The sequence below is a fragment of the Nostoc sp. LEGE 12447 genome, assembly GCF_015206985.1.
Classification (GTDB): Bacteria; Cyanobacteriota; Cyanobacteriia; order Cyanobacteriales; family Nostocaceae; genus Nostoc.
In genome coordinates this window covers 461,371-506,499 of sequence record NZ_JADEXT010000002.1, presented here as the reverse complement: position 1 = coordinate 506,499, position 45,129 = coordinate 461,371, and the positions used below count along the sequence as shown (strand labels likewise).

36 protein-coding genes, 2 tRNA genes and 1 pseudogene (1 of these 39 only partly in view) are annotated in these 45,129 nt (G+C 42.1%); 23 read left to right on the top strand and 16 right to left on the bottom strand.

Translation table 11 applies throughout. The annotated features are described in order from the left end of the window. Positions 1-128 precede the first annotated feature (128 nt). The 8 genes and pseudogenes from IQ274_RS04645 to IQ274_RS04610 form a co-directional block, all read left to right on the top strand. Positions 129-1,199, top strand: a pseudogene (locus IQ274_RS04645) (LLM class flavin-dependent oxidoreductase); the annotation flags it as partial. Positions 1,200-1,501: 302 nt separating this feature from the next. Further along, positions 1,502-2,302, top strand: a complete 801-nt coding sequence (locus tag IQ274_RS04640) for an RMD1 family protein (protein WP_194141559.1) — start codon at positions 1,502-1,504, stop codon at positions 2,300-2,302. Positions 2,303-2,592: 290 nt separating this feature from the next. Further along, on the top strand, positions 2,593-3,198 hold the full coding sequence (locus tag IQ274_RS04635) for an alpha/beta hydrolase (RefSeq protein ID WP_163930514.1): 606 nt from the start codon (positions 2,593-2,595) through the stop codon (positions 3,196-3,198). A gap of 154 nt (positions 3,199-3,352) precedes the next feature. Then, positions 3,353-3,565 carry a DUF2555 domain-containing protein gene (locus IQ274_RS04630; RefSeq protein ID WP_012412287.1) on the top strand — a complete coding sequence of 71 codons (213 nt, stop codon included), beginning with the start codon at positions 3,353-3,355 and terminating at the stop codon, positions 3,563-3,565. Positions 3,566-3,676: 111 nt separating this feature from the next. Then, a complete protein-coding gene (gene coaBC / locus IQ274_RS04625; protein WP_194141558.1) occupies positions 3,677-4,882 on the top strand; it encodes a bifunctional phosphopantothenoylcysteine decarboxylase/phosphopantothenate--cysteine ligase CoaBC in 1,206 nt (401 codons plus the stop codon). Positions 4,883-5,049: 167 nt separating this feature from the next. Further along, positions 5,050-5,406, top strand: coding sequence for a hypothetical protein (locus IQ274_RS04620; RefSeq protein ID WP_194141557.1), 357 nt, complete (start codon positions 5,050-5,052; stop codon positions 5,404-5,406). A 103-nt stretch (positions 5,407-5,509) separates the two neighbouring features. Beyond that, positions 5,510-6,532, top strand: a complete 1,023-nt coding sequence (locus tag IQ274_RS04615; RefSeq protein WP_194141574.1) for a spore photoproduct lyase family protein — start codon at positions 5,510-5,512, stop codon at positions 6,530-6,532. 433 nt (positions 6,533-6,965) lie between these two features. Then, on the top strand, positions 6,966-8,447 hold the full coding sequence (locus IQ274_RS04610; RefSeq protein WP_194141556.1) for a site-2 protease family protein: 1,482 nt from the start codon (positions 6,966-6,968) through the stop codon (positions 8,445-8,447). A gap of 205 nt (positions 8,448-8,652) precedes the next feature. On the opposite strand, the gene IQ274_RS04605 is transcribed toward IQ274_RS04610, so the two are convergent. The 4 genes from IQ274_RS04605 to IQ274_RS04590 all read right to left on the bottom strand — a co-directional run bounded on the left by IQ274_RS04605 (position 8,653) and on the right by IQ274_RS04590 (position 10,085). Continuing rightward, positions 8,653-8,726 (bottom strand) — tRNA-Pro (locus tag IQ274_RS04605). 50 nt (positions 8,727-8,776) lie between these two features. Further along, entirely contained in the window at positions 8,777-9,142 is a 366-nt protein-coding gene (locus tag IQ274_RS04600; RefSeq protein ID WP_163930483.1) for a DUF1818 family protein, read from the bottom strand. 71 nt (positions 9,143-9,213) lie between these two features. Next, positions 9,214-9,825 (bottom strand): hypothetical protein, encoded by a 612-nt coding sequence (locus tag IQ274_RS04595; protein ID WP_194141555.1) that lies wholly within the window; start codon positions 9,823-9,825, stop codon positions 9,214-9,216. Positions 9,826-9,848: 23 nt separating this feature from the next. After that, the gene (locus tag IQ274_RS04590; protein ID WP_012412301.1) at positions 9,849-10,085 is read right to left on the bottom strand and encodes a DNA-directed RNA polymerase subunit omega; all 237 of its coding nucleotides are present in this window, start codon (positions 10,083-10,085) and stop codon (positions 9,849-9,851) included. A gap of 159 nt (positions 10,086-10,244) precedes the next feature. Here IQ274_RS04590 and IQ274_RS04585 point away from each other — a divergent pair, with 159 nt between their 5' ends. Next, positions 10,245-10,664, top strand: a complete 420-nt coding sequence (locus IQ274_RS04585) for a fasciclin domain-containing protein (RefSeq protein ID WP_163930479.1) — start codon at positions 10,245-10,247, stop codon at positions 10,662-10,664. A gap of 110 nt (positions 10,665-10,774) precedes the next feature. On the opposite strand, the gene IQ274_RS04580 is transcribed toward IQ274_RS04585, so the two are convergent. Beyond that, positions 10,775-12,241, bottom strand: a complete 1,467-nt coding sequence (locus IQ274_RS04580; RefSeq protein WP_194141554.1) for a glycoside hydrolase family 13 protein — start codon at positions 12,239-12,241, stop codon at positions 10,775-10,777. Positions 12,242-12,905: 664 nt separating this feature from the next. Between IQ274_RS04580 and IQ274_RS04575 the strand changes: the two genes are divergently transcribed. The 6 genes from IQ274_RS04575 to IQ274_RS04550 all read left to right on the top strand — a co-directional run bounded on the left by IQ274_RS04575 (position 12,906) and on the right by IQ274_RS04550 (position 20,969). After that, positions 12,906-14,633: a S8 family serine peptidase gene (locus tag IQ274_RS04575; RefSeq protein ID WP_194141553.1), complete on the top strand. Its 1,728-nt coding sequence runs from the start codon at positions 12,906-12,908 to the stop codon at positions 14,631-14,633. Positions 14,634-15,031: 398 nt separating this feature from the next. Continuing rightward, positions 15,032-15,331 carry a hypothetical protein gene (locus IQ274_RS04570; protein ID WP_163930473.1) on the top strand — a complete coding sequence of 100 codons (300 nt, stop codon included), beginning with the start codon at positions 15,032-15,034 and terminating at the stop codon, positions 15,329-15,331. Between the two features lie 294 nt (positions 15,332-15,625). Next, the gene (gene gshA, locus IQ274_RS04565; protein ID WP_194141552.1) at positions 15,626-16,765 is read left to right on the top strand and encodes a glutamate--cysteine ligase; all 1,140 of its coding nucleotides are present in this window, start codon (positions 15,626-15,628) and stop codon (positions 16,763-16,765) included. Between the two features lie 375 nt (positions 16,766-17,140). Beyond that, entirely contained in the window at positions 17,141-17,602 is a 462-nt protein-coding gene (locus IQ274_RS04560) for a tRNA (cytidine(34)-2'-O)-methyltransferase (protein WP_163930469.1), read from the top strand. Between the two features lie 792 nt (positions 17,603-18,394). Beyond that, entirely contained in the window at positions 18,395-20,725 is a 2,331-nt protein-coding gene (locus IQ274_RS04555) for a peptidoglycan DD-metalloendopeptidase family protein (RefSeq protein WP_194141551.1), read from the top strand. Positions 20,726-20,895: 170 nt separating this feature from the next. After that, positions 20,896-20,969, top strand: a tRNA-Met gene (locus tag IQ274_RS04550). 126 nt (positions 20,970-21,095) lie between these two features. Here the strand turns inward: IQ274_RS04550 and IQ274_RS04545 are convergent. Next, on the bottom strand, positions 21,096-23,321 hold the full coding sequence (locus tag IQ274_RS04545; RefSeq protein WP_194141550.1) for an amylo-alpha-1,6-glucosidase: 2,226 nt from the start codon (positions 23,319-23,321) through the stop codon (positions 21,096-21,098). A gap of 131 nt (positions 23,322-23,452) precedes the next feature. Here IQ274_RS04545 and IQ274_RS04540 point away from each other — a divergent pair, with 131 nt between their 5' ends. From IQ274_RS04540 to IQ274_RS04530, 3 genes are all read left to right on the top strand, one after another. Next, complete coding sequence (locus tag IQ274_RS04540) at positions 23,453-24,064, top strand: peroxiredoxin (protein WP_069068387.1); 612 nt, start codon at positions 23,453-23,455, stop codon at positions 24,062-24,064. A gap of 154 nt (positions 24,065-24,218) precedes the next feature. Then, positions 24,219-24,755 carry a peroxiredoxin family protein gene (locus IQ274_RS04535; RefSeq protein WP_194141549.1) on the top strand — a complete coding sequence of 179 codons (537 nt, stop codon included), beginning with the start codon at positions 24,219-24,221 and terminating at the stop codon, positions 24,753-24,755. Positions 24,756-24,812: 57 nt separating this feature from the next. Beyond that, a complete protein-coding gene (locus IQ274_RS04530) occupies positions 24,813-25,478 on the top strand; it encodes a glutathione S-transferase N-terminal domain-containing protein (protein ID WP_163929457.1) in 666 nt (221 codons plus the stop codon). A 45-nt stretch (positions 25,479-25,523) separates the two neighbouring features. On the opposite strand, the gene IQ274_RS04525 is transcribed toward IQ274_RS04530, so the two are convergent. From IQ274_RS04525 to IQ274_RS04510, 4 genes are all read right to left on the bottom strand, one after another. Further along, on the bottom strand, positions 25,524-26,525 hold the full coding sequence (locus IQ274_RS04525; RefSeq protein WP_194141548.1) for a DnaJ C-terminal domain-containing protein: 1,002 nt from the start codon (positions 26,523-26,525) through the stop codon (positions 25,524-25,526). A gap of 118 nt (positions 26,526-26,643) precedes the next feature. After that, a complete protein-coding gene (locus IQ274_RS04520; protein WP_194141547.1) occupies positions 26,644-27,153 on the bottom strand; it encodes an AAA family ATPase in 510 nt (169 codons plus the stop codon). Positions 27,154-27,250: 97 nt separating this feature from the next. Beyond that, on the bottom strand, positions 27,251-28,540 hold the full coding sequence (locus tag IQ274_RS04515; RefSeq protein WP_163929450.1) for a glucose-1-phosphate adenylyltransferase: 1,290 nt from the start codon (positions 28,538-28,540) through the stop codon (positions 27,251-27,253). Between the two features lie 363 nt (positions 28,541-28,903). After that, a complete protein-coding gene (locus IQ274_RS04510; protein WP_194141546.1) occupies positions 28,904-30,754 on the bottom strand; it encodes a hypothetical protein in 1,851 nt (616 codons plus the stop codon). A 165-nt stretch (positions 30,755-30,919) separates the two neighbouring features. On the opposite strand from IQ274_RS04510, the gene IQ274_RS37235 reads away from it, so the two are divergent. Then, positions 30,920-31,054, top strand: coding sequence for a hypothetical protein (locus tag IQ274_RS37235; protein WP_265578513.1), 135 nt, complete (start codon positions 30,920-30,922; stop codon positions 31,052-31,054). Between the two features lie 315 nt (positions 31,055-31,369). Here the strand turns inward: IQ274_RS37235 and IQ274_RS04505 are convergent, their stop codons facing one another. The 3 genes from IQ274_RS04505 to IQ274_RS04495 all read right to left on the bottom strand — a co-directional run bounded on the left by IQ274_RS04505 (position 31,370) and on the right by IQ274_RS04495 (position 37,453). After that, complete coding sequence (locus IQ274_RS04505; RefSeq protein ID WP_163929448.1) at positions 31,370-31,576, bottom strand: hypothetical protein; 207 nt, start codon at positions 31,574-31,576, stop codon at positions 31,370-31,372. A gap of 313 nt (positions 31,577-31,889) precedes the next feature. Further along, positions 31,890-36,371: a translation initiation factor IF-2 N-terminal domain-containing protein gene (locus tag IQ274_RS04500; RefSeq protein ID WP_194141545.1), complete on the bottom strand. Its 4,482-nt coding sequence runs from the start codon at positions 36,369-36,371 to the stop codon at positions 31,890-31,892. Positions 36,372-36,535: 164 nt separating this feature from the next. Continuing rightward, entirely contained in the window at positions 36,536-37,453 is a 918-nt protein-coding gene (locus tag IQ274_RS04495; RefSeq protein ID WP_163929446.1) for a histone deacetylase, read from the bottom strand. Between the two features lie 107 nt (positions 37,454-37,560). On the opposite strand from IQ274_RS04495, the gene IQ274_RS04490 reads away from it, so the two are divergent. Beyond that, the gene (locus IQ274_RS04490; protein WP_194141544.1) at positions 37,561-38,586 is read left to right on the top strand and encodes a mechanosensitive ion channel family protein; all 1,026 of its coding nucleotides are present in this window, start codon (positions 37,561-37,563) and stop codon (positions 38,584-38,586) included. 313 nt (positions 38,587-38,899) lie between these two features. On the opposite strand, the gene IQ274_RS04485 is transcribed toward IQ274_RS04490, so the two are convergent. Further along, positions 38,900-39,679 (bottom strand): MBL fold metallo-hydrolase, encoded by a 780-nt coding sequence (locus IQ274_RS04485; protein WP_194141543.1) that lies wholly within the window; start codon positions 39,677-39,679, stop codon positions 38,900-38,902. 112 nt (positions 39,680-39,791) lie between these two features. On the opposite strand from IQ274_RS04485, the gene IQ274_RS04480 reads away from it, so the two are divergent. Next, positions 39,792-40,229, top strand: coding sequence for a VOC family protein (locus IQ274_RS04480; RefSeq protein WP_194141542.1), 438 nt, complete (start codon positions 39,792-39,794; stop codon positions 40,227-40,229). Between the two features lie 10 nt (positions 40,230-40,239). Here the strand turns inward: IQ274_RS04480 and IQ274_RS04475 are convergent, their stop codons facing one another. Continuing rightward, positions 40,240-41,928, bottom strand: coding sequence for an S-layer homology domain-containing protein (locus tag IQ274_RS04475; RefSeq protein ID WP_194141541.1), 1,689 nt, complete (start codon positions 41,926-41,928; stop codon positions 40,240-40,242). A gap of 164 nt (positions 41,929-42,092) precedes the next feature. Between IQ274_RS04475 and IQ274_RS04470 the strand changes: the two genes are divergently transcribed. Next, positions 42,093-42,986 carry an alpha/beta fold hydrolase gene (locus tag IQ274_RS04470; protein WP_194141540.1) on the top strand — a complete coding sequence of 298 codons (894 nt, stop codon included), beginning with the start codon at positions 42,093-42,095 and terminating at the stop codon, positions 42,984-42,986. A 147-nt stretch (positions 42,987-43,133) separates the two neighbouring features. Further along, a complete protein-coding gene (locus tag IQ274_RS04465) occupies positions 43,134-44,192 on the top strand; it encodes a serine/threonine protein kinase (protein ID WP_194141539.1) in 1,059 nt (352 codons plus the stop codon). 511 nt (positions 44,193-44,703) lie between these two features. Here IQ274_RS04465 and IQ274_RS04460 read toward each other — a convergent pair. Next, on the bottom strand, positions 44,704-45,129 hold the 3' portion of the coding sequence (locus IQ274_RS04460) for a tetratricopeptide repeat protein (protein ID WP_194141538.1). It continues 234 nt past the right edge of the window; the window shows 426 of its 660 coding nt (coding positions 235-660); the start codon falls outside the window, past its right edge; the stop codon is at positions 44,704-44,706.

The following is a 45,129-nucleotide window of genomic DNA, read 5'->3' as shown; positions in this document are numbered from 1 at the left end:
CTTCTCCCACCAGTCCAGCATTGCTTGTCACCTTTAGCACTCGATTGCAATTACTTTACCGTATTTGCGGTGCTGTTTCTTAAATCCTTTATTAGTAAGCCTTTCAAGACTTAACGGGAAAAGTCAGATCAACGACCTATGATGAACCTTTTCATCTCGCCCGCAAGTTTGCATCACTAGATTATCTTAGCGGTGGTCGTGCCGGATGGAATCTTGTAACCTCTGCTGCTGAAGCCGCAGCGCAGAATTTCAGCCAAGAAAACCACTTAGAACACTCACTGCGCTATGAACGGGCGAGGGAATTTGTGGATGTTGTCACCAAACTTTGGGACAGTTGGGAAGACGATGCTTTTCTCCATAATAAGGAGTCAGGTATTTACTTCGATGCAGATAAGTTGCATATTCCCCACCATAAAGGCAAATATTTCTCGGTGCGCGGACCGCTCAATGTAGCGCGTCCACCACAGGGATATCCAGTAATCGTACAAGCTGGATCTTCCGAGCCTGGACAGGATTTAGCTGCCCAAACAGCAGAGGTGATTTTCACTGCACAACAGACATTGGCAGAAGCTCAAGCCTTCTATGCTAGCGTCAAGGGGAGATTGGCTCAATACGGACGTTCCCCTGACCATCTCAAAATCATGCCAGGGGTATTCCCAGTAATTGGTAAGACTGAGCAAGAAGCTAAGGATAAATATGAGCAACTTCAGGAGTTGATCCATCCCTTGGTAGGATTGGGGCTGCTTTCTGGGCTAGTGGGTGGCCATGATTTGTCCAAATATCCCCTAGATGGGCCGCTGCCGGATTTGCCAGATACCAACGGTGGCAAAAGCCGCTTGCAACTGATTACCGATCTTGCCCGCAGAGAGAATTTAACAATCCGGCAACTGTATTTGTGGATTGCAGGAGCGCGGGGACATCGAACGATTCTCGGAACACCAGAACACATTGCCGATCAGTTAGAAGATTGGTTCGTTAATGGTGGGGCTGATGGATTTAACATTATGCCGCCCTGGCTACCTGGGGGTTTAGAGGAATTCGTAGACTTGGTAATTCCCGAACTGCAACGCCGAGGAATATTTCGTACTGAGTATGAAAGTAGTACCCTGCGCGAAAATCTCGGTTTACCCCGTCCAGTAAACCAGTTCACCGCAAATGCGCCTGCTCCTGAACCTGTGAGTGTCGGTTCCTTTGCATAGCTTTGATTGAGTGCTTTTGAAGCGACGGCTTTGATTTGCTGAAACTTCACTTTAGACAATTAGTGGGGAGTGGGTTGTTCTCCTTGTCCCCTCATCTCTTTCACTCCCCACTCCTCTTTAGCCTTGATAAACCGATTCTCCCCAAACGTGTAACCAATGATCTCAACTGAAATACAAGCGCACCTTCGGCAGTGCTAGAGAGCTTTATTGGTAAGCTGAGATTGTAGCGATCTCCGATAACAGGCATTAATTGCGATCGCTAACCTCCAAGATCAGCAGACAGAAAAGCAAACAGGGCGACAATGCAAAAACTCCTTTTTAACGATACAGATAGATTTAGAGCGCAGGCCCTATTCCTTGGTAAGGATATTAACTTACAGACATTGGAGGATTACGTTTCCTTGGCGACTATGCCATTAATGGTTTCAGTCGGTGAAGACGGCTGTGCGGTACTGCTAGACTATGGCGCAGTTGTCCTGTTTAACCTTGAGCCTGTAGAAAAGGTAGCCTTTTTGACCAAACTATCCTCTCAAATTAGTGGCTCCTTTGCCGAACCGGAGACAGAAGAGGTGGAAATTCATCTCAACATTGCAGAAAGTGAGAGAGTTAAGGAAGGAAAAATTTCACTGCATGAATTTAGTGTAGAACGCTTGCAGATAGTGGCTGATATCCTCGCTAAAAGTGTTGTGCTATCTCATTATGAAACTAGCCTAGCGACTGTATTCGATCAAATTGAACCGTTTGCAGCTAGTCTCCAGCGTGAACACAGAGAAAGACGGCAGAGTCGGGAATTACTGCGTCAACTTGGGACTGCGCTGTTAGTTCAACATAAAATTGTAGGTCGAGTTGAGATCATCGATAAGCCAGAGTTACTCTGGGAATCCCCACAGCTAGAAAACTTATATCTGCGCTTGGAGGATGAATACGAAATTCGTGAGCGTCACACTGCTTTGGAACGCAAACTAGAGCTAATTACCCAAACTGCACAAACAGTCTTAGAGTTTATGCAGCATAGCAGTAGCCAACGAGTAGAGTGGTATGTGGTGATTTTGATTGTGGTGGAAATTCTGCTGTCGCTGTACGACATCATTTTCAAAGGCTAAGGCTAAATTAGAGTGATTTGCAAATCAAAAATGCTGACTGCGAATGGTTTTTGGGGATTCAGATTCAATAGGCGCTAAAATATCAAAAATTGGTTTTTGTGTAAGGTAAATTAACTTTTAGTGAAATTTATGTACTCGTAAACAAAAAATTTAAATTTTTCCTACTCGCAACATGACATATAGCCATTCTTTGGGTAAGCAACAAATGCCCTTAAATACTAAGTCTGTTTGAAGAGATAGGATCTATTAGAAAAGTAGATTTTAGGAGTAAACCTCTGTCTTTACAATTTATTACCGTTCCCCCCGGAACTTCTCAACCTGCCACAGGGTTAATTGTTACTTTGCATGGTTGGGGAGCTAATGCCGAGGATGTCGCATCTTTGCTACCCTTGCTCAATTTACCTGATTACCAGTTTATATTACCCAATGCACCTTATCCTTATCCCTATTCCCCTATAGGGAGGGCATGGTATGACCTGCGGGTGGAAAATATGTATGAAGGCTTGGTAGAAAGTCGGAAACTGCTAATAGATTTTTTGCAATCTTTAGAAAGTACCACTGGCATACCTTTGTCACGCACTATTTTAAGTGGATTTTCTCAAGGCGGAGCAATGACTTTAGATGTCGGCTCAAAATTGCCACTAGCAGGCTTAGTTGTGATGAGCGGGTATTTACATCCTGATGCACTAACGGCAGATCAAAGAGATATTCCACCAACTTTAATCAGCCACGGGAAATATGATGAAGTTGTTCCACTGCAAGCTGCTTTAAAGGCACGAGACACTTTAAAATCTCTAGGAATGGCGGCAGAATACCATGAATTTGACATGGGGCATGAAATAAATCCACAAACGTTAAATGTGCTGCGGAATTTCGTTGTAAATACAATAAGCTAGTCAGAATTACGAATTTTTTATAAATTCTGGTATAAATGCTGAAAATATTCACGAAATTCATGCCTTCTAATGAGTAATATATATAGGGTGGCTGCGTTCAGCGCAACTTAACCCATGCTGAAGGCGAGTGCTGCATAAGGGAGGGGCGAGCATTATGACAACTCTAAGCATTTCCAGGAAAGAAATTGCTGCCATAACTGCGGCAGAAGTAGAAGAACTGGCTACACGTCTGGATCTGGATAATTACAGTAATGCTTTTGATGGTTTAAATGATTGGCATCTATTACGAGCGATCGCATTTCAGCGTCCAGAGTTAGTTGAACCCTATATCTACCTCTTAGACTTGGAACCTTACGATGAAGCGTAGTTGAGAGTTAGGAGAGATGCGATTAATCGCGTCTGTACAGGAGTTAGGAGTTGGCAATTAATATTCGTAACTACTTGCTCCTAAATTACTACTTACTCCTAACTTTTTACCATGACTAATCCAAAATTGAACAGGGTTCTAATAGGTGTAGGTGGCGGTATCGCCGCCTACAAAATTTGTGAGTTGGTTTCAACGCTGTTTAAAACTGGGGTGGAAGTCCGAGTTATCCTCACCCGTTCGGCGCAAGAATTTATCACGCCTCTGACAATGGCCACCCTATCTCGTCATCCCGCCTACACAGATGATGATTTCTGGAAACCAACTCACTCTCGTCCCTTGCATATTGAGTTGGGTGAATGGGCAGATGTCATGGTAATTGCTCCCTTGACAGCTAATACATTAGCAAAGCTAGCCTACGGGATGGCTGATAATTTACTCACAAATACCGTGCTGGCTTCTACTTGTCCCGTGCTGTTAGCACCCGCAATGAATACGGATATGTGGGAACAGCTATCGGTGCAACGGAATTGGCAACAGCTATTGATCGATAGCCGATATCATGGGATGAATACAGCATCGGGTTTATTAGCGTGCGATCGCATTGGTGCTGGTAGATTAGCAGAACCTCCAGAAATTTTGGCTCACATCCAATCGTTGTTACACACTCAAGGTAAACGAGATTTATTAGGTAAACGAGTGTTAATTAGTGCTGGGGGAACGCGAGAGTTTCTTGACCCAGTAAGGTTTATTGGTAATCCTTCCACAGGTAAAATGGGATTAGCTTTAGCCCTAGCCGCACTTCACCGAGGGGCAAACGTCACCCTAGTACATAGCCCAGCCAATTGGGATGTACCATTAGGAGTGCAAGCAATTCCCGTCATTAGTGCCGAGCAAATGCAGCAGGCAATGCTGGAATATTTGCCCAACGCTGATGTAATTGTGATGTCAGCAGCCGTGGCAGATGTGAAGCCAAAGAATTATAGTACAGAGAAATTGCCCAAGCGATCGCTCCCCCAAGCTTTACCCCTGGAACCAGTACCGGATATAGTTGCCCAATTAGCAAAACATAAACAGCCGCATCAGATATTAATTGGTTTTGCCGCTCAAACTGGGGATATTGTCAAGCCCGCATTGGAAAAATTACAGAATAAGAACCTCGATGCTATTGTTGCCAATCCCATCGATCAACCTGATAGTGGTTTTGGGAGTGATAATAATCAAGCAATATTTTTAGATCGGCAAGGAAATCAAGTAGCGATCGCACCTTGTTCTAAATTGGAAATGGCCCATCATTTATTTAATTTTGTCATCACTTGATATAGCGATTCTCATTTGAATGGGTACTGGGTAGGGACATGACATTGCCGTAACCATACAAGGAAACTACTACTTTGAATTGGGTATAACCCGTATGGTCTATGGCTTCAAGTCACTTTTTTGGATTTTACAATATAAGTAAGACATAAAAATAACGCTTCAACTATATGAAAATACTCTCATCAGAGCTAGTCCATTTGGGATTTGGCAAATATGTGCGTTCTGACCAAGTGACAGCAGTTATACCAATAGAAGAGGAGCGAGGCCCAGGGCGACGAACCTTTGTTCACGTTCAAGGGCAAAACGATCCAATTATCGCCTCTCGCGCTGAAGATACCATCGTGCGTGATTTAGTACAGGAACCAGGCGAAGTTACCCAAGCACGTCAGCAGCAGGAAATTCTTCAAGATTTATTGGTTAATTTAGCTAATGTTAATTCGACTGTGCGACGAATTAACCGTGATGAAGGCAGTTTGGATCTTGATTTGTTAGAGCGACGAATTAAGCAAATCCTGGAAAATTAATTGCAGAAATCAGCAAACTAAATAACGGAGAACGATATTGCTGAATACAACTACAGACCAAGTTTCGGTATCAGAGACACAAACAAAATCGCCAAGGTTGTGGATACCTGAACGGGTACTGTTTACACCTGCTGCCCTAGATGAGGATTGGGGGCAGCAGATTCTTGCACGTGTGGAGTCACTCAACTTACCAATAGAAGAGTTATCACAGAACCGCCTGAAGGGTTTGCGCGGTGAGTCTGAGCGCGATACTTATAACATCGCCAAGCGTACCTTAGCTGTGGTTACTGCACCGCCCAGTTCTTTTAAGCTGAGTCCCATTCCACCTTCTGCGGATTGGCAGTTTCACCTTGCCGAGGGTTGTCCGGCTCACTGTCAATATTGCTACCTAGCGGGTAGCTTGTCGGGGCCACCTGTCATCCGAGCTTTTGCCAATTTACCGCAAATATTAGAGAACTTAGCTAACTACGAGCAACAGGGTAAAAATACAAGTTTTGAAGTTAGCTGTTACACAGACCCATTGGGTATTGAGCATTTAACTGGAAGTCTTGCTGAATGTATCCGTTACTTTGCCACTCGTCCCAATGCACATCTACGTTGGGTATCGAAGTTTGATGCTGTGGATGGATTACTGGATTTGCCACACAATGGCAATACTCGCTGTCGGATGAGCGTTAATGCAGCACCAATTTCTGGCAAATTTGAAGGTGGTACAGCATCAGTAGCATCTAGGCTTAATGCATTGCGACGGTTGGCGCTACCACAAGAACGTGGCGGTGGCGGTTATCCAATTGGCTTGGTTATCGCGCCAATTATGCCGATAGATGATTGGCAGATGCACTATAGTCGTTTGTTTGACCAGATAAACGAGGCACTGGATTTTGACTGTAATCTTACCTTTGAGTTAATCTCGCATCGGTTCACACCAGGGTCAAAAGAAGTGTTACAAACTTGGTATCCGCAATCCAAATTAGAGATGGATGAGGCAAAACGCAGTGTCAAGCGTAATAAGTTTGGTGGGACGAAGTACGTTTACGAGAAGGATACAATGAAAGCGTTGCGTAGCTTTTTTGAGAGTGAGATTAGTAGGCGCTTTCCAAATGCTGAAATTCTTTATTGGACTTAGTACCGCATTTCATTAATTCGTAGCGAATTAATGGCAATATTCTGCAATGCCAATGGGTCGGCTTTAAGGGCTACTGGCAAAAATTTTGGGTTTTTGAGACGCGATAAATCGCCGTCTCTACAAGTGTTTTGGTCTTATCTGAACTGTATTGGCTTAATGCTGTAATTTTTGAGTAAGAGAGCGATCGCAAAATAATATATCACTCTAAATAATTTTTAGGCGCTTCCGGTAGTTCTAAGGCTTCTCAAATCTCACAAGAAGCAAAATTTCCTTGTGAAAGGTAAGCAAACTACCGCTGCGATTTTTCGCTGGGTTGAGCTACGCCTACGCAAAGCCGCATAATTTGGGCAGATTACAGGCGGCGTTATACATTAATAGTGTGTCTGCAATACCGGACTTGTTCTGGCTTAGTCTCAATAGCAAAGGTTTGGAGATGTTTACTTTATCAGAAACTTCTATCCTGGCGGCAATCCTACTGGTAGCTTTAGGCATTTTGGGCTGGGGCTTTTATCGCGCCAGACCTTTTGGTAAACTGGGAATCTTAGCCTGGTTACAGTCGGTGGTGTTGATGACTCCCTGGCTCCTGTTTTTTGGATTGTTTGCCGCAGGGATTTACATCAATATAGCGGGTATATTGTTCTTAGTGGTGACATCCGCCGGATTGTACGTTTATTTGGGCAGACAGTTACGCGCAGCTGGACAAGATGCCATCCTCAAACAACGCGCAACAGAAAGACTCGCTGCTGCTTCCTCACTTGAAGCAAATTCCCCACAACCAACAGTAGCAGAACTGAAACCAGAGATTCCGCCGATACCAGAAGAGGACTTGAATGTAATTAAAGGTATCTTTGGTATCGATACGTTTTTTGCCACAGAAACCATTGCCTATCAAGATGGAGCTATTTTCAAAGGCAATTTACGGGGAGAACCAGAAGAAACTCACAACCGTCTAACTGCAAGTTTGCAGCAACGCCTTGGTGAGCAATATCGCCTGTTTTTAGTGGAAAACACAGACGGCAAACCAGTGGTAATTGTTTTACCCAGTCGCAATGATCCCAAGCCGATGTTGCGATCGCAAAAAGCTTTCGCAGGCGTTTTGTTAATAGCAACCATTGCCACAAATCTAGAAGCTGCGGGATTACTGCTGAATTTTGATTTCTTTGGCAATCCAGGGCGATTTCAAGAAGCTTTGCCTATAGGTGCTGGGATATTTGCGATTTTAGTAGCTCACGAAATTGGTCATTGGTTACTTGCTAAACGCCACCAAATCCGTCTTAGCTGGCCTTTCTTTCTACCCGCAGTGCAAATTGGTTCCTTTGGTGCAATTACCCGTTTTGAATCTCTATTACCCAACCGCAAGGTATTATTTGATATCGCCTTGGCAGGGCCAGCCGCAGGTGGTATCGTTTCCTTGTTAATGCTGGTGACAGGCTTACTACTTTCTCACCCAGGTAGTTTATTTCAATTGCCCAATCAGTTTTTCCAAGGGTCGATTTTGGTAGGAAGTTTGGCGCGAGTTGTTTTGGGTTCGGCGTTGCAGTCATCTCTGGTAAGTGTTCATCCTCTAGTGATAATTGGTTGGTTGGGGTTAATTATCACCGCTTTGAACTTGATGCCCGCAGGACAACTAGATGGTGGGCGCATTGTTCAGGCGATTTATGGACGCAAAACCGCAGGACGCGCAACGATCGCAACCTTAATTTTACTGGCACTAGTATCTCTCGGTAATACTCTTGCCATGTACTGGGCGATCGTGATTTTCTTCTTGCAACGAGATCAAGAACGCCCCAGTTTGAATGAAATCACTGAACCTGATGATGCTAGAGCCGCTTTGGGGCTTTTGGCTCTATTCTTAATGATTACTACACTCTTACCTCTAACTCCCGGCTTGGCTGGACGTTTGGGAATAGGATAATGCTGAGTTAACAATACAGACATCTTGCAAAAGTTACTTTTGCAAAGGTTAAAGGGGAAGGTAAGATTCCATACCATTCCCCCTTTTCCCCACTTCTGCAAGAAGTCCAATGAGTTGTAGTTGGAGATTTTGCGATCGCCTTACAGACTTTATTGAAAAACCTGCTAGTCTTTTAAAAAGATTAGCAGGCATGGCTTATCATCAATCGGAGCGGCGGGATTCGAACCCACGACCTCCACTACCCCAAAGTGGCGCGCTACCAAGCTGCGCTACGCCCCGGTCAGAATTACCATCATATAGCAATACTCTTAGATAATCAAGAGGCTCATTCAAAAAACTTTAAGCATCCCAGCAGCTTGCAGTAAATCTGGAACAGCAGAAGCGCTCCATTTACCCTCTACACATCGCCCTGTATTCAAAATGAAGCACAGACTGTAATCATGAGGATAGCCTTCTACTTCCATCCATAATAAATCGCTTTCGGCTTCACAAGCAATTTTTTCCTCTTCCATTAATTCCGTTGCGAGTTGCTTCATGGTATCTGCTAACTGTGCTAGTAGACGGCAAAAATCATTCAACTCGGCTTCGGTTAACTCAATTGCCCAATCATCTGTACCGACTAAACCTTTAAATTCACGTGCATGGGGATTCCAGCCAATACGCCAACCAAATCCGGTTTTTACAACGCGTTCCATATTTTAGTTAAAACTGAGGAGTTATAAGTTAGGAGTTATGAATTTACAACTTATAACTCCTAAATTTCCCACTATCTAAGTAGTTCGGCACCTCCTCGCTGGGATGGCTGTGGGGTAGTTGATCTACTAGGATTAGGTGCGGTATTGGGTTTAGGAGATAGGGTATTTTGGGAAGTAGGATTAAATATGTTGACTAAGACTTGCACTAGGGCATCTCGCTGACTGCGGGTGAGACGGGTTATGGCTTTGCGATCGCCTTCCATAGGGTTTTCCCGTAGTGAATCATAGCCTGGATAGGTAGTATCATACATAATTTCATTCGCCCCCAGGTAATCAGCTAAAGTCAGCTTCCAATCTAAGCGATAAACTGGGGCCCGCCCTTTGGTATAAATATGATATCTAATCAGGCGATTTGCTAGGGTGCTGTTTTCGGCAACTTTCCCATTTTCTTTGCTAATATACTTGTTTTCTCGTGGCAAATCTGGCAATTGCTGGTATACCAACTGCCAAACATCACTAGGTGTTATTCTCTGAGCATAAGCAGGTTGGATACTAAACAAACTTGTGTATATTGTTGATTTGCCCGCCCCTGAACTCAAAGCAATTACACCCACTACCATTAAGGCAGTGAGTGTTTGCCAGGGCTTGAGTAGGGGTTGAATGAACGATTGATGTTTGCTCATCCTGCCTTCTCTACAGCCTTTTTTTATAGTTCGCCAATAATCTCTGGTTGAGTCAATTCATCGGACATTTCGATAATTGCTCTTAGCACTGGCTTCATCATTGCATCTTCGTTATTTTCAAAATCTTCATAACGCCGACGTTTAGCACGATTGGCCACCTGAACCGTAATGCGGTAACGATTTGAGGCTGCACTAATCAGTTCCTCAGCTCGGTGCATAATCTGAGACTGAGTTGTCTCGAACTTAGAACGCTTTAGCATAATCAGTGGTTCTTGGGGTCATTCCCCAGTGTAGCAGTACTGATAAATCTGTTGCCGTGTATTTAATCGCCAGCAACCTTTCTGTTGATAGAGGCTAAGAGCCTTCTAGTCATTTTATAAGTTACTTATAATACTATCTGACTAAAGTCACACATCCTTATGGCTGACCTTGTAGAAACTGCTATCAATGCGGGAAACTTCAATACCCTGGTGAAAGCTGCTCAAGCTGCAAATCTCATAGAAACTCTAAAGAGTCCTGGTTCTTTGACACTATTTGCACCAACTGACGAAGCTTTTGCCAAGCTGCCAGAAGGAACTTTAGATTCCCTACTAAAAGACATTCCCAAGCTCCAGAAAATTGTGGCATATCATGTCGCTAGTGGGGATGTTCGGTCTGACGATTTGGTACAGATTAATGAGGCACAAACGCTTGAGGGGTCAATTGTAGCCATTGAATCTGCTGATGGCAAAATTAAAGTGAATAACGCCAATGTTATCAAAACAGACATTTTGACAGACAATGGCGTGATCCATATTATTGATGAGGTATTGATGCCTGCAATGGTTGCAGGGAGGTAAGGGATTGAGCAGGGGAGCAGGGGGACAAGAGGAAAAGGGGGAATTATTGAACAAGTCTCTCCTGTCTCGCCCCTCTTCCTTGTCTCTTGTTCATGCCCCTGCCCTTCTTCCTAGCCCCTAGCCCCCAGGATGCAACCACTGCGTGCGGGAAGAGTTAATGACAATTGCTGAGTTCCTTCTTCACCATTCCACTCAACTTCAGCAGTACCATATAACAGGTTGTTGGGTTGAGTATGCAAACTAGCCATATCTACATTTGCAGTCGCTGAACTTGTACCAGCGTTGATAGCAATTATCAATTCTTCTGTGCCTAAAGTTCGTGCAAAGATATAAAGTTGTCCTTGAGCATAGAGGACTCGGTAATCACCTATACGCAAGGCTGGATAAGTTTGGCGGATGGTAATTAATTGACGATGAGTATTGAAAATTTCTTGGTTCCAGTTAGCCTCTAAAGGAAAGCCACGCCGTGAGTCGGGATCTATGCCACCCGGTAAACCGACTTCATCACCATAGTAAATGCTGGGGGCACCGGGAAAGGTGAGTAACAGTAAAGTCGATAATTCTACACTCGCTATATCACCGCCTGCAATGGTCATCAATCGGGCTGTATCGTGACTTGCTAACAAATTGAGTTGAGTTAGCTGAATTTCCCAAGGGTAAAGTTGCAGTACTTCTTGGATTTTGGTGGCGTACTCGGCAGCAAATAAGGGTGGGTAAGGTTGATAGTCGCGGCTTTGGACTTGTTCTAAGACTACGCGATCGCCAGCTGCAAAGGCAATTGTCGGTCCAGCAAATAGATAATTCATCACGCCGTCAAATTGCGTTCCATCCAACCACTGGCGGGAATCTCCCCACACTTCGCCCACAATATAGGCTTCGGGATTGATGGCTTTAGTGCGATCGCGGAATTCCTGCCAAAAACCAGGAGTTTTTATTTCAAATGGTACATCCAATCGCCAACCATCAATGCCGAACTTAATCCAATATTCGGCAATTTCCATAATGTATTCTCGTACTTCTGGATTGTCATGGTTAAATTCTGGCAAGGCGCGATTTCCCGCCCAACCCACGTAGTTTGAAGGGAATTCACCGTTATAAGGTGAAAGGGGCCAGCCTTCTATTTTGAACCAATTTACCCAAGGTGAATGCGGGCCATTTTCTAAAACGTCGTGGAAAAAGAAAAAGCCACGGCTGGAATGGTTAAACACCCCATCCAGAACAACTTTGATATTCCGTTGATGGGCTGCATCAAGCAATTCTTTAAAAGCCTCGTTGCCCCCTAACATCGGGTCAACTTGATAATAATCGTGGGTATGATAGCGGTGATTACTGGCGGATTGAAAGATGGGTGTGAAATAAATCGCGTTAATCCCCAAATTCTGGATGTAGTCTAAATCTTCCATGATGCCCCATAAATCCCCGCCTTTATAACCTTGGAGTGTAGGTATAGCGTCCCAATCTTCCCAACGGGCTTCGCGCAACAGTCGTTTGCGCGGCTGTTTGCTTCTGGCAAAGCGATCTGGGAAAATTTGGTAGAAAACAGCGTGCTTTACCCAATCTGGTGTTTGAATTTGCATGAATAACTTTTTGTACGTTCAGAAGCGATCGTTGCAAATATTAGCTTCTTTATGGCTCTTACTTATGATAGAGAATCTGTAATTTGCCAGTAGTTATTAAGAATTTATACCAATTTAACTATTTTGGCTACAGAAATTATCTTTGATTTTTGCGAAGCTAGGTACAATTCAAAGAGCTTTCTTACCTATTGTCTATCGCGCTTCGCGCACAGAAATCAAAATAGATTAGTATACAACTTGTTAGTATTTAATATTTCTGAAGTTTATCTTTTTTTATTTATTACTTAATTATTCTTAATTTTATTTTTTTAACTTTGTCCGTAATGATTTAGGCAAATAGTGGATTAGTTTAATAGCTCCATAAAAATTACCTGTTAGCTCAGTCTTGGGTAATTCTAAGATGTGTCTGCTCAAAGATGTCTTATAAGTACAGAAAATCACTATTAGGAGACATAATTCAGGAATATGAGTTATGAATTAGCAATTGTCTTAGGAATTATTTCCCGCTTCCTAAGCTTATTTGATGTTATCTATAAAAAAATAGATAACTATAGTCGCATCAAATAATCAAGGCGAAAAAACTGCATAGTCTGCATTAATGCCAGAGCGACTTATGCTAATAAACTACTTTGCTTGCACCCAATAAATTGAATTTGAGGTAAAAATGAGACACGAAAAACTTTCTCCCGGACTACTGTTGGCATTTCAAGACTATCAAAATGAGGGAGATAAAGCTTTAGTTACACACAAGCGATCGCTTGGCATCATTGCCCACAAAAGCCCAGTCAAGCCAACAAAGAGCGTCGTTTTTATCTATTGCGATCCTGATGCAGACTTGAGTTATCTATCACAATATAACATTGAAGTCAATCAAAACTCTGGGAGTGTGCGGACGGCTTTTTTACCGATAGAAAGTTTAGATGTCTTGTCTGAAGAAGATGTTATCCAACGCATCAAGCCATCACGCAAACTTCATTTGAGGATGGATACTGCAATGGGAGCAGTCAAACTCCCGGAGTTCCAGAACAAAACTGGACTGACCGGTAAAGGAGTAATCATCGGCATTATAGACAGTGGCATTGATCCGAAACACCCCGCTTTTGCTGGACGAATTTTACACATTTGGGATCAAACACTGCCAGGGCCAGGAGTAACGGAAGGCGGCTATGGGGCGGAATTTACGGGAGCGCAACTGACAATTTCTCAGGATACTGGCGGTCATGGTACTCATGTTGCCGGAATTGCCGCCGGTGCCGATGCTAGCTATGGCGGTGTAGCATCAGAAGCGGAATTAGTTGTTGTCAGGTCAGATTTACAGGATGCCCATATTGCTGATGGTGTGCGTTACATTTTCCGAATTGCTAGAGAGTTAGGACGCGCAGCCGTGGTGAATCTCAGCTTGGGTGGACACGCTGATGCCCATGATGGTAGTGATTCCTTATCCAAAGTTATTGATGCGGAAACTGGCCCTGGAAGAATAGTTTGCTGTGCTGCGGGTAACGAAGGAAACGATAACATTCATGGACAAGCGATAATACCCAGTGGACGCACTCGTGGTATGCGCTTTAATGTTCCTTTGAATCAAATAGGCATAGTTTGGTTAAATGCTTGGTATTCCAAAGACAGCGAATTAGAAGTGTCTGTGCGGAGTCCTAACGGTTTTGTCACCCCATTCCAAAAAATAATTACTGACGGTAATGCCGCACAAGATTACCAGTTACCAGATGCAAGGGTGCAATTAGCGACACCAGCGCCAGATAAAGCCAATGGCGACCATAATTTCTTTGTGCAAATCCGGGGTATTGGCTCCTCGCCAGTTATGGGAGGCGTTTGGCAACTGCGAGTTCGCAACAGTTCTGCAACTGACACTCGTTTAGATGTATGGACATTAGATGATACTTCGTCAGTGTTTTTTACAGGTAAAAGTGTGAAAGATGCGCTAAAAATTGGTTCGCCAGGAGCCGCCAGCAGTGCAATTACAGTTGCCGCCTATACTACTAAAACCAAGTACACAGATATTGATAACCAAGTGCGAGAAATGGGGTTAGAATTGCACACTATTTCGGAATTCAGTAGTGAAGGCCCACTCCGAAATGATGGACACAAGCCGGATGTAGCAGCGCCAGGAGCAATGATTATTTCCACACTTTCTGCCGATGCAAATTTTGACCGCTCATCAATGATTAATGCCAAGTTTGTGGTGCAGGCTGGTACGAGTATGGCGACACCATTTGTTAGTGGGTTAGTAGCATTACTATTGCAGCGAGATCCCAATCTCGATCCGGCTGCTGTGAAAGACTTGCTACGTAAAAATAGTACAATTCCTGGAAAACCCGCAGGGACATTTGATGAGAAATGGGGTTATGGAGTGATTAACGCTTTAAATCTGTAATTAGCTTCAGAGATGCGATATATTTATACACCTTTAACACAATAAATATATCGCGTCTCTTGAAGATTATACGGCTAACAAATTAAACAGCGCTAATTTTAAAATTGCTGACTTAACAGAGGCAATTTAAATCCGAATAACTGCTTTAGATGCTGATTTTTAAGGAGCAACTTTGAGCGGTACTTTCATCGAGAAAGGGAATATTAATATACAAGCATAATCTGCGTTTAGGCTCTCAATAAACCTCAAAACCAGAGAGAACAGCAATTAATCTGTAATTGGACATAGGAAATCGCCCATTAAATCTATACAGAGATAGGCAATAAAAACTCGTAAGTTTGATACCTTAGCTATACGATAGGTTAAGAATTGCCTGCTTTTTACCCACTTACTGCTCTATGGATTTTCAAAAGCTAGATGCTGCCCTTGCTACAGCGCTCAATGATGTTCAAAACCCAGAGGAACCGAGTTTAGAAGTTTTCATCCATACTGAACCAATTTTAGACTCTGCTGCAACTGCTGTTTTAGAAAATTTAGGCATCAGTGGTGTTACTAGTGGAAGAGATATATTTACGGCAACACTGTCACTAAATGCAATTTCCCACTTGTCCGAGGAACCTTGGGTAAAATATTTGAAGCGATCGCAGCAATTGCGTTTGGTTAATAAGAGAATAAATACAGGCAAGTTGGGTGTTTAATGACCATTTTCTGACCCTATACTACGCAGACAGTTTTTTGTATTTACTATGAATTAGGTTGTTTTTTTCTGGAAAAAAGTTACACTTCACCTGAATTTCCAGATTATTTACAGCAGAGCCTTCAGTAATTCCAGTAGTAATAATTTTTTGAAGAACAGCCAAGAAATCTGTCATCATAACTTGGCATGAATCATTAATTACATGATTCTTAACCTTTGATTGACTGAAAGATAGATCCTAAAGATGCGTCTAATTCGATACAATTTATAGGCAGAGAGAGCCGAGGAGAACAAGGTGGTCTTATTAAAAGGCTTTGAGATCGAGATGTATACTGGCACGCCTCAAGGTGAAATCGTCGGTCTCTCCGACAAAATTATTGCAGCCTTGGATGGATTTATGCGGGAGCCAGATAGCCGCAATGTCGAATACATAACCCAACCATCCCATAATTACGAAAATTTATTGTGTGCCTTGCTGCGTCCTCGGCGGGAGTTGCGAAACTACCTCAATCACTTGGGCGATTATACTTTGATACCGGGAAGTACTTTATCGTTGGGTGGCGGCGATCGCTTTCTGCGTTCCGATCCAGTAAATCCCTATCATGACTACATTGAGAACACCTACGGGACAAAAGTAGTCACCGCCAGCGTACACATTAATATAGGCATCAGCGATCCAGAAGTATTAATGCGGGCGTGTCGGGTGATTCGTATGGAAGCACCTCTATTTCTCGCCCTCAGCGCCTCATCTCCCTTCCTAGATGGCAAAACTACTGGCTATCACTCCACTCGCTGGGGCCTATTTCCGCAAACGCCTAGCCATGTACCTTTATTTGCCAGCCACGCCGATCATATCCAGTGGGTGGAAGATCAACTCGTTGCCGGAACCATGCAAAATGTTCGGCATTTGTGGACATCGGTGCGACCAAATGGCGATCGCCGCCCTTATGATCTAAATCGCCTAGAACTACGAATTTGCGATTTAGTCACAGATCCCATTGCCTTACTAGCCATTACTGCCTTATTAGAAGCGCGTTTATTGCAAGTAATCGAAAATCCCAACATCGATCCTTTAACTCAAAGTACTTTCTCTGGCGAAGAACTCGTCACCCTGACTGCTGAAAACGAAGCGGCGGCAGCTGCTGATAGTCTCGATGCTCATTTGAGGCATTGGCAAGATGGTAGAAGCATCCTAGCCAGAGATTGGATTACCCAAATGTACCAAGATGTTTGGGCGATCGCTAAACAACGAGGCTTTAGCTGTTTCCTTTCCCCATTGCACAAAATTCTCCGCGAAGGTAATGAGGCTCAACAGTGGTTGCAGTTACACACAGTTGGTTTTGACAGCCAGCGCGTCATCACTCAGGCTATTCTCGCCACCCAAGAACGCGAAATCGAACTCGAAGACAAATTGTGTTCATCCCTACTAGCTTAATTGAAGAGGCAGAGGAGCAGGGGGATAGGGAGGATAAGGGGAGAATTATTCAAGTTTCTCCCTTGCCTCCCTCCTCTTCCTTGTCTCCTATGTCTCTTCTCCATCCCTTATACCCAATGGTAGATTTCTTTGGACATACTACCAGCCCTAAAATACACAAGTGATTAATCTTTCTACATAAAACTTAATATTTACCAATTTAAGCCAAATATCCTCTCAGGGATTGCTCTGGGAGGGTTTGTGCTATTGTTTTAAAAATCTAATCGATGGATGATGCTTGATTATTATTAACAAAACCTATGAATAGCCTCTACCCTTTGGTAGATTTAACATTGACAAGAAATTGTTTTATACAATACGTAGATTATACGGACAATGCCCCAGGTCGTTTTAGTTAACCCACAAATTCCTCCTAATACAGGTAATATTGCTCGTACTTGTGCAGCAACAGGTACAGAGTTGCATTTGGTAGGGCCCTTGGGGTTTGAAATTAGCGATCGCTACCTCAAAAGAGCCGGCTTAGATTACTGGCCTTATGTCAAACTCCACTATCACGAATCCCTAGAAGCCTTTAAAACCGTACATCAAGAGCGTGGAGGCAGATGGTTAGGTTATACGGTTGGTGGGAATTTTAGTTACGTCAGCTTTCAATTTCAAGCCGATGATTGGCTACTGTTTGGTAGTGAAACTACGGGCTTACCACCAACAATTTTATCAGATTGCGATGCTACTCTGTATATTCCCATGAGCCAACCAGGGGTTCGCAGCTTGAACTTGTCAGTCAGTGTGGCAATTGGCTTATTTGAAACCCGTCGTCAGTTAGGCTATCTACAATAGTTGTTTACCTTCACAAGCTAAGTATATTTACTTATTGTTTTTACAAACATCTATCTAAACTGGAGAATTTTGGCAGCAAGATTTTTTTGTTTACGGCAAAATATGTAAAAGAATATACCAAATCCTGGGTTTATTCGCTAATTGTAGTGGAAGATACTTACAAACAGAGGAAGGTTATTATAAGAAATTTATATATAAAACTTGAGATAATGCCAAATTTGAATGATAGATTTTGATGAATTTGAAGCATCCTAAATTGGGAACAAAAGCGCTAAAATCCAGTCATGTCATGTATTTGAGCTGTTTTTGCTCGATGAACTCCAAAAAGCAGCCTAAAATTAGACGATAGTTAATACGGTTGTTTTTTAGGGAATAATCAACGTAAAGTCTCGTGTTGAGAAGACTGATGGGCTAGAAATATCTTGAAGATATCTACAGCAGGGGGCATCACTTTTCCAGAAGTCGCAAGCAATTTATTTTTCGGCAGCGACTATAGACTAGGCAAATCATTTGTTTAGTCCCCGTGATTGACGCAAGACAAGCGCGGATAATGGTAAAGAGTTATAAACGTCCTAAGTGGTGTTAGGAGTGGTTCGGACAAGTAAACACAGCAAACTTTAAGTTTTGCTAATACATGTAAACTTGTCTAAATCAGAGAAGCAGGTTAATCTTGCGTAAGCATCTCTGGTGAATGTGATCTTGATCTATCATTTGTTGTGATCTAAATCATTGACTAGTATCCAACTGAAAAATCGAGGTCAGTTAAGCGCTAGTGATCATAGGAGGTCGTCTTTGAAACGAGCATTAAAAAAGAGAGTAAAAGCTGTGTTGAACAATAACCCCAACAGCGATGATGCCCCGGTAGAACTGCAAAATGTGATGAATCCAAAAGTTAACCGCCGGGTGCGGACAAAAGCCGCCATGATTGGCTTGGCAATCTCTATGGGAGCAACCAGCCTTTTGGTGACTCGACAAAGCGATCAAGCCCAAGCAGCGGTGCCAGTAGGCAGCCAAAAGGCTTCCTCCTCAATTCCTGCTGCTCCTGACACTGAAGTGAAATTTGCCTCCACAAAGCTGGAGTCCCAAGCAGTCTCATCAGCGAGCGTGCCGGAAAATCCTGTGATCGTGGAACCAACGGCAGTCTCACAAGTGCCTGGGCTTGAAGCTAAATGGCAAGTCGCGGCAAATGGAATTTCTTTGCAAATGCCTGCATCAGAAACATTTTCCCAAGCAACAGCTGGTTATAAAAATTCCACCAACCTGAAGCCGCAAGTGGCACAGGGATTGAACAACACATTAGCCGAGACTAGTTTCCCAACAGTCAATAATTTGTCTGACTATAGTGCTGATGGTGTTGGTAGTACAAATGTTTTATTGAATGCCCAGCCACAAACAGTGGCAACATCTGGTGCAGTCAACGGTGAAATAAATGCACAACTTAAGGCACAACAAGAGTTTGCACTGAATCGCTTACAAGAAAAATCTAATCGGTTAAGAAAAAGTCTGGCACAGTTACAGTCTGGGGAAACTGAAAACCCATCACCAGCTGATATTGGTTTGGCACAGCCGACGACTGGAGTTGAAAAAACTGCATTAGTCCAGCCGAATACTTCTGACGATGCAAGCAAAGCGAACTTGATATCGAAGTTAAAACAGAAGAATCAGACCAGTGCAATTGCACCAGTACCAGCTACACCAACAGTTATTGCGTCTTCGGCTCGAACCGCCTACGAAGTTAAGCCTGGAGATACACTAGCAGCGATCGCCAGCAAATACAATACTTCAGTATCAGAACTAGTTAAGGTAAATAACCTCAACAATCCTAATGAACTGAAAATTAGTCAACAACTAATTATTCCTGCTGGTCAAGTTGAGGTAACTGTAGCGAATCAACCTACTGTAGTGAGTCAACCCACTGTAGCGAGTCCTACTTTTGTAGAGTCCAGCAAAACTCCAAAAGTAGCTACCTCTCCTATGAACATCGGTAGTGCCAACTCCTATCTACCAACTACTTCACAATCACCATCTATTGCCGACAACAGCAGTGTTGCCGTCCCTAAACAGGTAATTGCGAACAATCAGGTTCAGGCAAATAGTGCCACTGACTTAGAAGTACGCCCTACCACTCCTACTAGGTCTTATGGTGTTGGTGGTGAAGATCCAGTACCAAAAGCTTTTGCTGAAATACAACAGCCTAAAACACCAGCAAATAGGGTAGCACGGGGAAATAATAATGACCGTTTGCGCGGCTTGCAAGCGGAAATTCAGAGATTACAGCAGAAATACCGCGCTCAACAGTCTGGTAATTTAGTTGTGCCAGCAGCTAGCGATACTACTAACGCTGCAATGCTCACTCCTATTTCTACTCCTAATAATTTCATCGTACCTAACTCTGCTGTTCGACCAAATAGTGTAGCGATACCAATTCCAGTTCCTACACCTATTAGAGCTACCTATAGCGCTCAACCAATCAAGCCCCAATTCCGTACTAGTGTACGTCCTACCGAACCAGTAAACCCAGAATTCTTGCCCAATCTCGGTTCTGCTAGTCAGTGGACTCCCGCTCGCACTCAATCTCCTACAAGAATTGCAACCCCTCCTGGAAGAGTAAATGCCTCTGACTCTTTAGGAAAGATGCGGGGAACCACAGTTACTCCACAGATAGTACCGCCTTTGGCAGCAGTGGATCAATATCTGCCCAGGCCCATTGACGAACTGACACCTCCTCCATCTTCCTCAACCGTAGCTTACACATGGCCGGCAAAAGGTACCCTTACCTCTGGTTATGGCTGGCGCTGGGGTAGAATGCACAAAGGAATTGACGTTGCTAACTCCACTGGCACGCCAGTTGTCGCCTCAGCTGAGGGGACGATAGAAAAAGCAGGCTGGAACAATGGTGGCTACGGCAACCTTGTCGAAGTTCGCCATCCTGATGGCAGCACGACTCGCTATGCTCATAACAGCAAGATTCTAGTGCAACCTGGTCAGCAGGTACATCAAGGAGAAACAATTGCTTTAATGGGTAGCACTGGTCACAGTACTGGCCCACACACCCACTTTGAAATCCATCCATCAGGTAAGGGTGCTGTTAACCCAATCGCCATGTTACCGGATCGCATATAATTTCTTGGCTATCTGTAACTAAATCATTGCCTTGTTTTGTTGAGGGAGTTTACCTCCCTCTTTTGCTTTTTATAAACTCAACAGGGATGAAAGCTGCAAAAAAAAAATGCAAAAGGGGCTAGCCTCAAGCAAATTTTTATGTTATAGTAATAAATGATTTGAGGAAATATGGCTCAGTAGCTCAGTTGGTTAGAGCACGGGACTCATAAGCCTGGGGTCGTTGGTTCAACTCCGACCTGAGCCATTTTAAAGAATTAGTAATTCGTACTTAAAAGGTTGTTTAACACTGCCTTTCGATTTTATGCTAGCCGTAGCTTGTTACATAGACAAGAGGCTATGACCTTTTAAAACATCCTCTACGAATTACGAATTATTTTTGTATGTGGCGAATTACTTCAGCAACTGACCAAGCTTGAGCGATCGCACCTCTGGGTGTATGAGGTGCATCGCCATCAAAAATCTCCGAAATAGAGCCAAGACAAGCGCCAGATAAGAAATGATCTAGCAGAGGTTGCCAATCAAAAGGCAGCGATTGTTGTGGATAAAAACGTTGCCAAGCCCGAATATATGGCCCAATTAGCCAACCCCAAACAGTGCCTTGGTGATAGGCGCGATCGCGTTGCTCTTGATTACCCTCATATCTCCCTTTGTATTCGGGATCTCCTGGATCGAGACTGCGAAGACCATAAGGAGTCAGCAAGCTGATAGTTGCCAAATCTAGTATCTGACTCCCTTGTTGGGCAGAAAATCCACAGTGGTGCAGTGACAGCGCCAAAACCGCATTGGGACGAATTTGGAAATTCCGGCGATCGTCTGGCTCGATAGTATCGTACAAATAACCCAGCTGAGGATTCCAGAACTTTTGCAGCGAGGTTTTAACCTTTTGTGCTTGCAGAGCATAACGTTGTGCTTGTTTAGTGAGACGCACTGGATCGCCAAGTTCAAGCGAACTTAAGCGTTCTGCCCACCGACTTAGCCAACATAAAGCTGAATACCACAGTGCATTAATTTCCACCGGCTTACCGTGACGTGGAGTAACGGGATTTGTCCCAATTACCACATCCATCCATGTGAGAGCTACACCACGAGCATCCCAACTAATTAGCCCATCAATAGCATCAACCTGGATATTGTAGTGTGTACCACCAACAAAGGCTTTGTGGATTTGTTGGACTACAGAGAATTGCTCTGCTAAAAATTCCCAGTCTTGGGTAGCTTCTAAATAAAGCCCTAAAGTTTCAACCCACCACAGCGCCGCATCGATACTGTTATAAAGTGGTTCGCCATCGGAATCAGGAAATACATTAGGCATCAAACCGTGACGATAGTAATGACTAAAAGTCCGTAATATTCCTTTTGCCAGATCAAAGCGCTGTGGAACTAGTGCCAATCCAGGTAAGGCAATTAATATGTCGCGCCCTCGCTCATTAAACCAGTGATAACCAGCAATCATTGTAGGGCCTGCAATTGAGGCTCGATAGACGATAAACTGATCGCTTGCTTTAAGTAGTTGTTGCCAGATTTTAGATTGGGCTTTGGGCATTGGGTACTTGTACTGAGCGTTCGCGTAGCGTCTCGTAGAGCAGCCGAAGTATTGGGCATTGGTTATTAATTTATCTCCCCCTGCTCCTCTGCTCCCCCTGCTCCTCTGCTCCCCCTGCTCCCCCTGCTCCCCTACTCCCCTACCCCCCTCACTCCATCCAAAAATCTGGGAGAGCCGGTCTTGCTCTTGCTCCACGGCTTCTGCAAAGGTTTCGGAAGTGAGAACACCTGCCATCAAGTTTGGAAAACCTACTCGTGCTTCTAGTGTTACCACATCTCCTGGTTGCAGTGTGACTATCAAGTAACCAGGACTGTAGAGGTCTTCTTTGTCGCTTAATCCCCGTTTTGTCTCCTCAGACAATCCATAATTCCAATACCAAACTGCATCTGGTTGATATTTTCCTTTTGTCCAACGCAAGTGCCAAGGTATACCGAAATTACCCAATTTTTTTGCTTGCAGACAGATTTGCTGTTGCCCAAGCAATTCTGAGAACTGTAATCCTGAACTAGCAATTTGTGGGTGGTGAAAATCACGTTCTGCGATCAGCAGCCGCAGCCGTAAAATTGCTGTATCACTTCCGTCATAGCGATATTGGATCAAGATTCGATCGCAAAATTGGGCATTGGGAAGAGGCAGAGGGGAACTTTGCTGGAGGCAAGGAGGAGAATGAGAAATTACCTCTTTCCTGTCTGTTCCAAAGTTTTCAGCCTCCACTAACCCATAAGGCATCACCAATTGTCTGCTTAATTGCCAGTTATCTCGACCCCAAATCCATTTTGGAACTGGGTTAATATCAAAACAACGCAACAGTTCGTAGCCTGTCAGTTCAATCTGACCGTTACCCCAAACATTTGTCCCCAGTGCTACAACGTTCCCCGATACTTCTAAGCTAGCGTCTAAGTGTGAAAACAGCAGAGTCCGCCCAGAAGGTGGGTTTGTAGCGGTAAACAGCCAACCGTGATAGGTGCGCGTGCGGACATCAGAAATCGTACCACTGGCAAAACTTCCTAAGCCATTGGTAAGTAACCATTCTCTTGTATCTAAATCTGGCATTGGCTACTCAAAATCGTTATGAGTATGATATAGTCGTAACAGATCGTAATTAAACTGTGAGAGCGTAAATGGGCGGGTTTTACTTGACCCGTATTTCAACGCTAATAAACCGATAAAGGAGAATTAGGTTAATGTCCCTTACTTACGGAACCGAAGGAAGCCTCCGCGTTGGCCAACAAGCTCCCGATTTCACAGCAACGGCTGTGGTAGATCAGGAATTTAAGACAATTAAACTTTCCGATTATCGCGGTAAGTATGTCGTCCTGTTTTTCTACCCACTAGACTTTACCTTTGTTTGTCCTACTGAAATCACAGCATTTAGCGATCGCTACGAAGAATTCAAGAAAATCAATACTGAAGTCCTTGGGGCTTCCGTTGACAGTGAATTCTCCCACCTCGCTTGGATTCAAACAGATCGTAAGTCTGGTGGTGTCGGCGACCTGAATTATCCTCTAGTCTCAGACATCAAGAAAGAGATTAGCGCCGCTTACAATGTTCTTGACCCAGCAGCCGGCATTGCCTTGCGTGGTCTGTTCATCATCGATAAAGATGGTATCATACAGCACGCTACCATCAACAACCTAGCTTTTGGTCGCAGCGTTGATGAAACCCTGCGGACATTACAAGCAATTCAGTATGTTCAATCTCACCCCGATGAAGTTTGCCCAGCTGGTTGGCAACCTGGTGACAAGACAATGAATCCTGACCCAGTGAAGTCTAAAGTTTACTTCTCTGCTGTCTAAATTTCGTTAGCAAACTCTAATCCAAGTTGTTGGAGTTGAGAGCAAAATCAATGAAAACCACAGATAAACAGAGATACACATGAAACAGTGTCAACCTCTGTATCTATCTGTGGTTTTTTCATAAAATAGTATTTAAATAATTAGGGTTAAAAATATGTTGACTTCAAATGATTTTAGTGGGTTATTAAATGAGCGATTCTTCCGCAATTTTTTACCAGTTCCAGCTAGAAATCAACTCAGGTTTGGAGTAGGAACGCCTGATTTTCAACTGCCAGATATTACCAACGGAACTTTAGTAAAATTGTCTGATTATAAAGGCAAGCAACCAGTCTTACTCGCCTTTACTCGCATCTTTACTGAAAAACAATATTGCCCCTTTTGTTTTCCTCATATCAAAGCTTTGAATGAGAACTATGAGCAATTTAAAAATCGTGGTATAGAAGTTTTAATGATTACTAGTACCGATGAGCGGCAGAGTCAAATTGTTGTGAAAGATTTAGGCTTAAAAATGCCGTTATTGAGCGATCCTAGTTGTCGAGTTTTTCGTACCTATCAAGTAGGACAAGCATTAGGAGCGCCTTTACCAGCCCAGTTTGTATTAGATAAAGAAGGGAAAATCAGCTACTGGCATTTATTTTCTTTTCTGGATCACAATGCTAGTGTTGATACTTTGTTAGAACAATTTAATTGAGTATAAGGTGTAAAATTGGCAATACCCACTCTACTGATAAAACTGTGAGGTTTTATGGTGCTGACCCTTTATCATTCATCTATTTCTCCTAACTCCCGCCGCGTCTGGATTACTTTGCTGGAAAAAGGACTTGAGTTTGAATTAGTAGAGATAAAGCTGGATGGGGAGCAGTTTAAACCAGAGTTTTTGGCGATTAGCCCCTTCCACCACATTCCAGCTTTGGTGGATGACGGCTTTAATGTCGTGGAATCTTTAGCAATTCTGGACTATTTAGAGGCAAAATATCCCACACCTGCGATGTTGCCTAAAGATGCCAAGGATTTAGCGATCGCACGGATGGTACAACTGGTAACGGTGAATGAGCTTTTGCCAGCAACCACCACATTTTTACCTCAGATATTAGGCTTACCTGGAGAAAATCCCGAAAAAATCGAGCAGGCGAAGCAGAAAATTTCAACAGTACTCAAATTATTTGAGAATTTACTTGACGATCGCCCTTACTTTGGTAGTCAAAACCTAACTCTGGCTGAGGTTGTGGCTGGAACTGTAGTAATATGGCTGCCGGAAGTGGGCATTTCTTTAAAAGATTATCCAAAACTGAATGCTTGGCACGATCGCTTAATTGTACGTCCATCGTGGCAAGCTACCGAGTCTACACCAGAGGCAATGGAAGCGTTTAAGTCTGTCATTGTAGCGAGAAATACGCGGCAAACTCAGACCTAACAATGTAGAAACGGTCAAATTTACCGTTTCTACAATCCGAAGTTTTCACAGCTTGACTTGCTGCAAATGACTGCGGGGATTATAAGTACGTATAGCCCGGATTTTTTCATAATATTCTCGCTCTTGTTGGCTGAGGTCTTTTGGTGGTGCGATCGCCACCTTCACCAACTGATCGCCACGTCCACCCTTGGCGAGGGGCCAACCTTTGCCACGTAAACGCAGCGATTGTCCAGAACGTACTCCGGCTGGTAGCTTGACATTAACTGAACCGTCGGGAGTGGGTACATCAATAGACGCTCCCAGAGTAGCTTCATCTGGTGTAATTGCCACTTCGCACACCAAGTTATCGCCTTCCATTTGAAAGAACGAGTGCGGCTGAAGTTCAACTTTTAAGTATAAATCGCCTCGTTGCTGAGTCATCGGGTTGATTTGACCTTTACCCCGTACACGCAGACGAGTACCAGGTTTAGCCCCAGATGGGATACGAACATCAATTGTTTCGTTACCTAAGCTGAAGCGCTTTTGCACGCCGTTAAAGGCTTCAGCAAAAGTTAGAGTGATTATAGCTTCACTATCCTGAGAACTACCCGCACCTGGATCTTGAAACCCATAATCGTTAAAGCCACCAAAACCACTTGTAGCACCTGTAGGAGGGCGGTAAGAGTAACTTTGTCGCCCACCTCCACCACGAGGGGCAGCACCGCCAAACCGTCCTAGCAACTCATTAATGAACTCATCAAAATTGCCGTATTGACTGAAGTCAAAGCCACCCATATCGGCACCAACGCCACCACCAGGGAAACCTTCGCCAGCTTGCTTCCAATATTGACCGAATTGGTCATATTTTTTGCGTTTATCTACATCTGAAACAACCTCGTAGGCTTCGCTAACTTCTTTAAAGCGTGCCTCTGCCTGTTTGTTATTTGGGTTGACATCGGGGTGATATTTGCGGGCTAGTTTACGAAAGGCTTGTTTAATCTCATCTTGAGTGGCAGTCTTATTAACTCCCAAAATTGCATAATAGTCCTTGAAGTCGGTTGCAGCCATCTACTAGCCTCCTATAGAAATTACTGTTATGTTTTTTTTTAAGAACACAGATATTTAATTGCTAGGTAGAGTGCCAAGCAAAAGAATCTGATTTTAAATTAACAAAGAATATAGAAAATCAAGTGTGGTTCTTGCTCAACCTGCGATCGCAATTTCCGTACTCCGATTTTTCTGATAAGCGGATCAGCCCGTCTAGCCCCTCTTCCAGGCTTGGGGGGGCATCCCGGAGTTGACGATGCATCCGCAAAATAATTTCTTCAGGAACCTGGCGCGATCGCCTCTTATTACGTGCCAAACATAGCCAGACTGGTGTATCCACCCAAATTCCCATAATTTGGCTAAAGCCCAATTCACGGGCTAAAGCAATTACTTCACGGCGATGACGGCGCTGGGCATTGGTAGCGTCGAAAATGGCTGTATTTGCTGTAGAAATAGCTTGTTGAAATTGCCGTTCTACTTCCCGCCAAATCACCACCCACGGTCCCTGAAGGGCTTGAGAACCGAACAATTGCCCCCGGATGCCATCTGTAGAAATCAGTGGCATCTGGGGGCATTCTGCCAGTAATTGTTTTGCAAAAGTTGACTTACCGCTACCTGGAAGACCAATCAGCAAAAACAGTTTAGTCATTTGTCCGTTGTCCTTTGTCATTTGTCCTTTGTTACTTGTAACTATTAACCAATGACTAATGACTAATGACTAATGACTAATGACCAATGACCAATGACTAAATGATTGTTCCATCAGCAATTACAGCATTTTTCAGCACGACGACGATACCACTGCGGATGTAAAAACCTTGATTTTCGCGTTCAGCTTCTTGCACATTATCTTTATTGATAATTTTGACATCATGACCGATGCGGGCATTTTTATCGATGATGGCACCGCGAATAATCGTGTCTGTACCGATGCCTACGGGAATGTCATTTTCTATCAAGCTACATTGCCGTTCTACAGAAGCTTGGTAAAAATCTGCACCCATGAGCAAAGATTCTTCGATGACACAGCCAGATTCAATCCGCGATCGCACTCCTAAAACTGAATGTTGAATGCGGCAATTCTTCAAAATACAACCTTCGCCAATAATTGATTCTGTGATCTGGCAATCTAAAAGTTTAGTCGGAGGTAAGTAACGAGGACGGGTATAAATTGGTGCTTTTTCATCGTAGAAACTAAAAGGTGGCTGGGGCTGCTGAGTCAGGGCTAAATTTGCCTGATAAAAGGCCTCAATTGTTCCAATATCTTCCCAGTAATCATCAAAAAGGTAGGCTTGAACGTTGTAATCTTTAGAGGCATCAGGAATAATTTCTTTACCGAAATCAGTCCTTTCTATACCTTCTCTCAACAACTTGAACAAAACCTCTTTTTTAAAGACATAAATCCCCATTGAGGCGATGTAAGGCTGTTTCTGGGCTTGTTCTTTTGTTAATCCCAGTACACTTGTATCAACTTGCATTTGGGTTAACGCTTCGCCTTTAGGTTTTTCGCTAAAGTCAATTACCCTACCAGAATCGTCAATTTTCATCAAGCCAAAATCTGAGGCGCGGCGTTCATCAATGGGGATGACAGAGAGAGTAATATCAGCGTCCGTGTCCCTATGGCGTTGAATAAACTGGCGATAATCCATTCGGTAGAGGTGATCGCCTGAAAGGATTAGATATTCTTCTACATCCCATTCTTCCATCAACCATAGATACTGACGCACAGCATCGGCTGTACCTTGGAACCAGTTCGGGTTTTCTGGGGTTTGTTGTGCCGCTAGCACTTCCACAAAACCTTCGTTGAAACCAGTAAAGTTATAGGTACGGGCGATGTGACGATTCAGAGAAGCTGAGTTGAATTGTGTCAGGACGTAGATTTTGAATATTTCGGAATTTATGCAGTTACTAACAGGGATATCGATTAAGCGGTACTTCCCCGCTACTGGTACTGCTGGTTTAGCGCGGAGTTTGGTTAATGGGTAAAGCCGAGTACCCGCGCCACCGCCAAGGATGATTGATAATACTTTTTTCACAAAATTTCTCCCGACTGCCTTTCAACTCTCATCTTCAGTTTAGGACTGTCTGCCACCACAGGTAAGGGGGATCATGTGATTCTTAGGGAGGAATTTTATAGAATGCTGTTGGTTATCGATAGTACAGGGAATAAGCAAAAGACTAGAACATTTGTATTTATTTAGATAGGTGAACAATATAGGAAGTTTTGGCTACGTTTGCCTTGCATGGAATTTGACTATCGCTTTTGCATTTTATATCGATATAGAAATAATATTTAATTTTTGAAAAAAATTAGTATCACTTGAAAAGCCTTGTTGCCTGTTGGCTGCTATCGCTTTTGCGCTGCGCGAACAAAAATCAAGGCTGACTGCTATGGTTATCTATTGATTTTCTTTGATAAAGATATGTTGCGAGATAAAATTCTCAGGTGAATCACTCTTTTGGGCAATATTGAGACGTAGAAGCTGCGCCCAGACTTCATCGCTAAGTAACTTTAAAGCAGTTTTAGGATTGTTAATTGCGATCGCACCGATAACTTTACGCCATACTTCCTGCAATGACTCAAGAAAAGCCTCTTCAATAGAAACTTGACTCAACAACGAAAGGGCGGTTTTAAAACTTTCTGAATCAGCTTGTATCTTCTTCGATCTTAACCCTTGAAGTGTCACATTTAACCACACAGGCAGAAGTTCCAGCCAATTGCTTTGCTGTATGTTTTTGAGTGCAATGTCTTCCATACCTAGCGCACCCCATACATATAAAGACTCCACAGCAAGTTTAGAATCGCGGTTGTTTAGAGCATTTTGCCATAAATTTTGAGCTTGATTTTGGAAGCGATTAGCAAGAAATTTATAAGCTTCTTGGACTTGATGCAAAATTGTGACTTTATAAACTGATTCACCCCGTGGTAGGTAATCACCACGATAAGATAGCCAATTATGAGATCCACACAGATGGATTTCTTGATCAACTATTATTTCTTTTATATGGGATTCTCCCAGCCATAAAACCTGTACAGATGATAAACCATCAGGTGTTTTTATTGCTCGCAGTTTTTTCTCTACTTCTGGCGAAATTGGTTTCTCTTCATCTTCTTGTCGCCGCGCAATTCCATGTCCAATTAAAATCCAAAGTCCACGATTAGCTAATTTTTGTAACAAAGTTAGAAATTTTTCATCGACAACTGCCTGATTCACCCAAGGAGAATAAATAATAACCTGACTTTTAGCAGAATTCAAAACTTCTGAGAAAACTTGGCTAATTTGTCCGTCGCGTAACTGTACAACTTCACCTACCACTGGAGATTTATCTACTTTTTTACCAGCCTTTATCGCAGGTTTTAGCGCTTTTTGGCGAATATTTTCAAGTCTAGCTTCTATTTCAGTATTTTTATGTTTGAAAATGGCTTCACGTTCAAAATTGATTGTTTCGGTTGATAACTTACATAATGCTTGCAAGGATATCTTACCTTGAGCGTGTAGAGATTCTAACCAATTTGATGCTGACTCTAAAATTTGTTTTCCATTTCTTATTTGAATGGTTAATTTATCTTCAAGGGCATCGAAGATAACGAAAAGCGATATCTTTCTCCAAAATTTTTGAGTTGGATTTAATGCCTTATAAGAAGTAACGATTTTTCCCTCTTCTGGGACATGAAGTGCTAAATCTGAAGCCTGAATACTTTTTTGGATTTCCTCAAGTTGTAAAGAAGAGATATCAGTAATTGTATGATCAATAGTGATAAAATCTGCCAAGTCTGGCAACTTTATCACTGCCTCACTTAGTGATTCAGCTTGAAAGGTTATTTTGTCACTTAAAGGGTCTGTAATAGCATTAAGCTGTACAGGATATGGCGGCTGTGGTACAGACCCTTTTTCATAAAATGAGCGACCTTCAGAAGTAACTGTAATTGGTGATGTTGGTGATAGAGTTTGTAATGAGCGAAGAGTTGCAGTAGTAGTTTTGATAAATACAGAATCCAGTCCAAGTACAGAGGCTAATTCATCCTCTGTTGGTGAAGGTTGAAATTCAATCGCAGCGCGGATAATAAATTCTTCGAGTACGTTAAACTGGCGGGGTTCTTTGATATTTACTTCTATAGTAGTTTGACGCAAACTGTAACGAAATTGACGCGCTGCCAAAACCGATAAACTAGGACTTTGCGCTTCTATCTCGTCTACAAAATTTTTGAGATTGTCATCAATAGGTTTAGCAGAAGAGGCGAGAAACATTAAGAGAATAAGATTGGATAATTGAATTTGTACAAATACTTGTAACCCATGAGGCAAAGTATCTTTATGGTTTCAATAAGCTTTGGTGACGACATAGACCACCAAGCAAATCCAGCACCAGTGACAAATATTAGCACATTATAAATTTTCCTAGGAATGGCCATCGTGGGAGTATTCAGCAGCGTAGGTGTAGAAGCGATCGCGATCGCCAGTGTTCCATTTTTAATTCCTACTTCTACTGTAATTGCCGTAACGCGTTTTTCTCCTAATCGGGTTAAAGTTGCGATCGCAAAACCTTAGAGGTTATTTAGGGACTTCCAAATCAAACAATATCCCAAAACTAACGCAAATAATTCTCTCTATCTCTTCTCTCTCTGTGTTCTCTGTGTCTCTGTGGTAGCCTGCGGCAAGCCTCTCCGCGTCTACGTTTATTTGGATAATTTATTTCTTGGAAGTCCCTTATAAAGTAAAAATAAGATTATTTTACGGTGTGTTAGGTGCATATTCCTAGATGATTTGTCACAAAAAATTTCATCAAAGTGCTAACGCACCGCTATGTAACACGGTGCGTAATAGCAAAGCTGTAACCTACCTTACTTAAGATTTAAGCAGGCTTTATGAAATAGGAGTGGTTATATCTTCCTCCAAGGATGCTGGCAATTTAGAAGAACTAGCGCCAGTTTCTGGTGTTGAAAGCTCATCACTTACCATTCCATCCCATGAATAGTTACAGATTTTAGTGTGAAGCAATTTACCAAACGTGAGGTTAATTGCTAGGGCAAAAGAATCGATAAAAATTAGATTTACAAAGCGATCAATCATTAGACCCCCTTGAGCTAAATTAAGCATCAAGTGATATGTGCTTTGTTACTACACATGCCACAATCTCTTTTCCAGAAATGTCTGGTATCTTAATAATTCTTAGTTGAAGGGAACAGGGAGAAAGGGATTGTAGGTAAAGGAAACAGGAAAGAAAATATTATTTATCGCTTTAATCTTGGAAAGAAGTAAGCCAAACGAAGGACTTCATTTTATCAGCATAACTGCTAAAGATGATACAGTTTATTGGATAAGCTCTACCTACACAGGCTAATTTGCCCAGTAGATAGCCTTCTTAAGATTGTCATCAATAGGTTTAACTGAAAAGGCGAGAAACATCAACAAAACCTTCATGTTTACTGACGATATTTGACACTTCAGAATACATACTTCCGACTTTACCTGATTGATGCGTAAACAAATTATGACAACCCACAATTATCAGCAGTTCTTGGGCGCGAGAAAATGCAACATTTACCCGTTCTGGTTTCTTAGCAAATCCGACATCTCCTTTACTGTTGTTGCGAACCATACTCACAATTACAACAGGTCTTTCCATACCTTGAAATCTGTCTACTGTCCCAGTACGAATCTCTAATGAAGGAAAAAGTTCAGATTGTAGGCGTTCATCAATTTTTCTTAATTGAGCGCCATAAAACGTAATTACGGCAATTTCTTTTTTTGGTTCACCATTAGCAACTTTAGCAACCCAAGTAGTCTCGAACTGCTGACACAGACGTTCAATCGCATCAATTTCTGGTGTATTAAAGTAAGAAGTTCCGCTTCTTTGCTCCAAAAACTGATTTTCTATAGGCGTTTTTACCCAAATAAGATGCTGAGATTCTTGGATAATTTCGCCTGCTAAATGATGTGCGCGTTTTGTGTCCGGTTCCAAAATACCAGATTCTAGTTTACCATCATAAAACTGATTGATTGCTCCCATAATAAATGGGTGCATTCGATATTGTGTAGTTAGCATTTGTTTAATGCTTTCATCAGCAGATTCAAACTGACTTTTAAATAGTGATTCTTCTAAAAATTGTAGTTCGTCTCGTGTATTGCCAATTGTCTGAGCAACTTCTTCTAAAGTGCTAGTGTCAAGCATGGGTGGTAATTGCCGATGATCGCCTACCATGACTAACTTCTTACCTTTTAAGGCAGGGATTAGTAACTCTGGTGGAGTACACTTACTAACCTCATCAATAATGACAACATCAAAGGATTTAAATTCTTCCGAAAAACCTCTATTTGCAGCTTGAACGCAGGTGATACCAACGACGTTAGCATTATCTAAATATATGCGCCTTAAATCGTCGCGATCGCGCTCATTTGGCTGTCTTAATTTTCCAATCCAATCTTGGACAAAATTCTGATATTTGTTGAGATAATTTTTTTCTTTTTCGAGTTCCTTTTGCCAAGATTCAAACTGAATATTGACACCGCGCAATAACTCTATATTAAACAAGTCAGGAGCAGAATTTTCTGGCTTAAACTTATCCGGAATTCTTTGCCATTCTGTCAACCACCAATTTCTTTCTTGTATTAAACTATCTGATGGCTGTGGTTGTAATTTTTCTTCTATTTCACCTAAGCTAATTTGTAATTTTTGAAGTTGCTGTAGAGAAATTTTAGTTTCTTCTTGTAGTTTTGATAAATGCTCGTGTAGAGAATTTTTAATCATCTCCAACACAGCAAAAGGTTCTAAGGATGAAATTAAGGTTTCAAGCTGACTAATGGAAGTTACCCAATAATTAACTTGATTTGAGAATTCTTGTGGATGCTCCCAAATATTTGATTGGGTTGCGAGATATTTATCAGTTAAAGTGCGTAATTGAGCAGGTATATTTTTTTGATTCAGTTCTTGCAAGATATTAATAACTCTACCAAGTTGTAAATTAGCATCTTGTTGTGCTTTTTCTACCTCAATTTGAGTAATGGATATTTGCTGTTGGCTAATTTCATTTTTCTGAAGTTCATTTAATTGTCTTTGTAAATACTGAAGCTGTTGTTCAGTTTCGGTTTTGACTTTTAAAACGCATTGGCGTGCATTTACAAGAATAGTATCTAACAATTCTTGGGTAATTTTGGTGAGAGTAGAATCGATATTATTCCATTCCCATGATGCGCCATAAGTTCGTTGCATTCTAATTAAGAAAACCTGGGTATTTTCGACCAGTAATTTTCGCTGTTTGGGATTGAGTAGCTGATAATTGCTAAACTGTTGATAGGTTTCTTGCCATTGGGTGCGATCGCTCTTTGATAGCACCATTGGAATCTGACTAAAATTTTCTTGTAAAAAATAGCTGAAATTATGCTGTTTACCCCGTCTATCGGTAAAACCTCCGTCTATTTCATAAGCGATCGCTTTTGTCAATAGCTCCCATTCTGGCAGATTAATTTTGTAAATTTTTGGTACTATTTGTAATTTTAATGTATTAGCAAACATCAATAAACCAAGTGGTAAGTCCACCAAATTTTCTGTTAGTGGTAAACCTGATTGCTGACAATCTTTTAAAGTTTGATATAGATGAGAAGGTGCTGTAGATTTCCACTCTTTTACTGCTGAGATAATATAATCAATTTCTCGTTGGCGATTTTCCCAAATCTGGATTGTTTGCTGTAGATTCTGTAGTTTGGCAAGATATTTTTGATAATCTGGTTGTACTTGATTTAACAATGCAAAATTCTGTTTTACAACCTCCACTGATGCTGCAACTTCTAAGATGGCTTGACTAGCCTCTTGAGCATGAGTAAAAGCAGATTTAAATCCTGACTTTTCTGTTGCTACAGTTTCACGCAACCAAACGGCTAAACCAAAAGCACCAAGCGCCGGACGCACCAAGCCAAGTTCATCAGTATATTTGATGGTTTGACGAACATTTGCTAAAAATTCTTCTACTAAACTATTACCTTCTGTGTATGGTTTCAGAAGAGGCAAAAAAGCTGTAACTTCTGGAGTTTCCCAATTTATCTTTGGTGCAGTGTTTAGTATATTTTCTAGACCTGCAATTAGAGATTCAACGTTGTTCTGTTTTTCTACAGTTTCGTTGTAAGATTTTTCTTGATTTTTAAAGTTTGTCTCTACCTTTAATTTATTTTTATTGAATTTTGCTTGCTGCTGGCTAAATTCTTCCTCTGCTTGGAAGTAGGGTGTAAATCTTTGTGATGATGCCAGTAATTGACTGAAAATTTTGATATTTTCGAGCCGTTGGGTAATATTATTTTCGCAGTCATCAGCTGTATTTTCTAGCCATCTGCCAATAACTTGGTCTTCTAAAAATGGCTGTCCTTCTTCGCCAACTTTTTCGGCTCTACCCTTGCGTACTGCCCGAATCACTGGGTTGTGAACTAATCGACTCAGGGCGTTATCTACTGCTAAATTCGCTTGCGAAGCAATTAGAGTTCGCCCACCTCGAAGCGCAATTTGATAGCAAATCTCGGCAATTACAGTAGTTTTACCAGTACCTGGTGGCCCTTGGATGAGAACAAGATCCTTGGCGGCAAGTACCTTTTCTACTGCTGCTTTTTGCCCGGGATTAGCGGAAGATAATAATAAATCTTGTGGTTGAAGTTCAACAGTACTTTTGATTTGTCTAGCTTGAGAAGCATCGAATAGAAAGTTGCCTAAATATGGATTTTGGGTGTAACCATTATTCAAATCATCTAGCGCTTTCTTCTTACGCTGAATCTGCTGAATATCTCCAACTGCCTCGAAACATAAGAATCCGGTAGTTGGTAATTTATAGCGCTCTGTTGCCATGAATTCAGCTAAGTCGCGTTCTAGCCGGAGGCTGATAATACAACGGTTGGTATCAACTTCTTCAACAGTTCCTAATTGACGACCGCTAATCCAATTTTTTCCGACTGGAGCAGTTTCAAAAAGTTTTAAATCTTCGTTTTTTGTGCGTCTTGCTCGTTCCCAAAAATTATCTACTTCGAGGGAATTTGGATAAAAGCCGTCAAGGGTGGCTGAGTTTACATCAATTTCAAAACTAATCCGCCTTTTGAAGTTATAGTTATGACTTACGTAACGCACACAAAATTGACGTGCTTTAGCAATTTTTTCCTCAATTTGCAAAAACGCTTTCCAAGCTTTCAACTGATCTTCTGTAGGCACATTTTCGCCACAAACTGGCGCGGTGGCGATGCGCTTCAATGTCGCCGGCGGAATGTCGAGATGATGCTGATGATTAGCCAGTAAACGCAACCGACAAGGTATAGCGTAGCTGTCGGCGTGTCCGCGTGAAGGTTGTAACAACTGAGCCGAAAGTATTTTTATACCGTCGCGTCCATCTTTTTGTACAGCTGCTCTAAATCCTAATGTTTTTCTGAGCTTGTCAAGTCTTGCAGGCAATGGAAAATCATCGGAGTCTGTCGCTATTGTTAAATCCCAAATTTCCTCTCTTGCCTCTTTCCCTGAGCCTTTGCGACGCACATAAAATAAAGAAGGCTTTTTTCCTACACATTCCAACATTAACTCATTGGCGCGATCGCGCCGCTCCCTAAAATCGGAATATGATTTCAAGGCAGCCTCACCTTCAAGATGGCGGATAAAACTATCAATTGCTGAAGCTATAAACGTATAGCCCCAATCTTCAGAGGTTGTTTTAGTAGTTTTCGAGGATTTTGCTGTTAGTTTATTTACCGCTAAACGAATGCGTTCTACATCGGATTCTGAGATTGTACTGGTATGGCTTTTGACTACAATTTTGAGTTTTTCACAAATTAATAATAGCTTCTTGCTATCTAAATTTAATTCTTTTGCTAGTTCGTAGACTCTGAGTTTGCCGTTGTTCATCCAGTACTGCCTTTGCCAACAAAATAGTGTTTAAATTTAAACGCAAAGGGGCGCAAAGGAGCGCAAAGTTGATTTTAGTCCCATTTGCTACAAATTAAATTTGGTAATACTCTGCGTACCTTTGTGTTCCTCTGCGTTTAAAAACTCTATTACCCGTTAAATGACTATAGTTTGTACTGATGGTAAACTTCGTTAGCGGCCCGATGCAACAAGGAATGCCGCCATACTAAAGATTTCATATCATCAGCATAACCCCCGCCAATGACGCAGGCGACGGGATAACCGCTACTCATACAGGTAGTTAAAACCTGCATTTCGCGGCGAAAAATGCCCGCATCGGTTAAGGCTAATTTGCCCAAGCGATCGCCTATATGAGGGTCAACACCAGCATCATAAAATACTAAGTCTGGCTTGACTTTAGATAATAAATCTGATAAATAATTCGCTAAAGTTTGTAAATAAGCGTCATCTTCCATTCCCACCGGCAAAGGAACATCCAAATCGCTGTTTTGTTTAGTACCGGGGAAATTGACTTCGCAGTGCATGGAGAAAGTAAAAACGCTATCGTCGTCTTGGAAGATAAAAGCGGTACCGTCTCCCTGATGGACATCCAAATCGACAATCAGGATTTTTTGGACGAGTCCGAATTTTTGTAAAACGCGACAAGCGATCGCTAAATCGTTGAAAATACAAAAACCAGATCCATAACTGGGAAAGGCGTGATGAGTTCCACCAGCCGTATTACAAGCTAAACCATGACTTAATGCCAGTTTTGCAGTGAGTATCGTACCACCTACCGCCACACAGGTACGATTCGCTAATGCTGGACTCCAAGGCAAACCAATGCGACGCTGTGCTTTGGGGTCTAGGGTTCCTTCGCAATAAGCTTGAACGTAGCTTGGGGTGTGGACTAACTCTATCAATTCTGGTGGCGGACGTTCGGGGGTGTGAAATTGTTCTTGATTCGCTACACCATCAGCTAACAGCAATTCGTAGAGTTGTCGGAACTTAGACATCGGGAAACGATGTCCTTCAGGTAGCGGAGCAATGTAATCTGGGTGGTAAATAATTGGCAAGTCCATAAGGAAAGACAATCTCAAGCAGCTAATCCGACAACAAGGTAAAATTTAGCCATAATCACAGTAAAAATGCTGTTCTTGTAAATCTAAAATTCCAAATTTAAATTAATATGATGGAATGGATTCCGCCGATAACATTTATTCTAGCTGGCTTACTGGCTGGAATAATTGGTGAAAAAGTTATCTTCAAAAAACTGGAAATATTCGTTAATAATAAACGAATTGCGGGGGGAAACATTATATTTCACTCTCTGCACCGCATGACATTTATTTGGTTTGTCATTGCCGGTTTTTTTTGGGCAATTCTGAGCGCACCACTCAAACCAGATATTGCGATCGTACTGCAAAAAGTTATGACGATCGCACTGCTGTATTCAGTAACCCTAGTTTTAGCAAGATTGAGTGCTGGTTTTGTTAATTTATTTATTCGCAGAACAGAAGGGGTTCCCACATCACTAATTTCTAACCTTGCTAAAATTACTGTTTTAGTTTTGGGAACATTAATCATACTGCAAACGGTGGGTGTTCAAATTACCCCGATAATCACAACTTTAGGTATTGGTGGTCTAGCAGTTGGTTTGGCACTTCAAGACACACTTGCAAATTTATTTTCTGGGTTTTACTTAATTATTTCTAAGCAAGTTAGAACCGGAGACTATGTAAAGTTAGATGCTGGGCATGAGGGATATGTCATAGATATTTCTTGGCGGAATACGACAATTAAAGAAATTTCCAATAATGTCGTTATTGTTCCTAATTCTAAATTGTCTTCGGCAATTTTCACTAACTATCATTTACCCGCAAAAGAAATTACTTTAACAATGGATGTGGGCGTAAGTTATGATAGCGATTTGGAACAAGTTGAAAAAGTGACTGTAGAAGTTGCCAAAGAAGTCATGCAAGAAATTGCACCGGAGTTAAAAGAAAGTGAACCATATATCAGATTTCATACTTTTAATGATTTTAGTATAGATTTTACGCTTTATATGCGCGTCAGTGAATACTTTGATCAACGGATTGGAAAACATTTATTTGTGAAAAAATTACACAAACGCTATCAGCAAGCAGGAATTCAAATTCCTTTTCCGGTTAGAGAAGTGTATATGCAAGATAATTCAGCTATGGGAAAAAATTAGCTTTCATCACACCGCAACCATTAAAGTCCTGGCGACTAGAAGTCGCAGCTACACAGACAAAACCTGCCTCCGCAGGTTAGCTAAACCTTTGATTTTCCGTTATAGCCATTTTCAATCCGGTGAGGTACAGGTATGCAAATAGACCTAACCCCCTTCCCGAAGCGGGAAGGGGGAACAATTCAAAGCCTCTCTCCTTTTAGGAGAGAGGTTTGGAGAGAGGTCAAAATTGTACTTAACTGGGTCGAGAACCGCTATAATCCAGGCGAACTTTGTTTGTAAAGCCACGATTTCTAATCGCTAGGCTAGGTGCAACTTAAATTGCTAATGCTCGTTTTTCTAATGGTAGTTCAAAGCGATCGCCTGGTTTCGGCTCAAGTACCCGTGTTGAAATATTGTTCTTCTCTAGTAACGAACGAAATTCTTCAGCAGTTCCTTTAGTCTGAATAAGTTTCATCAGCAACCCTTCAAACGCCACATCACCACCAGCCGCCGTAGGTATTATTACTTGAGGTTGTAACGATTTCACTACTTCCAAAGCGCTATTTTTACCTTTAATAATCGACCCAAGCAAAGGCAACGTCATATCAATAAACGGTGTAATCACGACATCGATGGGTGCAGATTCCTGAAGTTGTGGAGAATGATAACCGTGAGGCTCGTAGTATACAGTTAAACCACTTTCCAATTCTTTGAGAAGATAACTATTTTCTACCAAAGTGGGGCCAATTGGCGAACCGGGGAAAGCTTTGATTTCAACTTGATTATTTAAAGTGAAAGTTTCACCATGAGCGAGAGTAGTAACTTGGGTATAACCTAACTGCTGTACGACCTTAGCAGCATTGGGAGAGGCTACAACTTTGATGCTGTGGTCGAGTACCTGAAGCGTTGGTGGGTGAGCGTGGTCTTCTAAACCTTGAGAGAGCAGAATCAGATCAATATTATCTGGGATTGGACGATTTTGCGATCGCGAACCTTTAAACAGCCAATCCAAATTGCTGAAAATTAACGAACCAACCAGCCAAGGGTCAATCAGTATTCTTTTCCCACCAATTTCTAGTAACCAAGAGTTGCTGTCAAACCAAGTTAAAAACATAAATTTTGTGAAGATAACGCCTACCTTCATTATCAATCGTGTCAGCTTTCTTAGTAAGCACTCAGACCAATACCTAAATTCGTCCAGTTAAGTCTACACACGGGGTTTTTTTATGTCTGATCTTGGTTTTACTCACATTGCACTTGCAGTCAGTGATGTTGATGCAAGTATCTCATTTTATGCAAAGTATGCCCAGATGACAGTCGTGCATCATCGCATTGATCAAGCAACTAAATCAGATGTTGCTTGGATTAGTGACCTGACTAGACCTTTTGTAATTGTCCTAATTAAAGCAGCTAAAGTAGAAGGCGCACTGTCACCACAATCCCATCTTGGGGTAGCTTATCAGAATCGTGGGGAAATCGATCGCCTGTGCAATGAGGCACGCGCTGAGGAAATACTGCTAGATGGCCCAAATGACTGGGGCTTTCCGGTTGGTTACTGGGCTTATATTCGAGACCCTGATGGTCATACACTGGAAATTTCCTATGGTCAGGAAATTAGTTTTACAGTTGAGCAAGCTAGAGACGCGATTAATCGCGTCTCTTAAAAAAATAGTGTTACTTCTTACCAGGAGTACGTCCACCTTCATCGTTACTACCACCGTGAGGGCGGGAATTGCCAGGGTCACATCCCTCAGAACCATTACCAATTCCTTGGTTACAGTGGCGACGTGGTTTTACGCCCTCTGTCGAAGTTTCAGTCTGCTCCTCTACTGCAACTTGTTGTTGTTGTCCTCCAACGACATACTGCGAGGAAATGCTTGCTACCTCTCCGGTGCTAGATAGGGCTTGGTATAGCAAAGCAGATACTTCAGACCTAGTTGCTACCCGTTCAACATTTAGCAAGTTCACATTGGGATAGTTGACGACTATACCGCGTTGTGTCAAAGCTGCAATCAGACTGCGATATTCACTACGAATACTAGTTGCATCGCTGTAAACAGATAAGATTGTATCTGTTGAACCACTGGTTTTATAATTTAATCCCTGGGCTAATGCTACCAAAATGTCAAGGCGAGAAAGGCTTTGGCTAGGGTTAAAACCTTTGCCAATAACAGCGTTTAAAAAGCCCATTTGATAAACTTCGCTGATGGCATTGTAAGCCCAATATTGAGTTGAAACATCCTTAAAAGCGATCGCTCGACGAATTTTCCCCTTGGTAAACGCTTTCCGCAACATTGCCGCAAATTGAGCGCGAGTTACTGGTGCATCCGGGCGGAAAGTCCCATCAGGAAAACCTTCGAGAATTTCCATTGAGGCCAATTCGGCAATAAAATCTTTAGCCCAGTAGTCTGTGGAAACATCAGAAAACCCAACCTGGAGAGCGCGAGATATCCCGACTTGGCGATAATTCATCAGCATTTGGCTGATGTCGTAGCTAGAGTTATCGCTGACTTCAATCACCTGCACTAAGCTGCCAGGAGTAGCTTGCAAAGCCTCTGCTAAGTCGGAACTAAAGACGCTCACGAACGACTGACGCACTAAAGCATACTCACCCTGAGTGAAAGAGACGGGATAAACGCTAGTACCTGGAATTGTTGACAAACCTTCTACTTGGAACTGACTACCTTGGAAGGTTTGGGAACTGCTGAGGAAACTAACACGCTGGTCGCTGACTTGGGTGAAGTAGTCGTAGGTGGTGGTACCTGCGTCAATAGTGCCGTTTTGGTCAGCATCAACACCATAAACAGTACGAACAACTTGGTATTCTGTAGGTTTGGCTGACAAAACCAGGTTAACTGTGGTATTTGCCGACAAACATTCAAATTCGCTATAGCCAATAAAGCGGTTTTGAACATCATACAATCGCACGACGATGCGATCGCTAGCTTTTAACCCCTTAGCAAATTTTGCTTTTTGCTTAATCTTGTACTTGTAATCACCCAAAAACCGCTCTTTTAAATAGCCCTTGCCACCCTTACTCTTGACAGAAATGCGAGCAATCACTTCAGACAAGTTACCGGACGGTTCCCAAATGGCAAGGCTAAAACCTGTTTTTTTGCCTTTTGCAGAAACACTACTACTGCGGCTTTCTGTAGTGATAGTTTGCCGCTCAATAGTAGTACGACTCCTGGTTTCTACTTTTTTATCGGCTAAAAGTTGTTGATTTGTGGAATTATCAGATATTTGGGCGACGGTGGTAGCAAACCCTGAAGTTGCAGATGCAGAAGCTATTGGCGAAAATATTGCCACAGAGGTTGCAGCTAGAACAAATTGGCTAATTTGAGCAAAGTAACTTTGATTCATGTATTTCATCTCACACTACCATTCGTCTAAAAAATCACAGGGGTATTTGGTATCCCTTGACTCATTAATCCCTTGGCGTGGATGAAACTAACATCTAATCAGTGGCGAGTTATGAGGTCAGAGAACATTAATATATTTGAAGATACACTTTATGAATCTTATTAATGACTGTAACTACACAACAGCTTGCAACTCAAGACGCTTTTGAAAAATTCATTTGGACTTGGCAGGGCTACAAAATTCAGTACACTGTCATGGGTACTGGACGACCTATGGTACTGGTTCACGGCTTCGGTGCTTCCATTGGACACTGGCGTAAAAATATCCCAGTTTTAGCTGATGCTGGCTACCAAGTATTTGCCATAGACCTTTTAGGTTTTGGTGGTTCCGATAAAGCGCCTATTGATTACAGCGTGGAAGTTTGGGTGGAACTGCTGAAAGATTTCTGCACAGCACATATACACGAACCTGCTGTATTTATTGGCAACTCCATCGGCGCACTTTTGAGCTTAATAGTACTGGTAGAACATCCAGAAATTGCTGCTGGTGGTATTTTGATTAACTCTGCGGGTGGTTTAAGTCATCGTCCCCACGAATTGAACCCGCCGCTACGGATGGTGATGGCAGCTTTTAATCGGTTTGTGCGATCGCCAATTACAGGTAAATTTGTCTATAATCGCATCCGCCAAAAAGCCCAAATTCGCCGTACCCTCTACCAAGTTTACCGCGATCGCCAAGCCGTCACCGATGAATTAGTCGATTTACTTTATACACCCTCTTGCGACCCAGGAGCGCAACAAGTCTTTGCTTCCATTCTCACAGCCCCTCCTGGCCCAAGCCCAGAGGAACTTTTGCCCAAAGTAGAACGTCCTTTATTAGTAATTTGGGGTGCTGATGATCCTTGGACACCAATTACTGGGGCAAAGATTTACGAACAGGCGCGTGAGAATGGCAAAGAAATCAAAATAGTCCCCATTCCTAATGCCGGTCATTGTCCGCACGATGAGGTTCCAGATGTTGTCAATGCTCAGATTATCGATTGGCTAACGCAAAATTAGTAATTTTATGCCAAGACGCAAATGCAAAGATATTTTCTGTCCATGCGTCTTGGCCTATGCAGAGTAGAAATGGAGCTAACAATCTGGGTGAGTGGCTCTTAATCTTTCTAATTGCATCTTGACAGAATCAAACTCGTATGGTGTGTAATGGAGCTTGATGTGCGTAATGGACATAAAGAGGTAATTCCCTCAAATCACCATCCAGATTTTTCTCAACAAGGCTATCAAGTTATCAGCGAACTAGGACGCAACCGAGAAGGGGGACGAATTACTTATTTAGCTAATGTCCTCAACTCTAAGCAACAGGTAGTGATTAAAGAGTTTTGTTTTGCTCGGGCCGATGCTGATTTGTCAGGTGTGAAAGCATATCAGCGCGAAATCGAAATTTTGCAGCAACTCAATCATTCTCGCATCCCTCGCTATATAGATTCTTTTGAAATACCAGGGGCTTTTTATCTGGTACAGGAACATAAAAATGCCCCGTCTTTAGGCTTAAAAAACAGCTTTCATCCAGAAGAAATTAAGCAAATTGCTCTGTCAATTTTAGAGCTTTTGGTTTATCTACAAAAGCAAGTTCCGCCAATTATTCATCGGGATATCAAACCAGAGAATATTTTGGTTGATGAGCAACTAAATGCTTATTTAGTTGATTTTGGATTAGCTAGGATACAGGGTGCAAAAATAGCTCTTAGCAGCTTTGTCGCAGGAACCCCAGGTTTTATGCCACCAGAAGAACAGTTTGGTCATTCCCTGACTGAGGCATCAGATTTATATAGTTTGGGAGCAACACTAATTTGCTTACTTACTAATACCCGTTCTGTTGATATTGGAAAATTAATTGATGATAACTACCGCTTTAATTTCCAGCAATTAGTTCCTCAAATAAGTCCGCGTTTTCGATGGTGGTTAATGACAATTGTAGAACCTAACCGAAACCGTCGCTATAATAATGCGGCTATTGCTTTAAAAGCACTTGAGCCAATTGAGGTTGTTGGTACTGCCACTGGAATAGATAATTTAATCAGTACAATCCAACTTAGAAAACGAGCTACAGTTCTGGGATTAGCCACTGTTATTACACTAGCTGCGATGGGGGCAACTTTGATGAGTTGTCAGCCTGGTAGTGCGGTTAGGCAATTGCTGGAAGCTAGAGAATGTCAAAGCTTAGATTTAAACGCAAGTTGTCAACAAAAAACCGGAAATTAAGATTAATTAGGTTGCATCTGGCTAAAGATTACAGTCGTTTCCAATTAAATAGACTACACCTTTATAGCGGTTCTCGGTTAAGTGATGTACAAGAACCCCACCCCTAACCTTATCCCCGCAAGCGAGGAGAAGACTATGATATACCTCATGTGTGATTACGAAACGCTATAGGGGCACAAAATATTGTCCCCCTATAATTATGTGTATTTCACACTTGTGAAAAATGCTGTCATTTTTATAACTATCAAATGCTGATAATTAGTTTTTTACAGCAAGTTGCTATGGGAAAATTTGGCTTTTTCAAACTCTGTTAATTCTAATGCCCATTTTCTCTACTCACTGGTGATTTTTTGACTTCCATCCTCACACACAACTTCTCTTTTTTGTCAATATTCTGATTAAGAAAGATGTTTATAATGGATAGGAATAAGGGGAGGGTTAAGGTGGAGTAAAAATATTTGATACATCAATCATGACTTTTAAAACATTCTCTAATAGCCTATTTTGGTTATTAATTTAATTGTGATAAATTATTTCTTACTTTCTCCAGCATCTCTTGATATAAAGGATCTTGAAAACCACTTCCGAAAGACCCACTTAAATATTGTTGTAAAAGGTTTTCTGCTGCCTTGTAATCTGCCCTCGCACTTTCTTTCTTCCCTAAATCCTTGTAAAGATTACCTCTTAATAAGTACTCATCAACATTGGAACTACTATCACCAATTAATTGAGTCAAATCTGAAATCGCTTTCTGTTTTTCGCCTAATTTTTCATAAGCTCTAGCCCTATTCCAGTATGCAGGACTACTAAAACCAAGCCTACCTGTATTTTGCCTAATTACTTCGGTATAGTCTACTACTGCGGCTTTATAGTTTCCAAGTGCATGGTAAGCATTGGCACGATGATAGTAGGGTTCTTTAGCTTTAGGATTTAGCCG

Bases quoted from the DNA above. Each gene is read 5' to 3' on its own strand.
- IQ274_RS04640 (WP_194141559.1), top strand. From the start codon at position 1,502: ATGCAAAAACTCCTTTTTAACGATACAGATAGATTTAGAGCGCAGGCC.
- IQ274_RS04630 (WP_012412287.1), top strand. From the start codon at position 3,353: ATGACAACTCTAAGCATTTCCAGGAAAGAAATTGCTGCCATAACTGCG.
- coaBC (WP_194141558.1), top strand. From the start codon at position 3,677: ATGACTAATCCAAAATTGAACAGGGTTCTAATAGGTGTAGGTGGCGGT.
- IQ274_RS04620 (WP_194141557.1), top strand. From the start codon at position 5,050: ATGAAAATACTCTCATCAGAGCTAGTCCATTTGGGATTTGGCAAATAT.
- IQ274_RS04610 (WP_194141556.1), top strand. From the start codon at position 6,966: ATGTTTACTTTATCAGAAACTTCTATCCTGGCGGCAATCCTACTGGTA.
- IQ274_RS04600 (WP_163930483.1), bottom strand. From the start codon at position 9,142: ATGGAACGCGTTGTAAAAACCGGATTTGGTTGGCGTATTGGCTGGAAT.
- IQ274_RS04595 (WP_194141555.1), bottom strand. From the start codon at position 9,825: ATGAGCAAACATCAATCGTTCATTCAACCCCTACTCAAGCCCTGGCAA.
- IQ274_RS04590 (WP_012412301.1), bottom strand. From the start codon at position 10,085: ATGCTAAAGCGTTCTAAGTTCGAGACAACTCAGTCTCAGATTATGCAC.
- IQ274_RS04585 (WP_163930479.1), top strand. From the start codon at position 10,245: ATGGCTGACCTTGTAGAAACTGCTATCAATGCGGGAAACTTCAATACC.
- IQ274_RS04580 (WP_194141554.1), bottom strand. From the start codon at position 12,241: ATGCAAATTCAAACACCAGATTGGGTAAAGCACGCTGTTTTCTACCAA.
- IQ274_RS04575 (WP_194141553.1), top strand. From the start codon at position 12,906: ATGAGACACGAAAAACTTTCTCCCGGACTACTGTTGGCATTTCAAGAC.
- IQ274_RS04570 (WP_163930473.1), top strand. From the start codon at position 15,032: ATGGATTTTCAAAAGCTAGATGCTGCCCTTGCTACAGCGCTCAATGAT.
- IQ274_RS04560 (WP_163930469.1), top strand. From the start codon at position 17,141: ATGCCCCAGGTCGTTTTAGTTAACCCACAAATTCCTCCTAATACAGGT.
- IQ274_RS04545 (WP_194141550.1), bottom strand. From the start codon at position 23,321: ATGCCAGATTTAGATACAAGAGAATGGTTACTTACCAATGGCTTAGGA.
- IQ274_RS04540 (WP_069068387.1), top strand. From the start codon at position 23,453: ATGTCCCTTACTTACGGAACCGAAGGAAGCCTCCGCGTTGGCCAACAA.
- IQ274_RS04535 (WP_194141549.1), top strand. From the start codon at position 24,219: ATGTTGACTTCAAATGATTTTAGTGGGTTATTAAATGAGCGATTCTTC.
- IQ274_RS04525 (WP_194141548.1), bottom strand. From the start codon at position 26,525: ATGGCTGCAACCGACTTCAAGGACTATTATGCAATTTTGGGAGTTAAT.
- IQ274_RS04520 (WP_194141547.1), bottom strand. From the start codon at position 27,153: ATGACTAAACTGTTTTTGCTGATTGGTCTTCCAGGTAGCGGTAAGTCA.
- IQ274_RS04510 (WP_194141546.1), bottom strand. From the start codon at position 30,754: ATGTTTCTCGCCTCTTCTGCTAAACCTATTGATGACAATCTCAAAAAT.
- IQ274_RS04505 (WP_163929448.1), bottom strand. From the start codon at position 31,576: ATGATTGATCGCTTTGTAAATCTAATTTTTATCGATTCTTTTGCCCTA.
- IQ274_RS04500 (WP_194141545.1), bottom strand. From the start codon at position 36,371: ATGAACAACGGCAAACTCAGAGTCTACGAACTAGCAAAAGAATTAAAT.
- IQ274_RS04495 (WP_163929446.1), bottom strand. From the start codon at position 37,453: ATGGACTTGCCAATTATTTACCACCCAGATTACATTGCTCCGCTACCT.
- IQ274_RS04490 (WP_194141544.1), top strand. From the start codon at position 37,561: ATGATGGAATGGATTCCGCCGATAACATTTATTCTAGCTGGCTTACTG.
- IQ274_RS04485 (WP_194141543.1), bottom strand. From the start codon at position 39,679: ATGTTTTTAACTTGGTTTGACAGCAACTCTTGGTTACTAGAAATTGGT.
- IQ274_RS04480 (WP_194141542.1), top strand. From the start codon at position 39,792: ATGTCTGATCTTGGTTTTACTCACATTGCACTTGCAGTCAGTGATGTT.
- IQ274_RS04475 (WP_194141541.1), bottom strand. From the start codon at position 41,928: ATGAATCAAAGTTACTTTGCTCAAATTAGCCAATTTGTTCTAGCTGCA.
- IQ274_RS04470 (WP_194141540.1), top strand. From the start codon at position 42,093: ATGACTGTAACTACACAACAGCTTGCAACTCAAGACGCTTTTGAAAAA.
- IQ274_RS04465 (WP_194141539.1), top strand. From the start codon at position 43,134: ATGGAGCTTGATGTGCGTAATGGACATAAAGAGGTAATTCCCTCAAAT.